The sequence below is a fragment of the Streptomyces sp. 3330 genome (assembly GCF_031456635.1).
Taxonomy (GTDB): domain Bacteria; phylum Actinomycetota; class Actinomycetes; order Streptomycetales; family Streptomycetaceae; genus Streptomyces.
The window spans coordinates 1-57,671 of record NZ_JAVDVA010000020.1 but is presented as its reverse complement, the minus strand read 5'-3'; the positions used below and the strand labels follow the sequence as shown (position 1 = coordinate 57,671).

The following is a 57,671-nucleotide window of genomic DNA, read 5'->3' as shown; positions in this document are numbered from 1 at the left end:
ACGACCGGCCATGCCACGCCCCGTGATCGCCGTCGTCTACGACTTCGGCTCCGTCGCCCCCGCGGACATCGTGGACCGTCTCGAACCCCTCGGTGACGTCGTCCTCGCCGTCTTCCGCTCGGCCCACACCGAGCAACTCTCGCCCCTGCTGTCGGACTTGGCCCCGCTCGTCGCCGTGGACGACGACAGCGCACCCGCCCTCGACGAAGCAGCCGCGCGGCTCGGGGCCCACCGCCCCGACGCCGTGCTCACCTTCAGCGAGCGCCGGCTCGCCACCACGGCGGAACTCGCCGCACGGCTCGGACTGCCGTACCACGACGCCGACACCGTACGGCTGCTGACGGACAAGTACGAGCAGCGGCGCAGGCTCCGCGAGCGGGGCGTGGACCCGGTGCGGACACGGCTGCTGCGCACCGCGCGGGACTGGGCGCCCGCGCTCGCCGCGGTGGGGCTGCCGGCCGTCCTCAAGCCGGTGCGCGGCGAGGGCAGCCGCAACACCCATCCGGTGCGGGACGCGCAAGCCGGGGCGGCGCTCGCCGCGGAGCTGCTGTCCGGCCCGGACGCGGAGGAGGCGCTCGTCCTGGAGGAGTACCTCGCGGGCGTCGACCGTGGCCCGTTCGGCGACCACGTCTCCGTGGAGAGCGCGGTGGTGGACGGCCGGGTCACGCACTGGGCGGTGACCGGGAAGTTCCCGCTGGCCCCGCCCTTCCGGGAGGTCGGCCACTTCTGGCCCGCGCCGCTCGCCGACACCGAGCGGGCCGCGGTGCTCGAGCTGGCCGGCCGTGCGGTCGAGGCGCTGGGACTGCGCACCGGCATCACCCACACCGAGGTCAAACTGACCGCTCACGGCCCCCGGCTGATCGAGGTCAACGGCAGGCTGGGCGGCTTCCAGAGCGGCCTCGGCCGGCTGGCGGGCGGACTGGACCCGGTGGCTCTGGCGGGACGCCTGGCGCTGGGCGGTCCGGCCCCCGGGGCCTGGGCGCCGCAGGAGCGGGTGGTGTACGCCCGGGCGGTGCCCGCCCCCGCCGAGGGCGGCCTGCTGACCGGCGTGCACGGGGTCGCGGACGCGCTCGCGGTCCCTGGCCTGCACGGCTACGAGACCCGGGTGCGGCCCGGCACCCGGCTCCCGCCCGGTGTCGGCACCGCCGAACTGGCCGTGCTGTGGGGCACGGCCGACGACCACACCGCCATGCTCGGCGCGCTGGACCGGGCCCTCGACGCCCTCACCTACACCTTCGCCGACGCCCCCGGCGCACCGGACGCGCGCACCGTGCGCGCCCGCGACCTGGCCGGACACGGCCCGCTCAGCTCCCTGCACCCATGAAAGGCCCCCGGATGACCACCGAGACCCCGACCCCCACCCCGGCCCCGCGCACGGCGGGCGCCGAGATCCGCACCGACATCCCCCGACTCCTGCCGGTGGCCGGCCACCACGCACCGGCGCCCTTCTACCTGACGGCCGACATGTTCGGCGGCGTCCCCGTCGAACTGGCCGGCGGCCCCATCGACCACCTGGTCGGCAAGCCGGTCGCCGATCCCCACCGGCACGAGGTCGACGAGATCTACTTCCTCGTCTCGCCCCACCCCGGCGCCGCCCGCATCGAGGTGCTCGTCGACGGCGAACGGCACGAGCTGACCTCGCCCGCGCTGCTGCGCGTCCCCGCCGGGGCCGAACACCGCTTCCTCACCCTGGAGGCGGAGCCCGGCAGCTACTGCTTCGGCCTGCTCCTCGGCGGTGGCCGATGACCGCCCCGGCCGCTCACGCCGCCCCGCGCATCCCGGCCCCGCCGTCCGCACCGGCCGACGCGCTCGTGCGCCTCCACCTCAGCGAGAGCCCGTACGGTCCGAGCCCGCACGCCCTGGCCGCCGCCCACCGGGCCGTCGACGACACCGGGACCTACCCCGACCCGGCCCGCACCGCGCCCGCACAGGCCGTCGCCGAGCTGCTGGGCGTGAGGCCCGACCAGGTGGCCGTCGCCAACGGCAGCGACGAACTGGTCCTGCTCACCGCGCTGTGCCTCGGCGACCGGCAGCGGCCGGGCGTCACCACCGCCGACACCTTCCCCGGCTACCGGATCTGTCTGGAGAACGTGGGGCGCGGCTGCCGTGAGGTCCCCGTGGACGGCATCGACGCGCTGGCCGACGCCTTCGACGACGCGGGCGTGGCGTACGTGTGCCATCCGCACAACCCGACCGGGGGAGTCCTCGACCGGGCCGCGTTCGACCTCCTCGTCGAGCGGGCGGCCGCCACCGGGACCCCGCTCGTGGTGGACGAGGCCTATCTGGACTTCGCCCCGCCCGGCACCCCCCAGGTGCCGGACTACCTGGGAACCGGCGCCCCCGTGCTGGGACTGCGCACCTTCTCCAAGGCGCACGGTCTGGCCGGGCTGCGCGTCGGCTACGCCGTGGGCCGCGCCGATCTCGTGGGCCGGCTGCGCGCGGTGCAGGGCAGCATGCCGTTCAGCGTCAACCGGGCCGCCCAGGCGGCCGCCGTGGCCGCGCTCGCCGACCGCGGCCATCTGGAGCGCGTACGGCGCGGCAACGCCGACGCCCGTGAGCGGTTCAGGGCCGATCTGGCCGCCCGCGGGCGCCGGGCTCTGCCGTCGGTCACCAACTTCCTCGCCGTACCGGTCCCCGACGCCGCGCGGGCCGAACGGCTGCTGGAACGCGACCACGGCATCCTCGTCCGCGACGCGGGCCGCTTCGGACTCCACGGCCACCTGCGCGTCTCGGTCGGCAAGGCCGCGGATCTCGCACGCCTCCTCGACGCCCTCGACATCGTCGCCCCCGTGACCGGCCCCGGACCCGGCCCGGCGCTCCCCACCGCAGCCACCGCACAGGAGCGCCCGTGACGCAGGCGATCGCCCTGCACACCGATCGCCTCCGGCTGCGCGAGGTGCTGCCGGGCGAGGCCCCGGAGATCCGGGCGGGCAGGCCGGCCGGACTGGACTGGCTGGGCGGAACCCCCGGGGAGGGCTCCCGGGAGGCGGCGGGGCTGCTCGCCGCCGCGCACGCGGCCGGAAGGCACCGGCCCGGCTGGGGCATGTACGTGCTCGTCCGCGTCGAGGACGGCCTGGTCGTCGGCGGCATGGGCTTCCAGGGCCCGCCCCGGGACGGCCTCGTCGAGATCGGCTTCGACCTGCACCCGGACGCCCGCGGCCGCGGCTACGCGACCGAGGCCCTGGCCGCGCTCGCCCGACGGGCCCTGGACGACACGCGCGTCGACACGGTCATCGCCACGACCACGCGCGCCAACACCGCCTCCCGACGCGTCATGGAACGGGCCGGCTTCGCCCGCAGACCCGACCGCGACGGACAACTCGTCTACGCCCTCACCGGCTGAACACACGGCGACCCGCACCGGATCCCGCGGCGCCGGTACCCGATCCGGCGCGGTCGGCACCCGGGCCAGCGGCTCCACGGGGCCATGACCGTGCGCCCTGCCGCCCCTCTCCGCCCCCACCCAGCCCAGCACCGCGGTCCAGCCGTGCCCCGCTCCGCCCGGCACCGTCCCAGGCCCGTCCCACTCAGCCCAGTCCCGACCCAGCCGCACCCCACACCGTCCCGACCCAGCCGCACCCCACACCGTCCCGACCCGCCCCGACCCGTACCGCTCCGAGACCCCACCCGCCGCCTGCGGCCGGGAGAAAACCGAGGCACCTCGTGAACACCGCATTCCTGCCGACCGCGCCGCCCACCCGGGAGGCGGCCGACCCCCCCGCCCAGCCGTACGGCTACCGACGCCACGAGGCGGTCGAGCCCGACTGGCGGCGCTTCCCGGCCTGGCGGGACGTCACCGCCGCCGAATGGCGCGACCCGCAGTGGCAGCGCGCCCACTGCGTCAAGGGAGTCCGGCAGCTGCGCGAGGTGGCCGGCACCGGGCTCGACGACGCGTTCTACGACGATCTCGACGCCGACCAGCGGCAGTTCGCGACCATGCCGATCCTGCTCACCCCGCAGGTCCTCAACACCATCGCGCCCGCTTCCGCCCCCGACACCACCGCCTGGTACGCCGACCCCGTGCGCCGCTACATGCTGCCCGTCGCCAGCGACCGGCACCCCAGGTGGCCCAGCCACCCGCTCGCCTCCCGCGACTCCCTGCACGAGGCCGAGATGTGGGTGGTCGAGGGACTCACCCACCGCTATCCGACCAAGGTGCTCGCCGAACTCGTCACCACCTGCCCGCAGTACTGCGGGCACTGCACCCGGATGGACCTGGTCGGCACCTCCACCCCGCAGATCGACAAGTACCGTTTCGTGCTGCGTCCGGCCGACCGCCTCGACCGGATGATCGCCTATCTGCGCGCCACCCCTACCGTCCGCGACGTCGTGGTCTCCGGGGGCGATGTCGCCAACGTGCCCTGGCCCCGCCTGCGTTCGTTCGTGGACCGGCTGCTCGACCTGGACAACATCCGCGACATCCGGCTCGCCAGCAAAGGGCTCGTCGGACTGCCCCAGCACTGGCTCGCCCCCGAGCTGCTCGACGGCATGGCGCAGCTCGCCGCCAAGGCGTCCGCGCGCGGCGTCGGCCTGGCGATGCACACCCACGTCAACAACGTCCAGCAGGTCACCCCGCTGGTGGCCGAGGCCTCCCGCGCCCTGCTGGCGGCCGGCCTGCGCGACATCCGCAATCAGGGGGTGCTGCTGCACGGCGTCAACCACACGCCCGAGGCCCTGCTCGACCTGTGCTTCGCGCTGCTCGACAGCGCGCAGATCATGCCCTACTACTTCTACCTCTGCGACCTCGTGCCCGGCGCCGAGCACTGGCGGCTGCCGCTGTCCGAGGCCCAGCGCCTGCAGCACGCGATCATGGGCTACCTCCCCGGCTTCGCCACTCCCCGCCTGGTGTGCGACGTGCCCTACGTCGGCAAGCGCTGGGTGCACCAGGCCGACGCCTACGACCGCGAACTGGGCGTCTCCGACTGGTCCAAGAACTACCTGACCTCCGTCGAGCACGACGACCCCGAGGCGTTGCGCCGCACCCACCACTACTACGACCCGCTGCACACCCTGCCCGACGCCGGTCAGGCGCACTGGGCGCAGTGGAAGCCGGAGGAGGACCGGTGAACGCCGTCACACGGACGCAGGGTTCGCCGCTCGGACTGCACCGGGTGCTCGCGCCTGCCGGGGTGCTGCCGCAGGCCGCCGACCGACTCGACCCCGATTCCCCGCTGCGCGAGGACGAACTGCGCATCGACGTGGAGTACCTCAACCTGGACGCCGCGTCCTACCGGCAGCTCCACGAGGAGCACGGCGGGGACGGGGACGCGATACGCGCGGCGGTGTGCCGGATCGTGCGCGAGCGCGGCAAGATGCACAACCCGGTCACCGGGTCCGGCGGCATGCTGATCGGCACCGTGGCCGAGGCCGGGCCGCGCACCCCGCTCGGACTCGTGCCCGGCGACCGGGTGGCCAGCCTGGTCTCCCTCACCCTGACCCCGCTGACGCTGACCGACGGGCTGCGGGACTGGGACGGGCTGGGGGAGCGGGTACCGGCCCGCGGGCACGCCGTCCTGTTCGGGCGGTCGGTCGCCGCGGCCCTGCCCGCCGACCTGCCCGACGAACTGTCCCTCGCGGTGCTCGACGTGTGCGGCGCGCCCGCGCTGACGGCCCGTACCGTCGCCGAGCACGCGGCCCGGTCCGGCGCCGCTCCCTCCGTGGCCGTCCTGGGCGCGGCCGGCAAGTCGGGCAGCCTGGCGCTGGCGGCGGCCCGCCGCGCGGGCGCCGGACGGCTCGTCGGCGTCGTGCCCGACGACGCGGAGGCCGCCGCGCTCGCCGCCTCCGGCCTGGCCGGCACGGTGCTGCGGGCCGACGCCCGCGACGCGGTCGGACTGAGCGAGCGGCTCGCCGGGTCCGGCGGCCCCGTCGACATCACCGTCGTCTGCACCGACGTGCCCGGCTGCGAGCACGCGGCGGTGCTGGCGACCCGCGACGGCGGCACCGTCGTCTTCTTCTCGATGGCCACCTCGTTCCCCACGGCCGCGCTCGGCGCCGAGGGACTGCGCGCCGACGTCACGATGCTGATCGGCAACGGCTATCAGCCCGGCCACGCGGAGCAGGCACTGGACCTGCTGCGCACCGAGCCGGGCGTACGGGCGCTGTTCGCCCACCGACTCACCCCGCCACGGACCGCCACCGCCTCGTCCGGGCCCGCGTCGGCCCCGGCCGGTGCCGCCGTGTCCCGGCCTACGGCTGTCCGGCCAGGAGGTGTCACCTCTCGGCCTTCCGCCCTGCTGAGCCGCACAGCCGGGTCCCGGCCTGCCGCCGCCCCGGTCGCCACCGTCCCCGCCGGCCCCTCGGCCGCCCCCGTCGGCAAGCTCGGTCTCGATCCCGATCTGGTGCGTCGCGCGCGGGAGTTGGCCGTGCGCGCCGGGCGTCCGGTGGTGGACATGGCGCGGTCGCACACGACGGTCGCCGTCGAGCGGGCCGCACTGCGGCTGGCCGGGCTGTCCGGCGCCGACGCCGAGGGCATCCCCTGGGTGAACCGGCTGGTGGACGCGGTGCGTGACCAGGTCGGTCTCGAACACGGGGTGGCACTGCCGGTCTGGCACGCGCTGCGCACCGGGACGAGCCGCGACCTCACCGAGCTGGCCGCCCGCGCCACCGCCCGCGACGTCTCCTTCCGGCTGCCCGAGGGCGCCGCCGCCCAGAGCGCCGTGCGCGACGCCCGCCGGGCGATGGCCGAGGGCTTGTCCGTCATCGACGGCCGCCGCCGTGAACGCGAGCGACTGATCCGCCGGTGGGGCGAGCCCCGCGGACCGCTCGTCTACCTGATCGTGGCCACCGGGGACATCCACGAGGACGTCCGGCAGGCCGTGGCGGCGGCCCGGGGCGGGGCCGACGTCATCGCGGTCATCCGCTCCACCGGCCAGTCGCTGCTCGACTACGTGCCCCACGGCGCCACCCGCGAGGGCTACGCCGGAACCTATGCCACCCAGGAGAACTTCCGCCTGATGCGCGCCGCCCTGGACGACGTCTCGGCGCAGCTGGGCCGCTACGTCCGGCTGACCAACTACGCGTCCGGACTGTGCATGCCGGAGATCGCCGTACTGGCGGGCCTGGAACGGCTCGACATGATGCTCAACGACTCGATGTACGGCATCCTGTTCCGCGACATCAACCCCGTCCGCACCTTCGTCGACCAGCGCTTCTCCCGGCAGCTGCACGCCCGCGCCGGAATCGTGATCAACACGGGCGAGGACAACTACCTCACCACCGCCGACGCGATGCAGGCGGCTCACACGGTGACCGCGAGCCAGCTGCTGAACGAGTACTTCGGCAAGGAGGCGGGACTGGCCGACGCCCAGCTCGGCCTGGGACACGCCTTCGAGATCGACCCGGACCTGCCCGACTCCTTCCGGATGGAACTGGCCCACGCCCTGCTGGCCCGCGAACTGTTCCCCGACGCCCCGCTCAAGTGGATGCCGCCGACCCGCCACATGACCGGCGACGTGTTCCGCGGCTATCTGCTCAACGGGTTCTTCAACCTGGCCGGGGCCCTGACCCGGCAGGACATCCTGCTGGTCGGCATGATGACCGAGGCCGTCGTCACGCCCTTCCTCTCCGACCGCGACCTGGCGCTGCAGAACGTCCGGTACGTGATGAACGCCGCCGGCGCCCTGGAGGAGGACTTCCGGCCCGCCCCCGGCGGTGTCGTCGCCCGGCGCGCGGACGCGGTGCTGGGCGAGGCCGTCGGCCTGCTGGAGCGGCTGTGCGACCGAGGCCTGCTGGACGCCATCGCCGAGGGCACCTTCGGCGGTATGCGCCGCCCCGTCGACGGCGGCCGAGGCCGGGACGGGGTGGCCGAGCGCGCTCCCGGATACCGCAACCCCGCCGTGGAACTGCTCGAGGCGCCCGCGGCCCCCGAGCCAGAAGGAGGAGACCGGCGATGAACACGCCCGCAGAACCGCCGCCCGCGGTCCGCCCCTACGGGGACACCAGCGACGACGGCATGGTGCAGCTGTCGTTCACCCTTCCCCTGCCGCACGGCCCCCTGGCCGAGGCCGCGGCCCTCCAACTGGCCCGCCGGATGGGCATCGAGAGACCGCTGCTGGTCCACGCCCGGCCGGTGGGCACCGAGTTCGGCTTCTTCGTCGTCTACGGCGCGGTCACGCACCGGGTGGAACTCGACTCGGTCGACGTCCTGGAGCGGGAGTACCCGCTGCTGTCGGCCCAGGAGGTCGACGAGACCCTGCACCACGGCCTCGGACGCGAGCTGGTCGTGGTCGGCGCGTGCATCGGGACGGACGCCCACACCGTCGGCATCGACGCCATCCTCAACATCAAGGGCTTCGCCGGGCAGAAGGGCCTCGAGTACTACCACTCGATGCGGGTCGTCAATCTCGGCGCCCAGGTCGCGGTGGCCGACCTGGTGCGCCGGGCGGTGAGCGAGCGCGCCGACGCGGTCCTCGTCTCGCAGGCCGTGACCCAGCGCGACGCGCACCTGACCAACGTGCGCGAACTCAGCGCGGAACTGGACGTGGCGTTCACCGGACGCCCGCGGCCCCTGCTCGTGGTGGGCGGGCCGCGCTTCGACCCCGGCATGGCCGCCGAACTCGGCGCCGACCGCGTCTTCGGCCGCGGCACCACCCCCGACGACGTGGCCAGCTACCTCGCCCACGCCCTGACCTGCGGGCGGGCCGCCGCGACGGACGACAGGAGTGCCGTATGAACCGCCCGTGGGAGAGCCCCCGGCCGCTCGGCGCGACGACGGCTGCGCAGGACCGGCTCGACGCCCGGTTCCGCGCGGTCGCCGCCCGCGAGCCCGACCGCACGGCCGTCACCGACGCCCGGGGTCCGGTCACCTACGGACGGCTCGCCGAGGACGCCGACGCCGTGACACGCGCCGTGCGCGGCCGGGTGTCCCCGGGTCAGCCCGTGGCGCTGCGGGCCGGGCGGTCGCGGCACGCGCTCGCCGGGCTCCTGGGCATCCTGGGCGCCGGAGCCTCCTATCTGCCGGTCGACCCGGGATATCCGCGGGAGCGGCAGCGCCATCTGCTCGACGACTCGGGCACCCGGCTGATCCTCACCGAGGGACCGCCGGCGCCCGGCGAGACGCCCCTCGCCGACCTGGGACAGCTCGTCCTCGTCTCCCGTCCGCCCGCCGCCGGCACCGCCGGGACCCCCGTCCTCCCGTCGGACACCGCCTACACCATCTACACCTCGGGCTCCACCGGCGTGCCGAAGGGCTGCGTCGTCGGGCACGCGCAGGTGCTGGCCCTGCTGGACGCCGCGGTACCGCTGTTCGACGTCTCGGAGGACGACGTGTGGACGCTGTTCCACTCGTGGAGCTTCGACTTCAGCGTGTGGGAGATCTGGGGCGCCCTGCTGTACGGCGGCCGGGCGGTGGTCGTCGACCGGGAGACCGCCGCCGACCCCGAGGCCTTCGCCCGGCTGCTGGCGGCCGAGCGGGTCACCGTGCTCAACCAGGTGCCCTCCGCGTTCGGCCACCTCGTCACCGAGGCGGCGGCCGGCGCGGTGCGGCTGCCGGACCTGCGCCATGTCGTGCTCGGCGGCGAGGCACTCGTGCCCGACGACGTACGCCGCTGGTGGGACGCGGGCACGGCGCCCGCCGCGACCGTCACCAACATGTACGGCATCACGGAGACCACCGTCCATGTCACCCACTGCCCCGTCACGGCGGACGTCCTGCGCGAGGCCGGTGGCGGACGCACCCCGATCGGGCGGCCGTTGGGACACCTGACCGTGGAACTACGGGACGAACACGGTGAGTCGGTGGCGCCGGGGCAGCCCGGCGAGCTGTGGGTGGGCGGGGCGGGCGTGAGCCACGGCTACCTCGGCCGGCCGGAACTCACCGCCGAGCGCTTCCCCGCGGCCCCGGACGGCACGGGCCGCCGCTACCGCAGCGGCGACTGGGCCGTCGCCGGCGCCGACGGCCTGCTGTACTACGCGGGCCGGATGGACGGCCAGGTCAAACTGCGTGGCTTCCGTATCGAACTGGGCGAGATCGAGGCGGAGTTGCGCGCCCTCGACGGTGTCGACGGCGCCGCCTGCCTCGTCGACGACAGCGGCCGTACGCCGGTGCTCGGCGCCTTCGTGGTCGCCGACCGTGACGCGCTTCCCCCGGAGCGGGTGCGTGCGCACCTGGCCGGGCGGCTGCCCGCGCACATGCTGCCGCAGCGGCTGCGCTATCTCGACCGACTGCCGCTCACCCCGCACGGCAAGCTGGACCGGACGGCCCTGGGGGCCGCGTCCGGCGCCGGCTCACGGCGGCGGGACCCCCTGGACACCGCGATGCGAGGCGTTGATCACCGTGCCGGTTGAATTCATCGGAATGATCGGGACCAAGGATTCCGGGGGCGGCCCCCACGGGCCGGCCGTCGACCCCGAGTTCACCCGGCGCTTCGCGCGGGTGCACGAGGAGGCCGGGTTCGACCGCGTCCTGATCGGCCACAGCTCCAGTTCGCCCGACGGCACCCAGGTCGCCGCCTACGTGGCCGCCCACACCGAGCGACTCGGGCTGCTGCTGGCCCACCGTCCGGGCATCCTCGCCCCCACCGCGGCCGCGCGGTCGTTCGCGACGCTCGACCACTTCAGCGCCGGCCGGCTCGCCGTCCACGTCATCTCCGGCGGCCACGACGCCGAACAGCGGCGCGACGGGGACTACCTCGACAAGGACGACCGCTACGCGCGCACCGACGAGTTCCTGGAGGTGATGGGACGGGCGTGGACCGAACCGGAGGGCTTCGACCACGCGGGGCGCTTCTACCGGTTCGAGGACTTCCGCTCCGAGGTTCGGCCGCTGCAACAGCCCCGGATTCCGCTGTACTTCGGAGGATCCTCGCCCGCCGCCCTCCGGGTGGGCGGCCGGCACGCGGACGTGTTCGCGCTGTGGGGCGAGCCGCTGGCCGGGACCGCCGAGCAGATCGCGGCCGTGCGGGCCGCGGCGCGCGCGGCGGGACGCACGGCTCCGCCCCGGATCAGCGTGTCGTTCCGGCCGGTGCTGGGCCGTACCGAGGACGAGGCCTGGGAGCGGGCGCACGGCGTCCTCGACGCCATCCGCCGACGCGGCACGGCGGGGTCCTTCTTCGACCGCGGCCGGCCGCCGCTGCCGCTCGGGCCGTCGGCGCGGCCCGAGAACGTCGGCTCCCGGCGGCTGCTGGCCGCCGCCGCGAAGGGCGAGCGCCACGACCGGGCGCTGTGGACCGCGCCCGCCGCGGCCACCGGAGCGGCGGGCAACTCGACCGCGCTGGTGGGGACCCCCGAGACGGTGGCCCGGGCGCTGCTGGACTACCTGGACATCGGCGTGACGACCTTCCTGCTGCGCGGGTACGAACCGCTGCGCGAAGCCGAGGAGTTCGGCCGGACGCTGCTGCCGTTGGTGCGCCAGGAGGCCGAGCGCCGCGAGCGGCCGACGGTGGTCACCGGCTGACCGGCGTCCCGCGTCGGGGCACACGGCACGACGGCGGAGGGCGCCGGTGGGGATCACCCACCGGCGCCCTCCGCCGTCGCGGGGGAGAGGCTCACGCCTGTGCCAGGCCGAGGTCGAGATGCCGGGAGACCTGCAGGGCCAGCACCATGAGATGCGCCCGGTTGCTGACCCCCGCCTTTCCCCGGATTCGGCGCAGGTAGGTGTCCACGGTGTGCGGACTCAGATTCATTCTGCGCGCGATGGAGGAATACGTGTGGCCCTCGGCGAGATAGCCGAGCACTTCGAGCTCACGGTCGCTGAGTTGATTCACTATTTCGACGGTGAACGGACTCACAGGTGTGCCTTTCTTGGTGAACACAAGGGCCTCACGGCCGGTCTTCGCCGGCCCGACGGACAGGACTGCCGGACACACCTCGCGCGCCGCCGAGCCGACTGCGGCTGACGCGGGTTAAGGTGCGCCCGTGATCGGGGGACGACACGGTGGGGGTGTGCAAACCTAGTGGTGACCGTCTGCCCGATCCGGGGGCGGCGTTCTGACCTGGGGCCATGTCCGGTCCCGGACGCGCCGTGCCCGCCATGGCCTCAACTGTCGTGCCGTTCCCCGGAATCGTCGAGCCGCGTGCGGACCGGTTCAGCTGCCCGAGCTGCCCCAGCCGCTGTCGCCGGAGACGGTGACGGCCGCCGCGTCGGCCTCCGGGTCGTTGATGACCCGACCGCCCCATCCGCTGTCCCCGTCCGTGCTCCCGCCGTCCGCGAGCGCGATATGCGTGCCCGTTCCGGGGGCCGGCGCCGACACGGTGTCGGTCGCTCCCATAAACGCGCCGAATGCGATGCACGCGACGGCGGAGGCTGCGGCGACGGCGCGGAAGGATTTCATGTGGGGCGCTCCTGGTTCTGATTCATCGGACGGAACCGGTAGTTCCGTGTATTCGTTCTCCGGTGCTTCAAGACTTCCGCGTCGGCGGTGGTCGTGGCCAGCTACCGAGGTGCTCACCAAGCTGCCCCGCAGCAAAACGAACAGGGAATGTAATGGTTATACCCGACCAGAATCGGGCAATCGACCCGCCCGCGAGGCCCACCGACAGTGAAGTCGCCCTGTACCGATGGGTGGCGGCCAACGAGCGCATGGACGCGGACCGGGCGGCCCTGGAACTCGGCCTCACCCGGGAGGAGGTGGAAGCCGCCGTCGTGTCCCTGAATCAACTCGGCCTGCTCAAACCCGATTTAGACGATCCCGCACGGCTGCGTCCGGTCGATCCCGACCTCGTGGCCGCCGTGGTGACCATCTCGATGGAGGCCGCGATCCGCACCCAGCAGGCAGAACTGCACCGGATCCGCGACCAGTTCGCCGATCTGCGCGGCCACTACCGGGACAGCCTCAGCCGGGAGTCCGTCGACCTCGAGGCGATCCCCGGCGTCGAGGAGGTGCGGGCCGCCCTCAACCGGGCCGCCGAGGAGTGCACCGAGGAGATGCTCACCAGCCAGCCCGGCGGGAACCGGGTCCCGGAAGTCCTCCAGGAGGCGCTGGCCCGCGACACCGCGATGCTGTCGCGCGGGGTGCGGATGCGCACGCTCTACCATCACACCGCACGCTTCAACGGACCCAGCCAGGCCTACGTCGCCACCGTGTCCGCGCTCGGCGCGGAGTACCGCACCGCGCACGAGCTGTTCGGCCGGCTGATCGTGTTCGACCGCAAGGTGGCCTTCATTCCCGAACGGGGCGGCACCTGGGGCGCGGTGGTGATCCGCGAACCCTCGGTCGTCCACTACCTGTGCGAGGTGTTCGAGCAGGCGTGGACGCAGGCCGCGCCGTTCTCCGACGCCGCCGCCGACGGACTGGAACTGGTCGCCAAGGACATCCACCGCACGATCGTGCGGCTGCTCGCGGCCGGCCTGAAGGACGAGAGCATCGCGCGCCGGATCGGCATGTCCCTGCGGACCGCCAGGAAGCACATCGCCGACATCATGGAGACGCTCGGAGCCGAGAGCCGTTTCCAGGCCGGGGTCCTCGCCGCGCAGCAGGGCCTCCTCGACGAAGTCCAGGAGGCCGGATCAGGCGACTGACCCGAGCGCACGCTCCCGACCGGCCGGAGGCCAGGGACCGCCGGGGTGGCGACGGGCCGCCACCGCTTCGGTACCGTGATCCCGGGACTGCCGCAACCCCCGTCGTGTGCAGCAGAGTTCCTGCAAACCGCGGGCTCGGGCCGACGCCACTGGCAGCGCTCGTCCCGGCGGTCATGTGGCGGAAGACAGGAGACCTGCCCTTCCCGGGATGTCCCGTGCACCACGGACGGGCCGTCCGCGCGTGGACCACGGCACGCGGGACGTTGCGGGTGCGATGCGGAGCGGAGCGGGTTGTGGATTACGTAGGCGACCGGGCGAGCGGCACGTCCGGGGTGGAGCTCTTCGTCAGGGATCTGGCCCTGTGTCTGTCGGTCCACCGGGACAGGGGCCCGGCCCTCGTGTGGCCGGACGGCGTCGACGCCGTGCTGGCGGGGGACGGCACCGTACGCGGACGCGCCGACCCGGACCCGGACCCGGAGCCGCACGGCGTGGCCCACGGGACGGCGGAACTGACCTCCGGCCTCGGCGCACTGCTGGGCTGCCGGGTCCAGAGCTCGTACCTCACCCTGCCCGCCGGTGCGCAGAGCACCGGCAACACCGCGGCGACCGACCTGGTCCTGCTCCCCGTGCGCGGAAGCTGCGCCGGCCGGGTGGAGCCCTCGCCGCCCGGACAGGCCCGCGCCGTGCTCGACCGCGCCCTGGCCCTTCGGCTGAGGGTGGGTGAGGCGCTCTACGTGCCGAGCGGTTTCGGCTACGCGCTCAACGGGGCGCATTCTCCGTGCACGCTGCTCGTCCTCGCGTTGCACCCCCCGGCCTGGTGAGCGGGCGCACCGGCGCCAGGAGCCGTTCGCGCAGGTCGGCGGTCAGCGTCCGCCGGGCCTCGCGCAGATAGAAGTGGCCGCCCGGGAAGGACCTCGCCTCGGCCGTCCCCCGGGTGTAGCGCCGCCACTCCCGCACGGCCGCCTCGGGGACGGCCGGATCCTCGCGTCCGTGGTAGGCGACGACCGGCGTGTCCAGCGGCTCGGCCCCGGCGTCGTGCCGGTAGGTCTCGATCAGCCGGTAGTCGGCCCGGACGGCGGGCATCACGAGGGCGCGCAGCTCGTCGTCGGCCAGCACCTCGGCGTCGGTGCCGCCCTGGGCGAGGAGTTCGGCCGCCAGCCCGGCGTCCGACAGCAGATGCCTGGAGCGTCTGCGGAGCCGGTGCGGCGGGACCATGGCGGACAGGAAGAGGTACGACAGCTCGATCCCGTGACGTGCCCGCAGCAGCCGTGCCGTCTCGTACCCGACGGCCGCGCCCATGCTGTGCCCGAACACGGCCAGCGGCCGGTCCGCGAGCGGGACGAGGGCGCGGGCGACCGCTTCGGCCATCTCCGCCATACCGGTGACGGGCGGCTCGTGGAAGCGGTCCTGGCGCCCCGGGTAGCACACGGCGAGCACGTCCACCTCGGGGGAGAGCAGCTCCGGCCAGTCGCGGAAGAACGTCGGCGCGCCGCCCGCGTGCGGCAGACAGACCAGGGTGGCCTCGGCCGCGGGCGCCGGGGCGCCGTAGCGCCGCAACCAGGCGTCCGGGCGCCCCGGCAGGGCCGTGGGGACGTCCATGTCATCCCTCCGGCCGGGTCTGCCGGCGGGCGAAGTGGATCAACGGCTCGGCGTCCTGGCCCGTCTCCGCGTGCACCACGTGACCGATGACCAGGGTGTGGTCGTCGACGGGCACGAACCGCGTCACGCGGCACACCGCACCGGCCACCGCTCCGCCGAGGAGGGGGACGCCGTGCCGGGAGGCGTGGTCGACTCCGTCGAAGCGCCGGGCCGCCGGCAGCTCGGCGAACCGCGCGGCCAGGGAGCGGTGCCGGTAGGGCAGCACGCTCACCCCGAACCGCCCTGCGGCCCGGATGCACCGGAGGGTTCCGCCGTCCGAGGCGAGCGAGGCGAGGAGGGTGGGCGGCCGGTCGGTCAGGGAGAGGACCGCGGTGGCGGTGCAGCCGATCGGATGCGTCCCGTCGTGGGCGGTGACCACCGTGACGCTGCGGGCGAAGCGGGTCATCACCTCGCGGAACGTCTCCGGCGGGACCGTGTCGGGGCCGCCCTCGGGACTGACGGCTTCCCAGGTGGTCGCTGTCATGGGTGCGGTTCTGCCTTTCGGGGCGTGGGGTCTGTTCGGCTCCCGGCGCGCGCCGCCGTCCCGGCCGGCCGGGGGGGAGCCGGGCGGGACGGCGGGCGGGGAGGGCGGCAGGAGGCGCCTCGAGTGGATCAGGCCGGCACGGGGGCGCGTGCCGCCGTGCCGAACTCGGCGGTGGTGGCGCCCGCCGTCTCACCGCCGTCGACGACCAGCTCCTGACCGGTCAGGAAGGCGGCCTCGGGCGAGGCCAGATAGTGGAAGGCCGCCGCGATCTCCTCGGGAGCGGCGTGCCGGCCGGCCGGGATCCGGGCGTCGACGTCGGCCAGCATGTCGTCGGTGTACTCGGCCAGTTGCATGGGGGTCAGGACGGCTCCGGGACTCACGCAGGCCACCCGGATGCGGGGGCTGAGTTCCAGGGCGAAGGTCTGGGTGAGGGAGATGATGCCGGCCTTGGTGGCGTTGTAGTCGGCGTAACGGGGGTAGCCGCGGCGGCCGTTGACGGACGCCGTCGCCAGCAGGACCCCGCCGTCGCTCTCGGCCATGAGGCGGGCGGCGCCGCGCCACAGGCCCAGGGTCCCGAGGAGATTGACGTCGATCACGCGCCGTGCGGCCTGCTCGGTGAGGTCGAGGACGCCGTGGCGGACGCTGATGCCGGCGTTGGCGATGACGACGTCCAGGGAGTGGTCCCGGTGCACCCGGGCCAGGGCGTCGTCGACGGCCTGCCAGTCGGCGACGTCGCAGCGGATCCACGAGACGGGACCGCGGGGCTCGTCCCGGGGTTCGGCGATGTCCAGGCTGACCACGCGGTCGCCCGCTCGCGCGAAACGCTCGACGGTGGCCCGGCCGATGCCGCTGGAGCCACCGGACACGACGATGGTGCGCATGTCTTGCCGTCCCTTTCGGTGAGGGGAACGAAGGAGGTGGTGAGGGGAGGGAGAGGGAAGGTGGGGAGGGAGAGGGCGGAGGGGGTGGAGAGGCCGGCGGGGAGAAGGGCGGACGCAGGGGCGCCGGGCGTGCTCAGAAGAGGACCCGCCGGTCGTCGGGCGAAGCGTGCGGGGTCGTCTTGCGCAGGTCGCGGCTGACGATCATGCGCTTGAGCCAGCGATCCGTCCCGTCGTGCGCGGCCCGGAACGGCCTGCGGCCGTGCACGGCGACGTAGTTGTCGACCACCACCAGGCTGCCCTGGTCCACGACCAGGTCGAGCTGGACCCGCTCCAGCTCCTCCATCAGCTCGTCCAGGGCCTGCTGGGCGGCCCCGTCCTGGCCGGCGCACGTCATGAACGGGTAGTCGATCCGCAGGTAGGGGCGCTCCCGGTCGCCCGACAGGACCGCCACCGGCTCGGGGTCGGACTGCATCCGCAGCATGCCGGCCAGCGCCGGGTGGCCGGGGTGGCGCTCCTGGAGCTGGCGTACGTGCTCGTCGTCGGGACGGATGAGGAAGCTCGGGGTGCGGAGCAGGTCGGCGGTCTCGTCGCTGATCTTGACGTCGCGCACGGACGCCACGATGGTCGGCACCCGCTCGTGGTTGCGCATCCCGAACAGGAGCAGGTAGTCGCAGCGGCCCGGGTGGAAGCCGTCCTCGGTGTGGAACTCCAGCAGGCACTCGCTGCCGTGGCCGCTCTGGCGCAGTTCGTCGCCGCGGATGGGCAGCAGGTTCTGCACGACCCGGCCGAGCTGGAGGGTGGAGAAGGTGAAGGGGTCGCCGAGCGCCGTGCCCACCATGGACAGGAACAGCTCCTGGTCGAGGGGCGGGCCGTCGGCCGGCACGTCCGCCCAGTGGGCCGGGGTGGGGCCGACCGCCGTGTCGTCGACCGGGAAGCCGTGGATCACGAGCGCCGCGGCCGGTTCGGTGCGGCGGAACTGCTCCAGGAAGGTGCGCAGTCCGGACGGGAGGAGGGCCGCCGCGTCCCAGTGACGGTCGTAGAAGGCGGGCTGCGCGGGGGCCGGGGAGGAGTCGCGGAGGCGGGGCAGCGCCTCCAGGATCTGATCCGTCTCAGCGGCGGACAGGACGTATTCGAGGGGAAGGCCGTGATACATGCGGGGACCTGCCGGTTTCTGACGAGGGGAACGACGGACGGGTGGTCGGCGCGCAGGACGCGGCCGGGGGAGGAGAGGTCGGGGCAGAAGAGGGCTGGGGCGGAGAGGGCGGGCGGGGTGAGCCGGCGGAGAGGGGGATCAGGGAGGCGGCGGCGCAGAGCAGGCACAGGACGCCGCTGAACCGGAAGGCCTCCGCAGCGCCCCCCTGGGCGAGCAGCGCGCCGCCGAGGGCCGTGCCCAGACCGCTGCCGAGGGCGTCCGCGGTGCCGAGCAGGCCGAAGGCCCTCGCCGTGCGGCCGGGACCGGCGTCGCGCGCCACCTGCGCCGAGATCAGCGGCAGGGCGACGGCCAGCAGGATCCCCTCGGCGAGCGACAGGGCGACCGCCGCGGCCACCGAGCCGACCAGCGGGTACAGACAGGCGCAGCAGCCGAGGAGCAGCGCCGCGCAGCGCAGGAGCGCGGGGCGGGACACCCGGGGCAGGACGGAGCCCGCCCGGGGGGAGAGGACGAGCGCGGGCAGTGCCAGACAGGCCGCCGACCAGGCGATGAGCGCGTTGCGGGCGCCCAGGTCGCGGAGGTACACGGCCCAGACCACGGAGTAGCCGCCGTACAGCGCGGTGATGCCGAACAGCAGGACCAGGGGCGTCCACAGCGTGGCCGGCAGCGAGAGCCGGGGTCCGGCCGCCGACGCGGGCGGTTCCGGCGCCGGGAGCTTCTCCGCCGCCGGTCGCGCGGCCCCGGGGCGGTTCGCCGCGGCGTGCCCGCGCCGGTCCGCCGTACCCGCCACCGCGGCCGCGCCGAGGGCGACGGCGGTGGCGGCCCACGCGGCCCACGCGGGGCCACCGTGCAGGAGCACGGCCCCCGCGCCGAGCGGGCCCACCAGGGCGCCGAGCATCTGCGCGGCCGTCAGCCGGCCGTAGGCGCGCTCCAGCCGGTCCGGACCCGGCGCCCGGCCGCCGGGAGCGTGCGCGGCCAGCGTGGCGCGCAGCCCGGTCGCGGTCAGCGCCGCCCCCGCCATGAGCAGGAAGTCGGCGGCGGCCAGGCTCCACCACGGGGTGAGCGTGGCGAACGCCAGACAGCCCACGCTCTGCACCCCCGTGCCCAGCAGGGTCAGCCGGGTGGTGCGGCAGCGGTGCCCCCAGCGGCCCGCGGCGAGTTGGGCCAGTGCCCCACCGGCCGCGGCCGCCGCCATCACCAGCCCGATCGCGTTCCTGGCGACCCCCCGGTCGAGGAGGATCAGTGTCTCCGCCGAGAACAGGCCGAGCTGGCTCGCCCGCGCGAGGAACGCGACGGCCGTGACCGGAAGGGGCGCGCTCACCGCGTCGGCGGGGCGTCGGCGTTCATCGCCCGGACCAGGCTCGCGGGACGGATGTCCGTCCAGTGCTCGCCGATGTGGTCCAGGCAGTCCTGGCGCGAGCCCTCCGGCCGGGCCACCGTCCAGCCGGCCGGCACCTCGGCGAACGCGGGCCACAGGGAGTGCTGGTTCTCGTCGTTGACGAGGACGAGGAAGGTGCCGTCCGGGTTGTCGAAGGGGCTGCTCATGATGGGTTCCTCCTGGTGTGCGGACACGGATGTGCCGACAGGTGTGGGACAGGGGTGCGGCAGGGACGCCGTGGAGAGGGATGTCGAGGGGCGGGCCGCCCTGCTGAGCCGGGGGCGGCTTCCCGGAGGGCCCGGTGCGACCGCGCGGTCAGCCGAGGCGCCGCGCGAGCGCCCGGGGGGTGGGCCGGTCGAAGACCGCGCGCACCGGGAGCCGCGGATCGAGGCCTCGGGCGCGGACGCGGCCCGCGAGCCGCAGCGCGCGGAGCGAGTCGCCGCCCAGGGCGAAGAAGTCGTCGTCGGGGCCGACGTGTTCGAGGCCGAGCACCTCCGCGAACAGGGCGCGTACGGCGTCCAGGGGGCCTTCGGCGGGAGCCGGACGTCCGGGGAGCCCGGTGAGCGCCCGGCGGAGCCCGGCCGCGACGCGCTCGGCGGTTTCCCGGTCGAAGAGGTCGGGCCGGTAGCGGAGTTGGAGGTGGAGCCGGTCGCCGGGCACGCCCATGACGGTCATCGGGTAGTGGTAGGCGTCCCGGCCCTCCAGACCGGACAGCCGCACGGCTCCGGCGCGCACCTCGTCCGCGTCGGCGGGGTAGTTCTCGAACACGGTCGAGGTGTCGAAGAGCGGGGCGCCGCCGGCCAGCGCGTGGATCCGGGACAGACCCAGGTGGTGATGGGGCGCGAGGGCGGACTGTTCCTCCTGGACGCGGGCGAGCAGGCGTTCCAGGGGCTCGCCCGGCACCGGACGCACCCGCACCGGAACGGTGTTGATGAACATCCCGACCCCGTGCTCCACGCCGGGGAGCTCCGGGGGCCGCAGGGACACGGTGGTCCCGAAGACGACGTCGCGCCGTCCCGTCGTCTCGGCCAGGACGAGGGCCCAGGCCGTCTGGAACAGGGTGTTGAGCGTGACCCGGTGGGTCCGGGCCAGCTCGGTCAGCGCGGCGGTCTCCGCCTCGGTCAGCTCCGTCACGACCCGCTCGGGCAGCAACGGCGTGCCGCCGCGCGCGGCGTGCGGCGCCAGCAGGGTAGGGCCGTCGAGACCGGCCAGCGCGTCCCGCCACGCCTTCTCCGCGGCGTCCCGGTCCTGCCCGGCCAGCCAGGCCAGATGGTCACGCACGGTGGCCCCGGGTACCGGCCTGGGCAGTCCCGCGCCGGTCTCCCGGGCCTCGTACAGGGCGACCAGGTCGCGCAGCACGACCGGCAGGGACCAGCCGTCGAGCAGGAGGTGATGCACGGTCAGGACCAGGGTGTGGCGCTCCGCCGTCTCCCGCAGGAGGGTGAAGCGCGCCAGCGACGGCCCGGTGAGCGGGAAGCGGGCGCCCCGGTCCGCGGCCAGCAGCTCCGCGCGCTCGGCCTCCGGCGCGCCGGGGAGGAGGTCGTGTTCGGCCCAGGCCGGTTCCACGTCCCGCAGCACCACCTGCACCGGGGTGCCGGAGCCGAGAGTGTCGAAGGCGGTGCGCAGCGGTGCGTGCCGGCGGACCAGGTCCCGGCAGGCGTCGCGCAGGGCGGCGCGGTCGAGCGGGCCGTCCAGGTCGAGCGCGAGCTGCACGGTGTAGACGTCCGCCGTGTCCTCGTCGTACAGCGCGTGGAACAGCAGCCCTTCCTGCAGGGGCGTGAGCGGCAGCACGTCGGTCACCGTGTGCCGGGCCCGGTGCGCCGCGAGCGCGTCGAGCTCGTCCTGGCCGATCCGCTCCCCGGCGACGGCCACCACCCCCAGGTCGGACGGGGTGAGACCGCCCGCGCCGGGGCCCGCTGCGTGCGCGACGAGTGCGCGCAGCGCCCGGAACCAGGTGTCGGCGAGTCCGCGCACGACTGCCTCGTCGAGCAGCTCGCCGGGCCAGGACCAGTGGGCGACCAGGCGTGGCCCGTCGGGGCGTTCCTCGGTGACGGCGTTCAGGTCCACGGCGTGCGGCAGCGGCATCCCGGGGTCGGCCGGGGGGACGACGGCGTCGGGCTCGTCGGCGGCCTCCCAGTCGGCGGCGCGGCCCGCGGCGAAGCGGCCCAGGTAGTTGAAGCCGATCTGCGGGGTGCGGCCGGAGGCGAGCAGGGGACCGGTGTCGCGGTTGACGTGGCGCAGCAGCCCGTAGCCGATGCCCCGGTCCGGCACCGCGCGCAGCTGCTCCTTCACGGTCTTGACGGCACGGCCGAGCGCGGCCCCGCCGGCCCATACGTCGTGCCAGTCCGTGGCCCCCGCGTCCAGGCGTACGGGATACAGGGCGGTGAACCATCCCACCGTGCGGGAGAGATCGAGTCCGGGGGCGATCTCCTCCTGGCGTCCGTGGCCCTCCAGGTCGACGAGGACGCCACCGGTCCGGTCAGGTCCGCGCCAGTGGGCCACGGCCAGGGCGAGCGCCGACAGCAGGATGTCGTCGATCCCGGCGTGGAACGCCTCGGGCACGGTCGTCAGCAGCGCGGCCGTCTCCTCGGCGGGCAGGGTCAGGGTGAGGTCCTCGCGGGTGGCGTAGACGTCGCGGGCCGGGTCGAGCGGGCGGGCGGTCAGCAGCGGGTCGTCGGCGGCCGACACCTCCTGCCACAGCGGGAGTTCCGCCGTGCGCTCCGGGGCGTGGGCGGCCTCGGTGAGACGCCGCGACCAGGTCCGCAGGGAGGTCGGTACCGCGTCCAGCGCGGCGAACGCGTCCTGTCCGGCCACCGCCGCCCGCCAGGCCGCCGCGAGGTCGGGCAGCAGGATCCGCCAGGACACGCCGTCCACGGCGAGGTGGTGCACCAGCAGCAGCAGGCGTCCCGGCTCCGTCTCGCCGCGGTCGAGCCACACCGCCCGCAGGACGCGGCCGCCGCGGGGGTCCAGCGCGCGCCGTGCCGCGAGGGCGAGTTCCACGAGGTTCTCGCCGGGGGCGCGGTGCCGGGTGAGGCAGTCGGCGGCCCGCACGGAACCCCGCGCGCCCACGTCCAGCGTCCACCCGGCGTCGCCGTCGCAGTCGTCTCCACCGGTGTTGTCGGCACCGCTGTCGTCGAGCCGCAGCCGCAGCGCGTCGTGCCGGTCGAGGACCGCCTGGAGAGCCGTCAGGAGGTCCCTCTCGCGCAGCCCGGCCGGGACGCGCACCAGCAGGGACTGATGGAACCCGGCCATCGGCCCGCCCTGCTCCCGCAGCCAGTGGGCGATGGGCGTGAGCGGCACGCGTCCGGTGCCGGCGTCGTCGGGCTCCGCGGCGGGCGCCGGGTCGGCGGCCCTGGCCACCGAGGCGAGCGCGGCCACCGTGCGGTGCCGGAACACGTCGCGCGGGGTGAGGACGAGTCCGGCGCGGCGGGCCCTGGCGACGAGCTGGATGGACAGGATGGAGTCCCCGCCGAGTTCGAAGAACCCGTCGTCCGGACCGACGCCCGGCACCCCGAGCACCTCGGCGAAGAGCGCGCACAGCGTCTCCTCCACCGGCCCTGCGGCGGCCCGTCCGCCCACGGCGGTGAAGGCGGGGGCGGGCAGCGCCTTGCGGTCGAGCTTGCCGCTGAGCGACAGGGGGAGCCGCTCCAGCGGTACGAACGCCTGCGGGACCATGTGCTCGGGCAGGCCGTCGGCGCAGTGGGCGCGCAGCGCCTCGGCGTCGAACGCCGGCGCCCCGGCCGGGTCCGCGGGGACGACGTAGGCGACCAGACGTCTGACGCCGGGCCGGTCCTCACGGACGACGACCGCGGGGGCGCCCACGGCCGGGTGACGGGCCAGGACGGACTCGATCTCGCCCAGCTCGATCCGGAAGCCGCGGATCTTCACCTGGTCGTCGGCCCGTCCCAGGTAGAGGAGTTCGCCGTCCTCGGTCCAGCGCACGATGTCGCCGGTGCGGTACATCCGCGAGCCCGGCGGGCCGAACGGATCGGCGACGAAGCGCTCGGCGGTCAGCGCCTGCCGCCCGTGGTACCCGTGGGCGAGCTGGACGCCCGCCAGGTACAGCTCGCCGGGAGCGCCCGGCAGGGCCGGTTGCAGCCCCGCGTCGAGCACGCGGACGCCGGTGTTGTCGACCGGGCGGCCGATGGGCACCGAGGCGGTGGACGTGCCGCGGCGGCTGCGCCGGTGGGTGACGTCGACGGAGGCCTCGGTGGGCCCGTACAGGTTGTGCAGTTCGGCGCCGGCGGCGTCGAAGAGGTCGTGGAAGCGGTCGGCCAGGGAGGCCGGGAGCGCCTCGCCGCTGCAGATGACCCGGCGCAGGCCCGTGCAGTCGGCGGCCTTCGGGCTCCGGAGGAAGGACTCCAGCATGGACGGCACGAAGTGCACCGTCGTCACGCCCTCGCGCCGGATCAGGTCCGCCAGGTACTCGGGGTCCTTGTGCCCCTCGGGCCGGGCAACGACCAGCGTGGCGCCGGTGATCAGCGGCCAGAAGAACTCCCACACCGACACGTCGAAGCTGGACGGCGTCTTCTGCAACACCCGATCCCCGGGAGCCAGTTCGTAGGCGGACTGCATCCACAGCAGCCGGTTGACGATGCCCTGGTGGGGGACGAGCACCCCCTTGGGACGGCCGGTCGAACCGGACGTGTAGATCATGTAGGCCGGCTCGCGCGGATCGGCGCGCGGCAGCACACCGCCGTCGGCCACGGCCTCCGCGGCCAGCCGGCCGTAGACCTCCGGGGTCACCACCAGGGCGGGGGAGGCGTCGTCGAGCATGTAGCGGACGCGGTCCGGCGGATAGTCCGGGTCCACCGGCAGATAGGCGGCGCCCGTCTTGTGCACGGCGTACAGCGTGACCAGCAGGTCGAGGGAGCGGGGCAGGGCGACGGCGACGATCCGGGACGGGCCCGCGCCCCGGGCCCGCAGAGCGTGCGCCAACCGCGTGGCGCGCCCGTCGAGTTCGGCGTACGACAGGGTCGCGCCCTCGAAGACGACGGCCGGCGCGGACGGCGTGCGCGCGGCCTGCGCGGCGAACAGTTCGGGCAGCGTGGTCGCCGGATGCGGGACGGCCGGTCCGGTCCCGGCGGCCGACAGCGCCGCGAGATCCTCCGTGTCGAGCGCGCCGACGCCGCCGCAGGGCAGCTCGGGTGTGGCGGCCAGGGCGCCCAGGATCCGCACCAGACGGCGGGCCAGCCGCCGCGCGGACGCCTCGTCCACGACATCGGCCCGATGACTGAGGTCGAGGCGCAGCCGCCGTCCGGGTACGGCCACCAGACTCAGGGGGTAGTGCATCGTGCCCGTGGTGGCCGTGTCCTCCAGGAGGGCGACGCGCACCCCGCCGAACGTCCGGTCCAGCGACTCCTCGTCGAAGGGGGCGTTCTCGAAGACGACCGCGGTGTCGAAGAGGTCGCCGAGGCCGGTGAGGCGCTGGATGTCGGCGAGCCCGAGATGGTGGTGCGGGAGCAGCGCGGACTGCTCGCGCTGGACGCGCTCCAGCAGCGCGCCGAGCGGTTCGGCGGGATCCAGCCGCACCCTGACCGGGACGGTGTTGATGAAGAGGCCCACCGTCTCCTCCACGTCCGGCAGTTCCGCCGGCCGGCCCGAGACGGTCGCCCCGAAGACCACGTCCTGGCGGCCGGTCGCCCGGGCCAGCGACAGCGCCCAGGCGGCCTGCACCAGGGTGTTGACCGTGAGGCCGCGCGTACGGGCGAAGCGGGTGAGGTCCGCCGTCAGCTGCTCCGGGAGACGGGTGACCACGCGCTGCGGGAACACGGACGGTCCGTCGGCCGCCCCGGCGGGCGCCAGGAGGGTCGGCTCGTCCAGGTCGCCGAGGGCCGCGCGCCACGCCTGCCCGGCGGCTTCCCGGTCCTGCCCGGCGAGCCAGCCGAGATGCCGGCGGAAGGACGGCGCGGGCGGCATCCCTTCGGCGCTGCCGCCCCGTTCGTACAGCTCGAACAGATCGCGCAGCACCAGCGGGAGCGACCAGCCGTCCAGCAGGATGTGGTGGTTGGTCAGGAGCAGGACGTGCCGGTCGGCGGCCAGGCACAGCAGCCGGAACCGTACGAGCGGAGGGGCGGAGAGGGTGAAGCGGCGCTCGCGGTCCTCGGCCGTGATCCGGTCGAGCGCGGCGGACCGCTCCGCCTCGGGCAGCGGGCTCAGATCGTCCTCCGCCCAGGGCGCCTCCACGGCGCGCGGCACGAGCTGGACGGCCCGTCCCGTCCCGCGCTGGAGGAAGCCCGCCCGCAGCGCGGGATGCCGCGTCAGCACGGCGTCGCAGGACCGTCGCAGGGCGGCCCGGTCGAGCGGCCCGGTCAGCTCCAGCGAGGCCTGGACGGTGTACACATCGCTGCCCTCGTCGTCGTACAGGGAGTGGAAGAGCATGCCCTCCTGGAGGGGTGTCAGCGGCAGGATGTCGAGGTCGGGGCGGTTGCCGGCGGTCGGCCGGGGCGCGGTGCTCGGCGTCGCGTTCACTGGGCGGACTCCCATACGGCCATCAGCTCGGCCAGTTCGTCGTCGGGCAGGGCGATCGGCGGCAGGTCCGCCTCCTCGGTCCGGTCGGGGGTCTCCGGGGCCAGGTCCTGGGCGACCTCGGCGAGCGCGGCGGCCGTCCGGTGGGTGAAGACGTCCCGGGCGGTGAGGACGAGTCCGGCGCGACGGGCCCGCGCGACCAGCCGGACCGAGAGGATGGAGTCGCCGCCGAGGGTGAAGAACCCGTCGTCGGGACCGACTCGGTCACGGCCGAGGACCTCGCCGAAGAGGGTGCACAGGAGTTCCTCCCGTGGGCCGGCCGGAGCGCGTCCCGCCGTGTCGGCTGTGTCGGCCGTGTCGGCGGGAGCCGGGAGGGCCCGGCGGTCGATCTTGCCGTTCCGGGTCAGCGGCAGCCCGGGCAGCGCCACGAACGCGGCGGGCACCTGGTAGTCGGCCAGCGACGGGGCCAGATGCGCCCGCAGTTCGGCGGCCGTCGGCACGCGGTCCCCCGGCGGCGGCACCACGTAGGCGGTCAGCCGCTTGACGCCGGGAGCGTCCTCGCGCGCCACCACACAGCACTGGGCCACCGCGGGGTGCCGGGCCAGCGCGGCCTCGATCTCACCGGGCTCGACGCGGAACCCGCGGATCTTGATCTGGTCGTCCGCGCGGCCGAGGAAGACGAGCTCGCCCCGGTCGTTCCAGCGGACCAGGTCACCGGTGCGGTACATGCGCCCGCCCGGCGCCCCGAACGGGTCGGCGACGAAGCGCTCGGCGGTCGCCTCGGGACGGTCCAGGTAGCCACGGGCCAACCCGGCGCCCGTCAGGTGCAGTTCACCGGCCACGCCGGGCGGTACGGGCCGCAGCGCGCTGTCCAGCACGTAGGCGCGCATGCCGTCCAGCGGCCGTCCGATGGGCACCGTCGCCGGCACGGCGTCCCCGGCGCGCATGCGGTGGCGCGCCGCGAACACGGTGGTCTCGGTGGGGCCGTAGCCGTCGACGACGACCAGGGCCGGGTTGACGCCCAGGACGGCGCGCACGGCCCGGCCGGGGACGACGTCGCCGCCCGCCCACACCTCGCGCAGCCCGGCGAAGCTGCCCGGCGACTCCTCGGCCAGCAACCGGAACAGGCCTGCCGTCAGCCACAGCGCGGTGACCCCGTGCCCGGCCACGAGCCGTTCCAGCAGCGGCCCGTCGAGCTGGCCGGGCGGCGCGAGGACGATCCTGCCGCCGCCGAGCAGCGGCACCCACATCTCGTAGGTCGCCGCGTCGAAGGCCTGGGTGGAGTGCTGGAGCACCGCCCGGTGCGCCTCGGCGGTGAACGCGCTGTCCCCGGCCAGGTCGAGGACGGCCCGGTGGGTCACCCCGACGCCCTTGGGCTCACCCGTCGAGCCCGACGTGAACAGGACGTAGGCGAGCTGGTCCGCGCGCACCTCCGGGAGCGGACCCACGGCGGCGGGGACGGCCGGGCCGGGTTCGTCCACGACGAGGAGCTGCCCGGCGGCGAGCTCGCGCGCCGCCTCGCGTGAGGCGAGGTCGGTCAGCAGGACGCGGGCCCGCGTGCGGCCGGTCATCGCACGCAGCCGGTCGGCGGGGGAGCGGGCGTCCAGCGGCAGGTACGCGCCGCCCGCCTTGAGCACGGCCAGCAGGGAGACGATCAGTTCGGGTGAGCGCTCCTGGAGAACGGCGACCCGCTCCTCGGGCCGCAGGCCGAGGGCGAGCAGCCGGTGGGCCAACGCGTCCGCACGGGAGTCGAGTTCGGCGTAGCTCAGACTGCCCGCGGCACCGGTGACCGCGACGGCGCCGGGCGTGCGGGCCGCCTGTTCGGCGAACCTCCGGTGGATCGAGGTGTCCGACGGGGGTGCGACCGACGCGTTCCCCTCGTGCAGGACGCGGGAGCGCTCCGCGGGGGACAGCAGGTCGACGGCGGCGAGCGGGGCGTGCGGCGCGGTGGTGAACGCCTCCAGGAAGCGGGCGGTGCGCGCGACGACGGCCCGGGCGGTGGCGCGGTCGACGAGATCGGGACGGTACGCGAGCCGGAGGGTCAGCCGTTCACCCGGTTCGGCGATGAGCGTCAGCGGATAGTGCGTCGCGCCGTAGCTGTCGGCGGCGCGCACGGTCAGCCCGTCCCGCTCCCGGACGGCCTCGGCGCCACCGGAGTGGTTCTCGAAGACCGTGGAGGTGTCGAAGAGCTGGTCGAGCCCGGTCTGCCGACGCAGGGCGGCGAGGCCCACATGGTGGTGGGGGGAGAGCGCGGCCTGCTCGTCCTGGAGCCGGCCGAGCAGCCGCTCCAGCGGCTCGGCCGCGTCGAGCCGCACCCGTACCGGCACGGTGTTGATCAGCAGTCCTGCCAGTCGGTCGACGCCGGGGAGTTCGGCCGGGCGCAGCGACACGGTGGTGCCGAAGACGACGTCGTCGCGGCCGGTCAGCTGCCCCAGAGTGACCGCCCACGCGGCCTGGACGACGGTGTGGGGCGTGAGGGAGCGGGCGCGGGCCGCGGCGGTCAGCGCCGCGGTGCGCACCGGGTCCAGGCTCACCCGGACGTGCTCGGCCAGGACGGGCGCCCGGCCCCGGTCCGCGTCGGGCACGGCGAGGGTCGGCTCCTCGACGCCGTCCAGCGCGGCGGCCCAGGCCTTCTCGGCCGTCTGCCCGTCCTGCACGGCGAGCCACTCGGCGTAGTCGCGCAGGGTGACGGGAGCCGGCGCCCCGGGCTCTTCGCCCGCGTACGCGTCGAGCAGGTCGTCCAGCACCAGACCGAGCGAGGCGCCGTCGAGCACGATGTGGTGGCCGGTGAGGACGAGCACGTGCCGCTCGGCCTCCAGACGCACGAGCAGGAAGCGCACGAGGGGCGCGGCCGCCATGTCGAACGGGCGCGCGCGGTCGGCGGCCAGCTCACGGGCGACGCGTTCCCGCTGCCCGTCGGCCGGCAGTCCGGTCAGGTCCAGTTCGGTCCACGGCACGCCGTGCGCCCCGGTGATCACCTGCACGGGCCGGCCGGACCCGGTGCGGCGGAAGGCGGCGCGCAGGCACTCGTGCCGGGCCGGCAGGGCGTCGCAGGCGTCGCGCAGCCGGTCCGGGCGCAGCGGGCCGGACAGTTCGTACGCCGTCTGCGCGATGTAGGGGTCGATACCGGCCGTCCCGCCGCCCGCGCCCTCGTACTGGGCGTGGAAGAGCATGCCCTCCTGGAGCGGGGTGAGCGGCAGGACGGCCCCGTGCCCGGGATGGGAGACGGCCAGGGCGGCCCGCTCGGCCGCGTCCAGGGCGATCAGCGGAAGGCGGGAGCGGCCGGGCGGCTCCGGGCTCGGGGCGGGCCCGCGCGCCACCTCGGCGAGCCCGGCGACGGTCTTGTGCCGGAACACGTCCTGGGGGGTGAGGACGACCGACGCCTCCCGGGCGCGCGCGGCCAGCCGTACGGCCAGCGGGGAGTCGCCGCCGAGTGCGAAGAAGCTGTCGTCGATGCCGACCCGGCGCACGTCGAGGAGTTCGGCGAAGAGGGCGCACAGCGTCTCTTCGACGGGGGTGCGGGGCGCGCGGCTGTCGGCCGCGGCGGTGATCTCCGGCGCGGGCAGGGCGGCGCGGTCGAGCTTTCCGTTGTGGGTCAGGGGCAGCGCGTCCAGGGCGACGAATCCGGCCGGGACCATGTACTCCGGCAGGGACGCGGCGAGGTGCTCCCGCAGCGCTCCGGCGTCCGGCATCCCTGCGCCGGGGGTGGGCACGACGTAGGCGACGAGCCTGCGGACCCCCGACGGGTCCTCGCGCACCACCACACCGCACTGCGCGACGGACGGGTGGCCGGCCAGGACGGACTCGATCTCCCCGGGCTCCACGCGGAACCCGCGCAGCTTCACCTGGGTGTCCGCCCGGCCCACGTAGGCCAGGAGCCCGTCCGGGCCGCGGCGGACGAGGTCGCCCGTGCGGTACATCCGCTCGCCGGGAGCGCCGAACGGGTCGGCGACGAACCGTTCCGCGGTGAGCGCGCCCCGTCCCAGATAGCCGCGGGCCAGTCCGGCGCCGGACAGGAAGAGTTCGCCCACGGCCCCGTCCGCCACCGGCCGCAGGGCGCTGTCGAGGACGCGGGCGTCCAGGTTGTCGACGGGCCGTCCGACGGTGGGGGCGGCCGCCGCGCGCAGGTCGCAGTACATCGAGTCGACGGTGCACTCGGTCGGCCCGTAGACGTTGCGGGCGGTCAGACCGGGGGTGGCGCGCAGTCGGGTCCAGAGGTCGTCCGGGACGGCCTCTCCGCCGAGCACGAGCACACGGGGGTGGTTCGTCCCCTCCAGCAGTCCGGCGTTCAGGAGCTGGCGGGCGTGGGTGGGCGTGGTGTCGAGCAGGTCGACGGCGTGCCGTTCGGCGTAGGCGGCGAGGGCACCGGCGTCCCGGCGGGTCGCGTCGTCGACGACGTGCAGCTCGTGCCCGGCGACGAGCCACAGCAGCGCCGTCCAGGAGGCGTCGAACACGAACGCGTTGGTCAGCGCCACCCGGAAGCGCTCGACCCCGGCCTCCGCCACGGCGGGCTCGATGAAGACGCGCCGGTGGTGCTCGTGGAGGTTGCTCAGGCTGCGGTGCTCGACGGCGACGCCCTTGGGCCGGCCGGTGGATCCGGAGGTGTGGATGACGTAGGCGAGGTTCCGGGGGAGCAGCGGCCGGGTGCGGTCACGGTCGGTGGGGTCGGTGTCCGGCAGTCCGGGCAGGCCCAGCCCGGCGTCCTCGAGGAGCAGCACCCGGGCGTCGTCGCCCCGGGGCAGGGCGTCGACCAGGCCGGAGCTGGTCAGGATCAGCGCCGGGTCGGCCTCGGCCAGGATCTGCCGGGTACGCTCGGCCGGGTGGTCCGGGTCCAACGGCACATAGGCGGCACCGGACTTGAGGACACCGAGCATGGCGACCACGGTGTCGGCGCCGCGCGGGAGAGCCAGCGCCACGCACTGCTCGGGTCCCACGCCGAGACCTGCCAGGAGATGGGCCAGCTGGTTGGCGGACGCGTTGAGCTCGCGGAAGGTGAGCGTGCGGCCCGGGGAGACCAGGGCGCGTGCGTCGGGGGTGCGGGCCGCCTGGGAGGCGAACAGGTCGGCGACGGTGGCGGGGGCGATCGGGCGGGGCGGCTGCCCGGACCCGGACAGCGCGGCCTCGGTCTCCGGGCCGGTGAGGGTGTCGAGACGGCCGAGGGGCAGGGCGGGGTCCGCCGTGGCCATGGCGGTGAGGAAGGCGAGGAAGCGCTCCTGGATCCGGGCCAGTTCGTCCGCCTCGTAGAGCGCGGGGTTGGCGTCGAAGGAGAACTGGAGCCCGTTGCCGTCGGAGCGTTCGTAGACGGAGACGGAGAGGTCCCCGACCGGCCCGTTGGACATGTTGTGAACGGTGAGGGGATGCCCGGCGAACGTGACGTCGAAATCGAAGGGCATAATGTTGATCATGGGGCCGAAAAGATGCCGTCCCTCGTCGAGCAGACGCAGATCACGGCGCAGATCCCCGTACGGATAGCGCTGATGGCGCAGCAGTTTCCTGAGTTCCGCGGAGACGGTGCGGAGCACGTCCCCGACCGTCATGTCCGGGGAAATGCCGACGCGCAGAGGGAGTTCGTTCGACACCATTCCCGGGACGTTCCGGGAGTCGGCTCCGTGGCGCGCGGAGACGGGAATTCCGAGGGTGATGTCACGTATTCCGGTGACGCGGTGGAGATGCGCGGCGACCGCCGCGACGACGACGGCCGACCAGGTGGTCCGGGCGGCGCGGGCGGTGGCGCGCAGCCTGTCCAGGACCTCGGGGGAGAGACGCGTGACCTGGCGCAGGAACGTGTCCGAGGGAGGTGCGGTGGCGCCCGAGCCGGCGTAGGTGGCGATCTCGTCGGGACGGGTGGCGAACCGCTCGGCCCAGTGCGCCCGGTCCTTGCCGTACTGCTCGGAGCGGCGGTAGGCGGCCTCAGCGTCCAGCAGCGCGGTGTAGGGAGCGAAGGGCCCCTCGTCGCCGGGCTGTTCGGACTCGCCGGCGGCCTGAGCGGCACGATCCGCGGCCCGACCGGTGGTCCGATCGGCGGCCAGCGCGGTGTAGACGCGGGCCACCCGGGCGGTGACGGCCGCGGCCCCGAACGCGTCGACGACGAGGTGGTGGTAGCGCTGGTGCCAGAAGTAGCGGTCGTCGGCCAGCCTGATCAGGGCGTACCCGAACAACTCCCCGTGGGTCAGGCCGACGGGGCGTGCCATGTCTGCGGCGATGTACGCGCGCGCCGCCGCCTCCGGGTCGTCCTCGCCGGACAGGTCGAGCCGGGTCAGCCGGGGTCCCGGCGGGTCGCCGAGCACCTGTCGCGGACCGTCGCGTTCCTCGGTCGGCCGGATGTGCAACGTACCGGCCTCGCGGACCACTTGCTCCAGAGCGGCCTCGAATATCGTGCCGTCGACCGGCCCGTGGATTTCCACGCATTCGCCGACGTTGTAGACGGGAGAATTCTGATTCAGCTGGTGCGCGAACCAGACCCCGCTCTGGGCTGCCGTCAACGGCAGCGAAGTGTGCTGGGCAGCAGACATGACTCCACCTCGGTCGGAGCTACGGCGGTCGGGAGCACCGCGGAATACCGTGAACGTGCCGCGTCGCGTGAGTCCTTGCGCAGGGGCGGACGCCTTGACGATGATTTCCCCGACGCGTTTTCCGCTCAAGTCACGGGATGGCGTTACAGGGGTGCGATCGGCAGCCCCTTTACGGTTGGCGCCCGCCCGCACGCGGCGGTGTCGCGCTTGTTCTCGGCGGCCGCGACGGCGAGGGTGACGGCGACCGCGTCAGTGGTGCGGCGGCCCGGTGGGGGCGGGGACGCGGGCGCGTGGTGCGGTCGTCCGAGGATGCCGACGCGACTGATTATGATCTTGGTCATGTCTGTGCAGAGCTTTGACAAGAACCTCTCCCGGAAGCAGAGACTTCAGGAGAAGCAGCGCCGCCAGCTGGCGGTGGTCGACACCGTGGACAAGGCCGAGGCCAAGGTCCGCAAGGCGGAGATCGAACTGGCCGTGGCGGTCACCGAGGCGGTGCAGGTGTTCGGCGACGAGCAGTCCGCGTCGGAGGGACTCGACATGCCGGTCGAGGCGCTGCGGCGCTTCCTCGGCATGGCCCAGGACGAAGCGTCGCGCGCCGGCAACGTGGCCGAGGCGGCCGACGCGTCCTGAACCCGGCGAACGGGGAGGGTCGTCGTGCGAGACCGGTGTCGACGGCCCTGATCCTCACGGTCGGCGCGCGACCCCGGAGCGATGGCCCGTCCGCCCGGACGGGCGCTGAGGGCGCCTGCCAGGCCGGCGTCCGTCGGTCGCGCAGCAACGAGAGGGCAACGTCGACGACCGCGACCGCGTCCCGGCAGGCGTGACGGCCGTGCCCGGTCGCCGGATGCCGTGGCGATGGGTGGCGAGGTCCGGTGCCGTGGCCGGCTCACACGCGCCGTCGGCGGCCCGGCGTCCGACGACGGGCGGCCGGTGGCAGGAAGTCCGATGCTTCCCCCGTCCCCTGGTTGCGCCGTGCCCCGGCGCGGGGCGGTCACTCGTTCTCGGTCATGGTCCGGTGCGCCTCGTGGCGGACGTCGGCGTTCCGGTGGCCCCGCAGCAGGCGCAGCAGCGACCGCCACGGGTCGGGCCAGCCCAGCGCGCCGCCCGTTCCCTTCACGATGCCGACCGCCAGCAGACCTGTCGCGGTGCCGCCGTCGCGGGCGAACCGGTCGGCCGCGGTCAGCAAAGCCTCGGCGCGCTCCGGCACGGCACGATACGCCGAGGACGTCCGCAGCCGGTCGGACGTGCGGACCGCCACGATCGCCCCGGCTCCGTCGAGGGCGTCCGCGAGGTCGCGCAGTCGTTCGAGCAGTGCGGTCGGCTCCACCGTGTGATCGACCAACTGGCCCAGCAGAGCGACGCGTTCCGCCACCAGCAGGGGTTCCGACGCCAGCTGCCCCGCGACCGCTTCGAGCAACTCGGGCCGCACACCGTCGACATGGCCGAACGACGTCAGGTTCCGGAGCCGCTGCAGGGCGGGCAGGTCCCGGCCCTCCCACGCCTCGCAGCCCCCCTCCGCCGTGTGCATCGCGGCCAGCAACGCGGCCAGCGCGCCGTGGAACACGCTGCCCGGCGCGGCGCCGCCCACGGGATGCGGTAGCGCGGACACGGCCAGGTCCCGCAGCACCCAGCCCGCGTACTGCCAGTGTGTACGCGCGCCGAGGTCGCAGACCGTACGCGAGATGCGGACGGCCAGTTCGGGTGCGCAGCGGCACCACACCCCCATGGCGTGCAGCAGGGCGTAGCCGCCCCCGAAACCCTCCGCGAGGGCCAGAGACGTGTCGTACGCCGAGACGACCACCGCGGCGTAGGCACGCCGGTGCGTCGCGGCCACCTCCCAGGGGGTGACGGCCAGGAGGGCTTCGTGTACGGGCCGGGTGTCGTCGCGCGCGACCTCGTCGAGCAGGCGCCAGGCCTCCGGCTCGCCGAGCAGCGGCGGCAATGCGCGGACGACGGCGGCCCGCACGTCCGGGTGGCGATCGGGTGCCCGGAAGGTGCTCGCCAGCAGGGAGACCGCCTGCCCGGGCGGCAGGAAGCGTGCGGCGAGCCGTACGGCCTCCTTGCGGGAGGTCACCTTCGCCGGCCGCTCACCGGTCAGCAACGCGCCCAGCGCGACGGCGAGTTCGGACGGTGCGGTGAAGCGGGCCGCGCGGGACGCCGCGTACACGGCGACCCGGGCCCGGTCGCCGCCCGCCTGTTCCAGCAGCGCCGACAGGACGGTGTGGGGCCGGTCGGTCCAGGGCAGGGCGCCGAGCGCGGCCTCGGCGACGACCACCTCCGCGTCGTCCTTGTGCGCCAGCGCCAGAGCCCGCCCGAACTCGGGTACCGGGGCCGCGGCACGGATCAGAGCGGCCCGGTCGTCCAGCGGGAGAGAGACGTCGGCGACCGCCTGTGCGGCCAGCCGGACCGCCGCCCGCTGCTGGCGGGGCAGCCAGCGGTCGCTGTCGCCGAGGTCCGGCAGCGGGCGCCGGGCTCCGTCCAACAGGAAGCGGCCGGAGGGCGGAGCCCCGTCGAGCAGGGCGTCCAGCAGGTCGGTGCGCCGCCGCGTCAGCACTCGCCGCACGGGCGGGAGGACGACCGCCGACGGTTCGAGTGCGACGATGCTCGCGACCCGTTCGTCCCGGGTAACCGGTGCGGCCAGCCACAGTGCGGCCGCCGCCCGGAACGTCTCGTCGTCGCCGCGTTCCAGGGCCGTGGCCAGCCGTTGCTGCAGCTCGGGCAGCCGTCGGGCACGCGGGCCCAGCGCGGCGGCCAGGCCCAGCAGCAGCCGGAAGTCGGCCCGCCCAGCCCCGGCGTCGAGCCAGGGACGCAGGACTTCGAGCACCTGGTGCTCCTGCCCCCGCCGAAGGACACGGTGCAGCGGACCGAGGTCGGGCACCCCGACGCGGCTCGTGATGCGCTCCAGGATGCGCAGCGCCCAGTTCCGCAGTTCCGGCGCCTCGTCCGTGGCGTGCTCGACGAGCAGCCGCACGGCGAGTGTGCGCAGCGCCGTCAGGGTGGCGGCCGAACTGTCCCGCGCCTCCAGCGCGCCCGCGGCGATCGCGTCCAGCAGCGGGACGTCCTCGGGGCCGAAGAGCCCGGGGCGGGTCTCGGCCAGCGCGCCGAGCGCCCCGGCACGCACCGGATCCCGCTCGTTGCGCAGCCGGCGGCCCGCCGTGGTCAGCAGTTCGGCGACCGCCTCCCGGCCGCCGTCCCGGGCGGCGCAGGCCACGAGCAGCGGCCAGGCGGCGGCCCGGTCGTCGGCGTCGGACCGGCCGATCGCGGCGAGCAGCGCCGGACGTGCCTCGTCGAGCGGGCCGTGGGCGAGGGTGTCCAGGTCGTCCCACCAGTAGCCGGTGCCGTCGAACTCGGCCGCCGCACGCCGGACTTCCGCCCACCGGCGCTCGCGCGGCAGCAGGTCGAGCACGCTCAGCGCCAGGTCCCGGTGAGCCCCCGTGTCGGCGACCGTGTCCACGAACGCGGAGCGTCGACCGGGCGCCAGGGCCTTCACCAGCGCGGTGAAGTGGCCGGAGCGGTTCAGCCAGTGACGGCCCAGCGCGGTCAGCGACGCGGCTTCGGCACGCACGAGCCGGCGCAGCACCCCGGACGGCGGGATCGGCTCGTGGCGCTGTACCTGGCGCTCGGGGGAGGTGATCCAGCGGATCACGCGGTCGGCGTCGGCCGTGACCAGCGGGCCGAGCGCGTTGGTGAGCGCGGACGGGAGGCTGCCGGGGCCGCGCCGCTCCAGCAGCGCCATCACCCGCTCGGGGCGCAGGGGCGCGAGAGCCGCGACCGTGGTGGCGTGCAGACGCCACCACTCGTCCCGCTGCAGGCCGCCCGCCCGGTCGGCCAGGGTCTGCTCGGCATGGTCCAGCACCGGGTCGGGATGCCGGCACGCGAGCCGCGTCCAGTTGTCGACGGCGTGTGCCAGCCCCGGCAACTCACGTGCCACGAAAGGGCGGGAGCAGGCCGGCAGCAGTCGCGCGGCCTCGGCGTCGCCCCACTCCGCGCGCAGTCGCCCCACCAGCCGCTCGGCCAGCGCGGTCCGGGCTCCCGCGGCGAGCAGCCGGGCCAGCCGCTGCCGCAGCACGGCCGGTGCGTCCTCGTACGCCGCCTCCACCGCCCGGTCCGGCACGGCCAGGTCACGCACCGCCCGCCGCGCGTACCCGGCGACCACCGGGTCCGGGTCGGCCAGCCGCGCCGCGAGGAATTCCGCGTCCCCTCCGACGTGGGCCGCCAACGCCGCGAGCCGCCGCTCGTACGGCCCGCGCACGTCCAGCTCGCGCAGGAGCGGGGCGAGCGTCCCGTCGTCGGCGAGCCTGCGCGCGGTCCGCGCCGTCAGCGTCAGGCGTGCGGGGAACGACAGCGGTTCGAGGGCGGAGAGCAGGTGCTCCGCGGTGGTCGGCATCCGCCGATTGTGCCCGCCGGGATTGGATCATGCGATCGAATAAGGCCGCGTCGGCCCTTGAGGGGGGCGCGGACCGCACGGCGCGAGCCCCCCGCCGCACTGCCGGACGGCACCCGGTGCGTCATTCCCGTTCTGGACCAGTACCGTTCGAAGACGGACGCTGGTGCTCCTGGTGCTCCTGGTGCTCCTGGTGCTCCTGGTGCTCCTGGTGCTTCTGGTGCGCTTGCGCCGAGCTTGGCCCGCAGCGCACGGCGAGGGCCGCGATGTCGTCGTCGAGCCTGCCGCCGCCGTAGCGCAGCAGGTCCCTGTGGAGCTGGGTCAGCAGCTCACGGGGCGCGGCCGCGCCGTGCAGGCGCATCCAGTCCGGCAGCGGGAAGAACCTGCCGCCGCGGTCCCGTGTCTCCGTCACGCCGTCGGTGTAGAGCAGCATCTGATCGCCGGGGACGAAGGCGACGCTGTCCACGAAATAGTGGTCTCCGAGGAGTGTCGCGAGGTTGAGGGGGGTGGAGGGACGGGTCGGCTCGAGAACGTGGATCTCGCCGCTGTGCACGAACACCGGCGGCGGATGACCGCAGTTGAGGACCTTGACATGCCCGCCGCCGTACGGGATCTCGGTGATCAGAGCCGTGGCGAAGTGCTCCTGCTGATCGTCTGCGGGGATCGCGGCGCTGTAGCGGGTCATGGTGATCTGCAGGCGTCGGATCAGCCCCCTGAGGTCGGGCTGGTCGTACGCGTTCTCCCTGAAGCAGTTGATCACTGCCGCGGCCGCCCCCACCGCCGACAGCCCCTTCCCGCGTACGTCGCCGATGAGCAGGCGGACTCCGTACGGCGTGTCGGCCACCTCGTAGAAGTCGCCACCGATCCGTGCCTGCTCCTGTGCGGCTCGGTACAGCGACTCGATCTCGATGCCCTGGATCCGGTGCGGCAGCGGGCGCAGCAGCACCTTCTGGGCCGCGTCGGCGACGAGTCGGACCTGGAAGAGCGTCTCCTCGCGCTGGAGTCGGAGATGGCTCGCGTACGCGGCGGCCAAGGTGACCGCCACGATCGCGGCAGAGGTGTACGGCGTTCCCAGATCGGAGTGGAAGAAGCTGACGCCGATCATGATCAGCAGGCAGAGCGCGCCCAGCAGGATCGTCGGGAGCACGGGCCACAGCGCGGCCGCGAGAGCGGGTGCCGCGGGCAGGAGGCGGCTGAAGGCGATCTCCCGCGGAGTGGCGAAGGCCAGGGCGGCGATGACCGCGGTGACGAGCACCGGCGAAATCAGTACGGCCCGACGCTGGCCGCCGTCGGGACGGTGGCGGCGTCGGAGCCGTGCTGACGTGGTCATAATTCGGATCCTATCGGGATGTAGCGGGCGTGGAACGGATCCGCCACTCTCCGATCACCCCGCGTTCGGCGGAGCCCGCGCAGGCCGGGAAGCCCGAGGAGGCCGTCAGCGTCGGTGACCGTGCGGGCGGCCCTGAGGCCTGCGCCTCCGGGGCCGCCCGCACGACGCGTGCTCAGCGCGCCGGGGCGGTCAGGGGGTCCCTCCCGTCATGCGGGACGGGTGCCGGTGACCGGCCGGCGCGCGGCACGGCAGTGCTCAGGGCTTGGCGGAGTACACGACACCGGCCAGGTTCTGGGCGGCGGCGCCCCACACCTGGTCGTACAGGGAGGAGTCGACGCCGAGCGTGCAGAGGAGCCACGCGGTCGTGACTCCGTAGGTCAGTTTGAGCTGCGCGGCCCGGGTGATGGTTCCGCTGTCGCAGCCGAAGCCGGAGCTGTCCTCGAATCCGCAGTGGAACCCGCCGGTGATCACGCGCAATTGGGTGGCGGCCGGTTTGGCGTCGTACATCTTCTGCTGGTTGTCGGCGACACCCGCGATGCTGTCGGCGCTGCCGCCGACGTACTGGACGGGGATGCTCAGCGCGCCGGAAGCGCTGACGGCCGACGGATTGGTCTCCGCGGCCGCGAGAGTGGAGACGGACCTGACGGCCGGGTTCCGGCTGGCGGCGACCAGTGCCGCGCCGCCGCCCATCGAGTGCCCCGAGACGGCGAGCCGGCCGGTGCTGACCGCGCCCGCGAACCGGGAGCCGGTGGTGCCGTTCTGGGTGGTGAGCCAGGTGAGTGCCGCGTTCAGGTCGTCGGCGAACGCCGAGTGGCTGGGGAACAGCCCGCCCTGGGACTTGGGCGCGACGGTGATGATTCCCCAGGAGGCGTAGTGCTTGAGCAGGCTCTCGTACTGGGTGATCGCCTGGAAGAAGCCGTGCCCGAAGGCGAGGCCGGGGTGGGCGCCGGACGCGACCGGCGCGTTCGCCCCGGCTGTCGTGCCGGGGTACCAGACGCGTGCGCTGTACGAGCGGCCCGACGCCGAGACCGTGAGATCGGTGTAGGCGACGGGGTACGACCCTGTGGTGGAGGGGTCCGCCGCGCGCACCGGGGTCGCCGGGTCCGACGCCTGGGCGGCCGGTGCGAGGGTGAAGGCGGCTGCCGCGGTCAGCAGCAGCGCGGTCATGGACCGCAGGAGTGTACGGAACACGAGATCACCTTTTCTGGGGGGAGGAAACAGTGATTTCCGGTGGTACGTCTCCGTGGTTCCGGGCGCCGGGGCTGAACCGAGGCGAGCAGAGGCCGACTGCCGAACCGGCTGCCGAACCGGTTGCTGGGCCGAACGGGAGGAGCTCAGCCGCCGAAGCGCAAGGTGAAGTCACGCAGCGTGAGGCTGATCAGGGGAGCGCGGCGGCCGAGCGCGCCGAGTCGGCTGTCGGCCGGCGCCGTCCACTCGGCACGCGCCAGGCGCAGGGCGGCGCGACCGCGGACCCGGCTGGTCTTGATCCGGCCGTTGAGCGTCTGCGCGAGTGTGAAGGCCAGCGGCCAGCGACCGGGCAGGGCGGCCCGCTCGGTGGACCGGCCGGTCGCGAGCGTCCCTCGGCCGGTCTTGGCGGCGCACGAGACGCCGTCCGCTCGATGGACCTCGAAGAGCGCCATCTCCTTGGGGATGCCCCAGAGCGCGCGGCCCCCGGCCAGGGAGATCTCGCTGTCGACCCAGATGTCGGTGATGCAGACACGGGCTCGCGCTCCGTCCCGCACCAGGACCGCCCGCAGCAGTTCGTCGTAGCGCAGGACGCTGTCGTTCTCGTAGACGACCCAGGCCGCGCCGACCAGGCCGCGGCCGGCGACGGTGAGGTGGCGGGTGCCGGGCGCGGCGGGGGGAAGCTCCGCGCGCGGCACCAGCCAGAGAGACAGATACATCTGTCCTGCCAGGTGCCATGGCGCATCCGGGTAGGGATTCATGCCGCGTCCGTTCCGTGGGGAGGATGGAGGCGCAGAGCGCCCGGGGCGGTGGCCGGAACGGCCGGCCTGCGCGGTGGGACGGGTGTGACACGACGGTACGGGAGGCCGGGGGCGGGGCGGGGGTCGGACTCTCCTTCGTTGGGCCACAGGGCGGTCGCCCGTTCGGCGAGGGCGGTGATGGTGAGCGACGGATTGACGCCGAGGTTGGCGGAGATCGTGGAGCCGTCGACCACGTGCAGTCCCGGGTAGCCGTGGAGACGGTGGTAGGGGTCGACGACGCCGGTGCGGGCGCTGTCCCCGACGGTGCAGCCGCCGATGAGGTGACCGGTGGTGGGGATGTCGAAGAGGTCTGCCCAGGTGCCGCAGGCCTCACCGCCGATCCGGTCGGCGGCCGCGCGGGCGGCGCGGTGTCCCGCGGGGATCCAGGTCGGGTTGGGGGCGCCCTCGCCGGGCCGGCTGCCGAGGCGGCGCCGTCCGGTGCGGGTGCGCCGCAGGTAGGTGGTCACCGAGTTGTCGACCGACTGCATGACCAGCAGCACCACGGTCTGCTGGGACCAGCGGCGAGGGTTGTGCAGGGCGGGAAGGCGGCGGGCGTTGCGTGCCATGACGCCGAGTCCCACGAGGAGGCGGGACCGTCCCGGCACCGGGTCGACGAGCATCGCGCCGAGCAGTCCGAGCAGGTTGCTGCCGCGGCCGTAGCGCACCGGCTCGACGTGGGTGGTGTCGTCCAGCCGGACGGACGAGGTGATGGCCACGCCCCGGGAGTGGTCCGCGTCGCGCGCTCGGGCGCGGACTCCGAGGATGGCCTCCGAGTTGGTCCGGGTCAGCCGTCCCAGCCGGGATGAGATGCCGGGGAGCGAGCCGTCGCCCTTGAGGGTGTGCAGCAGGCGCTGGGTGCCCAGCGCGCCGGCCGCGAAGATCACGTGGCGTGCCGTGAGCGTCCGTCGTCGTCTGCGCGGGACGGCGCCGGTGCGGACGGAGGTGACGGCCCAGCCGTCGCCGGCGCGGGTGACGCCCGTGACGGTGCGGCGCTCCATGACGCGCGCGCCGGCCCGTTCGGCCAGGCCGAGATAGTTCTTGGGCAGGGTGTTCTTCGCGTTGTGTCGGCAACCGGTCATGCAGGCGCCGCAGTGGAGGCAGGCGTTGCGTGCGGGCCCGGCGCCGCCGAAGTAGGGGTCGGGCACCTCTGCGCCGGGTGCGGCGCCGGCCGGGCCGAAGTGGACGCCGACCGGGGTGGGGCGAAAGGTGTCGTCGCGGCCCAGGTCTCGGGCGGTGTCCTTGAGCAGCTGGTCGGCTTCGGTGAACACCGGGTTGGGCGCGACGCCCAGCATGCGCCGGGCCTGCGCGAAGTAGGGGGCCAGCTCGCGACGCCAGTCGGTGAGGGAGGACCAGTGCGAGCCTTCGTAGAAGGCGGCCGGCGGCTCGTAGAGGGTGTTGGCATAGCCGAGGGAGCCGCCGCCGACACCGGCGCCGCTCAGCACGAGGATGTCGCCGAGCAGGGACGCTCGGAGGATGCCCGTGCAGCCGAGGCGGGGCGCGAAGAGGTAGTCCCGCAGGTGCCAGGACGTCCGCGGGAAGTCGGTGTCGGCGAAGCGCCGGCCGGCTTCCAGCACGCCGACCCGGTAGCCCTTCTCGGTGAGGCGCAGGGCGCTGACACTGCCGCCGAACCCCGATCCGACGACGAGGACGTCGTAGTCGAAGGCGTTCATGCGTCGTCGCTCGCTCCGAAGTCGGCCAGCAGCGGGGCGACGAGGCGTTCGAGGTTCTCGCGCCGCACCTGGGGGTGGACCGCGGTGAGCGGAAGGGGGCTGTCCGGTCCGGGCATGTGCGGGAGGAGCGCGAGGTGGGGCAGGAGGACGAGCAGGAGCGACAGCAGCGCGTCCAGGTCGGCGTCCTTGCGCAGGCGCCCGGCGGCGACGGCCCGCTCCAGGAGGGGACGGAGCCCGGCCAGGTAGATGGCGTTCACGGGTACCCGGACCGCGTCCCGTACGGCGGGGTTCATCTCCATGTTCGTGGCCGCGGTCACCCCGCGTTCGAGCGGCTGCCCGGCGAAGTAGTCGAGCCAGGCCTCCAACGCGTCGACGAGATGGGCGGTGAAGTCCGTGGTCCCGTCGTAGTCGTCGAGCCAGGGCCGCATGTGCGCGTAGATCCGGAGCGAGGTCTGTTCGGCGACGTAGGTGAAGAGATCGAGCTTGCCCGAGAAGTACTGGAAGAGCGAGCCCTTGGCGACTCCGGCCTCGCGGGCGATGACGTTCAGGCTGCCCGTCGAGTAGCCGTGGGTGCCGAACTCGTCCATCGCCGCGACCAGTACACGCTCGCGGCGGGCCGGCGACAGCCGGGTCCAGGTGGGCGTGGGCATGGGCACTCCTCCGCGTGACCGGGCGGTCATGTGACCGCCCGGTCATGGTGGAGGCCTTCCCCACGGGATGTCAACGACTCTGACAGTCAAGGCAGTTGAGGAAGTCGAGGGATTCGCGCACCCATTGACAGGAAGGGGCGAGCCGTCCAGCCTGTGGTCGGCCAGTGATATGACCGGCTGGTCACAAGGAGGTCGGCATGCAGAAGGTGTGTGTGATCGGGGCCGGTTCTTCCGGGATCGCCGCCTGTCAGGTTCTCGCCGAACGAGGCATCGCCTACGACTGTTTCGAGCTGGGATCCGAGGTCGGCGGCAACTGGCGCTACATGAACGACAACGGGCAGTCGTCCGCGTATCGCTCGCTCCACATCAACACGTCCCGCCAGATCATGGAGTACGCCAGTTTTCCCATGTCGGAGGCGTATCCGGTGTATCCGGGCCACGCCCACATAGCGCACTACTTCGACGCGTTCGTGGACCACTTCGGGCTGCGCCCGTCGATCAGGTTCCGCACCGAGGTGGTCGGGGTCGTCCCGGCCGGGGACAAGTGGGCGGTGACCTCACGCCCCCGCGTCACGGGTGGCACGGGTGACTCGGGTGTTAGGGCCGGCACGGGCGGCAGGCTGGACGGCGGCGACGGTGATGGCAGCGGCGACGGGGACGGCCGAGGCGACGGGGACGGCAGAGGCGACGGTGCAGGCCGAGGCTTCGGCGACGGGGGAGGCGACAACGATGGCGGAGACGTCGGCGACGGCGACGAGACCGGCGTCTACGACGCCGTCCTCGTCGCCAACGGCCACCACTGGAAGCCGCGTTGGCCGCGACCCGGCATCGCGGGAGTCTCGGCGTTCGAGGGCGTCCAGATCCACTCGCACGACTATCGCGTACCCGAGCCGTTCGCCGACCGGCGGGTCCTCGTGCTGGGCATCGGGAACTCGGCGTGCGACATCGCCGTGGAGACCTCACGCGTCTCCCGGCGGACGTTTCTCGCCATGCGCCGGGGTGCGCACATACTGCCCAAGCACCTGTTCGGCACGCCCACCGATCACCTGACCCACTCCTGGCTGGCCAAGGCGCCCCTCGCCGTGCAGGACCGCGGCCTGCAGCTCCTGTTGAGACTGAGCCGGGGCCGACTGGCGGACTACGGGCTGCCCACCCCCGCCCACCGCGTTCTGGCCGCCCACCCGACGATCTCCGACGACCTCTTGTCCCGGCTCAGTCACGGTGACATCACCGTGAAACCCGCGCCGCGGAAGGCCGACGCCGGCCATGTGCACTTCGACGACGGCAGTGTCGAGGAGATCGACACGATCATCTACTGCACGGGGTACGACATCGCGTTCCCCTTCCTCGATGACGGGCTGATCGACTTCAAGGACAACGATCCGGGGCTCTACCACCGGGTTGCCGCGCCTGATCGACCCGGGCTGTACTTCATCGGTCTGGTCCAGCCGCTCGGCGCCATCATGCCCTTGGCCGAGGCCCAGTCCCACTGGGTCGCCGACCTGCTGGAGGGCGGCTGCGCGCTGCCCGGACGGGAAGAGATGCTCGACGAGATCCGCGCGTACCGCGACCGAACGGCCCGGCGTTACGTCGCCTCCAGCCGCCACACCATCCAGGTGGACGCGCGGGCCTACCTGAGAGAACTGGCCAAGGAGCGCAAGCGAAGGGCTGTGCCGCGGTAGCGGCAGGCCATCGTTCTCCGCCGGTCGGGCGCCCTCGCCGATCCCGCCGACCGCCGATCCGGCGCCCTCGCCGATCCCGCCGACCGCCGATCCCGCGCCGGAACCACCGGAGATCTCGCGTGCGTTCGCCCCTCTGCGAGGCCGATCGGAGCGCCGGACACCGGACACCGGACATGGCTGTGGGCCCCGGGTGGTGTTCCCGGAGCCCACAGTCGGTTGGTCGGACGGGTTACCAGCGATACCAGCGACCCTTGCGGCCGCCGGTGCCCGCGCTGCGCATGACGAAGCCGAGCAGCCAGACGACCAGCACGATGACGGCGATCCACCACAGTGCCTTGAGCGCGAAGCCCGCGCCGAAGAGGATCAGGGCCAGCAGAAGAACGAGAAGCAGGGGAACCATAGTTATCAACCTCCATCGCTTCTGGTGCCCGGTGAATCCCAGAACACGCGGCCGATTCACCTGGTTTCTTGAAGGTTCTTGGGGGAAGCGGAACGTCCGGGACCGGCGCGACGCCCGACCGGGACACGATGGCGTCCCCGCTGTCCGCGCGACACCCTGACGAGCGTGATCATCAGGGTGAGTGAGGCGCGCGTACGTCCTGAACGGTTCGAGGCGTTCCACGACATGATCGTCGAGGCGGTGCGCGAGTTCCCCGGCCGCTGTCCGGGGCTGGTCGAACCACGAGGTGCTGTTCGCGCCGCCTGACGCGCTGCTGTACGTCAGTCGCCGGCGCAGCGAACAGGATCTGATCGGCTCCGCCGGCGAGCACGGGCGCGACCAGCCCGTGGTGCTGCCGGGTGAGGACGAGTACCTGCTCGCCCCACTGCGGGTACGGCACTTCACGCGCGCCTGTCCGGACTGACTGATCGGCGAGGGCGGCTCCGGCGAAAGAGGGAGCCGCCGCCGCACACCCGCCCACGAATTCTCCTCGGTGGAGCCCCGCCCTCGCCGCCCCTGTCAGCCTGCGACGTGGATTCCGGGGCGGCGGGCGGGGTCGGGCTGGTGCCGGCGGATGATCTCGCGGGTGACGGGGGCGGTGTCGCCGCGGCCGAGGAGGAAGTAGCGGAACATGTGGGTCAGGGGGCTGCCTTCGGCCCAGGCGAAGTAGCAGTGCGGCTGGACGCCCGTGGTGTCGTGCAGCGTGAGAAGGATCGCGGCGATGGCGTTCGGCGCGGCGGGCGCTTCGGCTCGCAGGACCCTGTGCCCATCGATCTCGACGCCGTGGACGGTGAGGGTTTCGCTGAAATCCGAGGGGTCGACGACGTCGATCTCCAGGAACAGGATGTCCGCGAGGCCGGGCACCGGGTTGATGGCACGCTGTTCGCGCTCTTTGTCGGCGTACTCGGCGCCGTCTCCGGCTTCGCGGCGGTTGGCGACGATGTTGATGGCGTTGTCGTGGGCGAGGGTGTCGGCGATGAACCGGCGGGCGGCCTCGTCGAACACGATCTTGTCCGCGCGCAGTTCGGTGGTGCGTGAGATGCGGGAGACCAGCGAGATGACGATGATGCCGACGATGAACATCGCGGAGATGGTGATGCCGTCCGGCTTGTCGATGATGTTGGCCACCAGCGCGTAGAGCAGCACCGCGGTGAGCGTCGCGAATCCCACGAACACAGCGCGTTGACGGCGGCGCAGAGCCGAGACGGTGACGGCGAAGGCGCCGGAGACCATCATGGCGAGGATGCCGGTGGCGTAGGCGCCGGCCTGGGCGTCGATGTCGGCGTCGAAGGCGATGGTGATGATGACGCACAGGGCTGTGTAGACCAGCACGACGGGGCGCACCGCGCGACCCCATTCGGGCGCCATGCCGTAAGCCGGAAGATAGCGCGGGACGATGTTGACCAGTCCGGCCATCGCGGAGGCGCCGGCGAACCACAGGATCAGGATGGTGCTGATGTCGTAGGCGGTGCCGAAGGCCTCCCCGACGTGCTCGTGGGCCAGCCAGGCCAGGGCCCGGCCGTTGGCGGCGCCGCCCGACTCGAACTCCTTGTGCGGGATGAGGACGGTGGTCACCAGGCTGGCGGCGATCAGGTAGACGCTCATCACGAGAGCGGCCGTCGTGAGCAGCCTGCGGGCGTTGCGGATGCGGGACTTCAGCCGCTGCTCGGCGGTCTCGCCCTTGGCGGAGATGAGCGGCATCATGCTCACGCCGGTCTCGAATCCGGACAGCCCGAGCACCAGCAGCGGGAAGGCCAGCAGCGCGGGTCCTGCCAGGTCACCGACTCCCCGGCCTTCGGTGAGCGCGCCGGTCCACGCGGAGAAGGCATCCGGGCTGGTGAACACGTCCACCAGCCCGACGCCGACGGTCACCGCGTTGAGCAAGAGGAAGACGGCGACGAGGGGGATGGCGACGCTCACGGCTTCGCTGAACCCGAGCAGGAACACCCCGCCGAGCAGCACCAGGAGCGCCACGGTGATGACGACCTCGTGTCCCTGCAGAGCGTGCGGGGCGTAGGAGCTCTCCACCAGGTGCACGGAGGCGTCGGCCGCCGACAGGGTGATGGTGATGATCCAGGAGGTCACCACGAAACCCAGCAGGACCAGGACGAACAGTTTGCCGCGCCAGAACGGCAGCAGGTCCTCCAGCATCGCCACCGAGCCGGCCCCGTGGGGACTCTCGCCCGCCACCCGCCGGTACATCGGCAGCATCCCCACGAGAGTCAGCGCCACGAGCAGAAGCGTGGCCAGCGGGGAGACGGCACCGGCCGCGAGGGCGGCGATCGCCGGCACGTAGGCCAGGCTGGAGAAGTAGTCGACACCGGTCAGGCACATCACCTTCCACCAGGCATGCGACTCACCGGCGCCCGTCTCCGCCGCCGGATTGACCGCCTGCACCCGGTGTCGCAGCAACCACTGCGCCAGAGCGCCGCCTTGGCGCTCCGGCACGGCCGGATCCTCCACCACGTCCACAGCGGCCAGATCGTTCACGTCGGTCATATCCCCCACACCCTTCGACCCGCTCGGCACAGGGCCCCACGGCTTTGCGACGATCACTGAGTATGCGGCCTTCCGGAGCCTTCGCCCCACCGGGACGACGACCTGGCGGAGAGCCCGCGTCCCCGCTCTTCTGCCCCGCTGCTCATCCGGTGTGCGTGCTGATCACGGGAGAAATGAGGCGCCGGGGCCGGCGACCCGACCACCCATGGCCGACTGGTCTGTTTGCAGCAACGGGAAGCGGCGCCGGCGCCCGAGGCCGGTGAGGCTTGACCTGCACCGCCGTCGCCCACCCTCAGGAGCCTCCATGCCTCTGCGCCCCGCTCGGCCTCCTCGTGCCGTCCTGCGGCCCCGTCTCGGACGCACGTTCGCCCTCGTAGCCGCTTCCTTGGCGGTACTGGTACCGGCCACCGCGACCACGGCCGCCGGGTCGACGGACGACGACCGCAGCCTGCAGCGTCAGATCGACCGGTTCGTGAGCGAGCCGGGCGGTCCGCCCGGACTCATCGCCGTGCTGCGCGACGAGCGACGGACCCGCGTGCTGCGGGCCGGCGTCGCGGATCTGGCAACGGGCCGCGCGCCGCGTGCGACGGACCACATGCGGATCGCGAGCACGGCCAAGGCCTTCAGCGGAGCGGTGGCCCTGTCCCTCGTCGACCGCGGCGCACTGAGCCTGGACGACACCCTGCGCAAGCGCCTTCCGCAGCTCCCGGCGGCCTGGGGCCGGGTGACGCTCGGCCAGCTGCTGCACCACACCAGCGGTCTGCCGGACTACTCGCAGGACCCCGGGTTCACCGCCGTGGTCGTGGCCGACCCGCGCCACCGCTTCGACTCCCGCCGCCTGCTCGACTACGTGGCCGACGAGCCCCTGAGGTTCAGGCCGGGCAGCCGGTACGAGTACTCCAACTCCGACAACATCGCCGTCGCCCTGATGGCGGAAGCGGTCACCGGTACCCCGTACGAGCAGCTCCTGCGCCGCCTGGTCTACCGGCCGCTGGAGCTCCGCCGCACCAGCCTCCCCCAGGGGTACCGCATGCCGGAGCCGTACCTGCACGGGTACGACGTGAGCGACCCGGCGTCTCCGCAGGACATCAGCGAGCTCATCAGCGCCTCCGGCGCGTGGGCGTCCGGGGGCATCGTCTCCACCCCGGCCGACATGACCCGCTTCATCCGCGGCTACGCCTCAGGCGCGCTCTACGGCAAGAAGGCCGTGAGGGAGCAGCGCCGGTGGATCGCGGGCGCCTCCCAGCCGGCCGGTCCGGGGCGCAACGCCGCCGGACTCGCCATCTTCCGCTACACGACACGCTGCGGCGTCGTGCTGGGCCACACGGGCAACTTCCCCGGCTACACGCAACTGGTGGCCGCCACACCGGACGGCCGGCGCTCCCTGACGTTCTCGATCACGAGCCAGATCAACGGGACCGACGATCCCGCTCGGCTCGCGCGGCTGCGCGCCCTCCAGGAGAACTTCGTCTGCGCGCTGCTGCGCGACGGGAAGTGAGCGGCCGCAGCAGCGCCGTCCTCGCGAGTGGACCAGGCGGACGTGGTCCGGAGTGCCCCGACGAGGGTGCCGGGGCGCCGCGAACCCGTCGGCGAACTGCGTCGCCGTGACGCTGTCGTGTCCGCCGCGGTCAGGGACGAGGCAGGACACGCGGCGCCCGGGAACCGGCCGGCGCGGGGGAACCGGCCGGTCCGGCGGGCGGCGGGGCCGACGGTCCGGCGTGCCCGGCCGTCGTGTCGTCGCCGCCCGCGCGGTTCAGGAGAGGGAGACGACCACGTTGAACCACGGAGTGCTGAACGAGTTGAGCGCGGAGTCCAGCTTCTGGAAGTCGAGGCGGTAGGCGCCCGCGGGCAGCACCCCGCCGCCGGGCAGCGGCCCCAGTGGCAGACAACGCCCGTTGACCACACCGCGGTTGTACGTCCACACGCCCGCCCAGGTGTGCAGGATCGTGTAAGGCCCCCGGCTCAGCGAGGGGTGGACCGGGGACCTCCGCGTCGAGTCCAGGGCGAAGGACGCGCCCGCGTACGAGTTCACGCGCGCGGGCCGGGTGAGCGTGAAGCTGAAGTACCGGCGGACGTTGCCGCGCGCGGACGTGAGGGGTGGGCAGTCGACCGCGACGACGGTCCGTCCGGTCACGTTCCCCAGGGCGACGGGGTTCGCGTAGGAGCCCGAGCCGACCAGCCGACGGCAGTCGTACTGGTACGTGGCCGCCGAGGCCGGCGGAGCGGCCACCAGCGCCGACGCGGCGGCCGTGACGACGGCGGCCGCGAGGACGCCCACCCGGCGTGACAACCGTCCGAGCGTCCTGTCGATGAATGTCATGAGCAGACTCCCCCTTCTGCGAGGCCCGGGGGTCCCGGACCACGGTGATCGCGGGCGCGCGACGGCGGTCCCGTTCGCCCGGCGCGGCCCCTGACGCCCCGCCGTGCCGCGCGGATCCGGCGCCGAATCTAGGTCCGCCGTCCGCCGTCCGCCGGGCGGTGACCGATGCACGGGCGGAAAAGATCACCGATGACGCCGGCTGGGAGGAACGGCGCACCGGGAGACGCGGGATGATCGCATGGGTGCCTCAGGGGTTCGGCACCGTCCCGCCCGGCCGCGAAGGGCCCGGCCTCGCCCGGCCCTTCGGTCCGTGCATACTCGGGCTCTGCGCACGCGCCGGCGTTCGCGGGAAGAGAAGAAGGAGGTGGGCGATGGTGTCGACACCGGGGGCCGAGCCCCGGAAGATCACGATCAACGACGTCGCCAGGTCCGCCGGGGTGTCCCGACAGACCGTGTCACGGGCGCTCAACGACAAGGGCGAGATCGACGGCGACACCAAGCAGCGCGTGCTCGACGCGGCGCGCGCGCTCGGCTACCGTCCGAGCCGCTTCGCCCGGGGGCTGGTCCGCCAGGACACCATGACCATCGGGCTCGTCATCCCCGACCTGCTCAACCCGTTCTTCACCGAGGTCGCCGCGGCCGCCCTCGAGGCGGCCAGAACCCGTGGCTGGCAGGTGGTCGTGTACGACACCGCGGACCGCGCGGAGGAGGAACGCGCCACACTCCAGGTGATCACCTCGCAGGTGGACGCGGTCATCGGCTACTTCGGCTGCTCCGAGAGCGAACTGGAGTCGTACACCCGGGGCATGCCCGTGGTGCTCATCGACCGGGACGGCCGCGGCACGCGGTTCAGCTCGATCCGGATCGACGGGGAGAAGGGCGTTCACGACGCGGTAGCGCATCTGGTCGCGAAGGGGCACACCCGCATCGGCATGCTGGACCACCACGCGCGGACCGAGCCGAGCATCCGGCACGACTGGTTCACGGCGGCGGCGAAGGCGCACGGGCTCGACGCCGGCCTGGTGAGCCGTGCCGACCAGACGGCCGACGGGGGAGGGGAGGCGCTCCGCACCCTGCTCGCCGCTCATCCCGACGTGACCGCGGTGTTCGCCTTCAACGACATCATCGCCGTCGGCGCCCTCCGGGAGGCGCGCAGGCTGGGCCGCGGCGTCCCGCGGGATCTGGCGGTGATCGGCTTCGACGGCCTCCAGCTCGGAGCGCTCGTCGAACCCCCGCTGTCCAGCGTCGCGCTCGACACGCGAGAGCTCGGGGCCCTCGCCATCGAGCAGGTGGCGCGGCTGCTGGCGGGGCTGGACCCGCTGGAGGCCGACGAACTGGTCGTCCACGCGGAGCTGCGCCTCAGCGGGTCGGCCTGACGTCCCGGACGGGCCCCCGCATCGCATGTCTTGACATGGCTCAGCGCCGGAGCGCAAAATTCCGACGATTCCGCCCCGCACGTCGAGATCCGTCCGCAGCAGTCCTGCAGGCCCTTCCGTGAGCGCTCCCGTGAACGTTCACGGGAGCGCTCACGGAAGACCCGAGAAGCCTCAGAAAGGGTCGTGCCCTCTTGCTCTCCGAGTTCTCCGCCCATGTTCCGGACCGCGCCCCCGGCCGTGGCGCGCTCCGCCCCGCGCGGTCGTGGCTGCACTCCGACGCGCCCACCCTCTCGCTGAACGGGACCTGGCGGTTCCGGCTGTCGCCCACGGCGTCCGTGGCGGAGGACTTCGCGGCCGAGGACCACGACGACCGGGGCTGGGACGACCTGACCGTCCCCTCCCACTGGGTGCTCGAGGGCGACGGGGCCCACGGCCGTCCGATCTACACGAACGTCCAGTTCCCGTTCCCCATCGACCCGCCGCACGTTCCGGACGAGAACCCCACCGGCGACCACCGCCGCCACTTCGAGATGCCCGCCGACTGGTCCGACGCCGAGCGCGTCCTGCTGCGGTTCGACGGTGTCGAGTCGCTCTTCCGGGTGTGGGTCAACGGCGTGGAGATCGGCAGCGCCGCCGGGAGCAGGCTCGCCCACGAGTTCGACGTGACGTCCGCGGTGCGCCCGGGCGACAACGTCGTCGCCGTACGGGTGCACCAGTGGTCGGCGGCCAGCTACCTCGAGGACCAGGACCAGTGGTGGCTGCCCGGCATATTCCGTGACGTCACCCTGATCGCCCGCCCGGCCGGCGGCATCGAGGACGTCTGGCTGCGGACCGGGTTCGCCGACGGGCACGGCCGGGTCGACATGGAGATCACCGCCGAGCCGACCGCCTACCCGGTCACCCTGCGCATCCCCGAACTCGGCGTCGAGCGCACCTGGTCCGCCCCGGCCGACGTGACCCCCTTCGGCATCGCCGACGTGGACCCCTGGTCGGCCGAACAGCCACGCCTGTACGACGTGACCGTGTCGACGGCCGCGGAGACCGTCACCCTGCGGGCGGGCTTCCGCACGGTCGAGATCCGCGGCGACCGGTTCCTCGTCAACGGCCGCCGCGTCGTGTTCCACGGCGTGAACCGCCACGAGACCCATCCGCTGCGCGGCCGCGTCTTCGACGAGGAGCACGCCCGCGAGGATCTGGCCCGCATGAAGCGGTTCAACGTCAACGCGATCCGCACCAGCCACTACCCGCCGCACCCGCGGCTGCTCGACCTCGCCGACGAACTCGGATTCTGGGTCGTCCTCGAATGCGACCTCGAGACGCACGGCTTCGAGAAACTGGACTGGGTCGGCAACCCCAGCGACGACCCGGCCTGGCGCGAGGCCTACCTCGACCGCATCGAGCGCACCGTCGAACGCGACAAGAACCACCCCGGCATCGTGATCTGGTCGCTCGGCAACGAGGCGGGCACCGGCTGCAACCTCGCCGCCATGTCGGCGTGGGTCCACGCCCGCGACCCCGAACGCCCCGTCCACTACGAGGGCGACTACACCGGCGAGTACACCGACGTCTACTCGCGCATGTACGCCTCGGTGCCCGAGACCGAGCAGATCGGCACCGACGGATCCCGCGCCCCCCTGCTGAACTGCACTCCCGCCCAGGGCGCCCGGCAGCGCACCAAGCCGTTCCTGCTGTGCGAGTACGCCCACGCGATGGGCAACGGACCGGGCGCGTTCGACCAGTACGAGGCGCTCGTCCACCGGTACCCGCGACTCCACGGCGGTTTCGTCTGGGAGTGGCGCGACCACGGCATCCTGACGACCACCGCGGACGGGACGCCCTACTACGCGTACGGCGGCGACTTCGGCGAGGTGGTGCACGACGGCAACTTCGTCATGGACGGCATGCTGTTGAGCGACGACGTCCCGACGCCGAGCCTGCACGAGTTCAAGGCCGTCGTCCAGCCGCTCCGCTTCACCTTCGACGGCGACGAGGTGAGGATCGCCAACCTGCGGCACACCGCCGACACGTCCGACCTGCGCTTCCGGTGGCGGGTCGAGCACGACGGCGCATCCGTCGACTCCGGGTGCCTGGACGTCCCGGCCGTCCTGGCGGGCGAGGTGGCGCGTGTCCCGCTGCCCGAGACCGTGGTGGCGCCGGACGCCGAGACCTGGCTGACCGTCGAGGCGGTGCTGTCGGCCGGGACCGCTTGGGCGGACGAAGGGCACGTGATCGCGGAAGCCCAGCTGGACCGCTCGGCCCACCGTCCCGTGCGGGCGGCGCGCGCCCGGGCCGGCTGGCGGCCCGGCGACGGGACGCTGACGCTCGGCCGCGCCGAGTTCGCCGGCGGCTCCCTCACGCGCTTCGGCGACCGCCCCGTGACGGGCCCGCGACTGGAACTGTTCCGGGCGCCGACCGACAACGACGAAGGCGCGTGGGGCGAGGTGGGGGAGAGCGACGCCAGTGTCGCCGGAGTCTCCCACGCCGAACTCTGGCGGCGCGACGGACTCGACCGGCTCACCACGCGCCGGGTGTCGGTGGAGCACGCCGACGGGGCCCTGCGCACGGTCGACAAGGTCTCGGCGGCGAACTCCGGATCGTGGGTGATGGCCGAGTCCACTTGGTCGCTGGAGGGCGGCGAGGTGGAACTGCGGGTCGAGACCGAGCCCTCGCGCGGGTGGCACACGGTGTGGCCGAGGATCGGTATCGCTTTCGACCTGCCCGACGGCGACGCTCCCGTCGACGGCGCCGACTGGTTCGGCCTCGGCCCGCACGAGTCCTACCCCGACAGCCTGCGGGCGGCACGTACGGGACGTTTCTCCGCCACGGTCGACGACCTGTCGGTCGACTACGCGCGTCCCCAGGAGACCGGACACCGCTCCGCACTGCGTCGGCTGACGCTGACCTGCGCCGACACCGCGGTGCTGCGCATCGAGGCGCTTCCCGACACGCGCGGTCGCCGCCCCGGCTTCACCCTCGGCCGGCACACGCCTCAGGAGATCGCCCGGGCGGGACATCCGTTCGAGCTGCCGAGTTCGACGACGACCCGTCTGATCGTCGACGCCGCCCAGCACGGGCTCGGCTCGCGCGCGTGCGGCCCGGACGTGTGGCCCGAGTTCGCCCTGCGCCCGGAATCCCGCACGATCAGGCTGCGCCTGACCTGATCCGCCGACGGTTCCGCGCCGCACGGAGGCCTCCGTGCGGCGCCGGTGGGCCTGGCGCCGACGGCCGGATCGGCGGAGCGGACGCCGTCGCGGCGTCCGATCCGTTCGAGCCGCCGGTCGTCGAGCTGCTCGCTCAGCCCCGCCTGCCGGGCTTGCGCTGGAGTGCACTCCAGGTCGTAGCGTCGCAGACACGGCACAGCGCGAGCCCTTGTCGCCCGCCCGCTCCACGGGATGCCGGGCACGGGAATCCGTCGCTAGATGGATGGAGGGCTTCGTGGTCCGAACGACGTACGAGCAGGCAGAGAAAGGCTGGGACACGGCATGCAGAAGCGCAGTCTGCGGGACCTCCAGGTATCGGCCATCGGCCTGGGATGCATGGGTATGTCCGCCTTCTATGGATCCGCCGACGAGGCGGAGGGGATCGCGACCATCCGGCACGCCCTCGACCTCGGGGTGAACTTCCTCGACACGGCCCAGATGTACGGGCCGCTCACCAACGAATCGCTCGTCGGCGAGGCGATCCGGGGGCGTCGCGACGAGTACGTGATCGCGACGAAGTTCAACTACCGGATGGACGACGCCGTACCGGGCGACATCAGCACGGTCGGCCCGCAGGACGGCTCGGCCGAGCACGTCCGCAGCTCGGTCCACGGCTCCCTGGAGCGGCTGGGGACCGACCACATCGACCTGTACTACCAGCACCGGGTCGACCCGAACGTACCCGTCGAGGAGACGGTCGGCGCACTGGGCGAGCTGGTCGCCGAGGGCAAGGTGCGGGGCATCGGCCTGAGCGAGGCGAGCGCGGAGACCATCCGGCGCGCGCACGCCGTGCACCCGATCACCGCGGTGCAGAGCGAGTACTCGCTGTGGTCACGGGACGTCGAGGACGAGGTCCTGCCCGCCTGCCGTGAGCTGGGCATCGGCTTCGTGCCGTACTCTCCGCTCGGCCGCGGCTTCCTCGCCGGCCGGTTCAGCTCGCCGGACGAGCTGGACGCGAACGACTGGCGCCGGGAGAACCCGCGCTTCCAGGACGCCAACCTGGCCGCGAACCTGAGGCTGGCGGCAAAGGTGAAGGAGATCGCCGCCGAGAAGGACGTGACCCCGGCCCAGTTGGCGATCGCCTGGGTGCTGGCCCAGGGCGACGACCTGGTGCCGATCCCGGGCACCAAGCGCCGCACCTACCTGGAACAGAACGCCGGCGCGGTGGACATCACGCTGACCGAGGACGATCTGGCCCGCATCGACGCGGAGCTGCCCGAGGCGGCCGGTGAACGGTACGACGAGGCGGGAATGCGCTCCGTCAACCGCTAGCGCCGACGCAGGCGTGCCCGCTCTCCGGAGCCCGGGGCCCGCGGTCCTACAGCTGGACGCTGGTGCCGGGCTCCAGGAAGTCGATCGGCCTGCCGGTCAGGCCGTTCTCGCCCAGCAGGTTCGCGGTGGACTGCCGGCCGAGCTCGCTGAGCATGAGCTCGTGGATCTGGAGGACGCGCTCGGGCTTGACGGCGCGGACATAGTCGGCGGCCTCACCGAGCTTGGTCCACGGCCCGCTGGTCGGCAGCAGGAGCGTGCGCACGGGGGCGTCGGGCGCGAAGTAGGCGTCGCCGGGGTGGTAGACGGTTCCGTCGTCGAGGAGGTAGCCGACGTTGTCGGGGCACGGGATGTCGGCGTGGATCGGCGCGTGGCGGTGGCCGTGGACCGTGGCGGTGATGGAGCCGACGTCGAAGGTGTCGCCCGCCGTGACGACGTGCACGCGGCCGTCGTGGCTGCCGAGGGCGGCGGCGACGGCGGCCGTCCCGTAGACCCGCAGCCGGGGCTGCGCTCCGAGCGCGGCGGCGACGAGCTTCTCGTCGAAGTGATCGAAGTGTTCATGGGTGATCAGCACGGCGTGCGCCTGGGAGACGGCCTCCGCCGCGTCCGGCGTGAGGGTGCCGGGGTCGATGACCAGGCGAGTCCCGTCCTTCTCGAGCGTGACGCAGGCGTGGGCATGCTTGGTGAGCTTCACGGGGGCCTTCCCGGTAGGAGCAACTATCTACAGCTAAACTGTACACCTAGGTTGTAGATTGAATCCGAGGAGAGGGGGGCAACCGGACGTGCCGTCGCGCGGGCGGTGGGGGGTGCGGGTGGATGGGGTACAGGCGGGCGCGCCGCCGTGCGGATGTGCGGGGATGCAGGCGTGCAGGCGTGTGGGTCGCAGAGCGGGCGGGGCGGGGTGGGCGGGCGGTGGGCGAGCACGTTCGGGAAACCATGCACCTAAGGTGTACAACCCGGTTGGTCAGCCTGAGTAGGGTGACGTCATGGACGACAAGCGGCTGGCCGAAGATCTTCGCCTGACCATCGGGCAGCTCGTGCGGGCCGTGCGCACCGCCGACACGATGCCGCCCGGCGAGGCCGCCGTCCTGGGCTACCTGGATCGCGGCGGCCCCATGACCACGGCCGACGTCGCTCAACAGCGGGGAGTCAGCCACCAGTCGGCGGCCAAAGCGGTCAAGGAACTCCTCGGCCAGGGCCTGGTGCACGCGGAGCCGCATCCCAGCGACGGCCGCAAGCTCCTGCTCCGCCTCACGCCCGCGGGCAGCGAGCGTCTCGCGGAGGAGCGCCGACGCCGAGCGGACTGGCTCGGCACCGCCATCGACGACGTCCTCGACTCCGGCGAGCGGGAGACGCTGGCCGCGGCCCTGCCCCTGCTGTCACGCCTGACCACCCGCTTGAAAGCCAAGTGAGGTCGGTCCGGGCCGGGATGCGCTGTTCCCGGCCCACGCCTACGACGGGCACCTGGGCAGTACGACGCTCAACTGGTTGAGGCTGTCGGGGTCGACGCGGATCCCGGGGAGCCACAGATGTCGCCCGTTGCGGGTGACCTGGATCCAGATGCTGGTGTGCTTCTTCTTCTCGTCGGTGACGGTGACGCCGTCGGCGATCCTGCACCGGGCCTGGAGCAGGTCGTGGTGCCAGACGCGGTCCGCCGCGTTGGCCGTCACGTAGGGGCGGTAGGGGTCGTAGGCGAGGGACAGCGCGCACTGGTGCGTGCGGGGCTTCTGGCAGTCCTCCTGAGCGTTGTGGACGAGCACCCCGGCGCTGCCGTAACCGGTTGTGGTGCCCTGCGGCCCGGCGGCGGCAGCGTGGGCGGGCGGCGTCGCGGGGGAGTGCCGCACGTCGAGCAGCGTCAGGAGAAGACCGGCCGCGAGACCGATGGCGGCGCCTGCCGCGGCCAGGGCCCAGCGGCCGGAGAGGTGGGTGCGCAGCCGATGGCGCCAGGTGGGGGCGGGGGGCGGTGACGTACCGGGGGTGTCGTCGACGGCGGGTTCGTCGGCGGAGTCGGTACGGCCGGCCGCTTCCCAGAGGGCCCGGTACTCGCCGGGGTCGGCTCCCATCGACCGGCACAGGTCCCGCACGACCGGCCAAGGGGGCACGCTCTGCCCCCGGAAGTAGCGGGAGAGGGACGAGTCGCTGATGCGTACCTGGGTCTCCAGGGCGCGAAGCGTGTGACCAGAGCGTTGTTGCAGGCCCCGCAGCGCCTCGCCCAGTCTCCGTGCTGCCGCGACCTGCTCCGGTGGTCGGCCGGTCATCGAAAAGGGTCTCCCTGGCAGGGGTGCCGCACGTGTGTCCCGCTGGCTGCTTCATGTCCCGGGACGGACACGTCCCAGCAGGTCAGGAGTGTATTTGTCCCGACATTGGTGAAGCAAGCGGGATCTGGTTGTGAAGGGCCGTCCACCTGCGCAAACTCTGCATACCGGCAGCGCAGATCACCCCCGAGGGTGAGCGTGCCGGGGCCATGGCCGTGTCGGCGCCCGCCGCACGAGCCGACTGCGAACCCCCTCCGAAAGGACCTTCACCATGCGTGTACGCACCGTGCTTTCCGCTCTCGCCGTCCTCGCCGTGACCGGGCTCGGCCTGAGCGCGACGACGCCCGCCGTCGCCGTGTCCGCCGAAGCGCCCCGGCACGTGAGCGCCGTTCAGGCGGCCGACGGCCTCGACGTCCACCGCGGCAAGTACGTCACCCTGGGCGGCTGCCAGACGGCCGGACAGCAGGGCATCGAGCGCGGGCACTGGGACCGCTACCAGTGCGCTCAGGGATCCTTCTTCCTCTGGAACCTGTGGACCAACCGCTGACCGGCTAGGTGTATTGACCCGCAGGGTTGTTGACGCGGGTGATGGGGGGCTGGCCTGCGAGTGCGGTGTGGCTGCGGTGGTGGTTGTAGGTGTGGAGG

General features: G+C 73.6%; 43 protein-coding genes. 21 read left to right on the top strand and 22 right to left on the bottom strand.

Annotated features, from left to right (window positions below):
• Window positions 1-10: 10 nt before the first annotated feature.
• The 9 genes from J2X68_RS28990 to J2X68_RS28950 all read left to right on the top strand — a co-directional run bounded on the left by J2X68_RS28990 (window position 11) and on the right by J2X68_RS28950 (window position 11,392).
• Complete coding sequence (locus J2X68_RS28990; RefSeq protein ID WP_310435544.1) at window positions 11-1,324, top strand: ATP-grasp domain-containing protein; 1,314 nt, start codon at window positions 11-13, stop codon at window positions 1,322-1,324.
• A gap of 11 nt (window positions 1,325-1,335) precedes the next feature.
• Window positions 1,336-1,746, top strand: coding sequence for a cupin domain-containing protein (locus tag J2X68_RS28985; RefSeq protein ID WP_310435543.1), 411 nt, complete (start codon window positions 1,336-1,338; stop codon window positions 1,744-1,746).
• Window positions 1,743-2,852, top strand: a complete 1,110-nt coding sequence (locus J2X68_RS28980; protein ID WP_310435542.1) for a histidinol-phosphate transaminase — start codon at window positions 1,743-1,745, stop codon at window positions 2,850-2,852. The genes J2X68_RS28985 and J2X68_RS28980 overlap by 4 nt, the downstream gene beginning before the upstream one ends.
• Entirely contained in the window at window positions 2,849-3,343 is a 495-nt protein-coding gene (locus J2X68_RS28975; RefSeq protein ID WP_310435541.1) for a GNAT family N-acetyltransferase, read from the top strand. Before J2X68_RS28980 ends, J2X68_RS28975 begins: the two co-directional genes overlap by 4 nt.
• 320 nt (window positions 3,344-3,663) lie before the next feature.
• Window positions 3,664-5,067 carry a lysine 2,3-aminomutase gene (locus J2X68_RS28970; protein WP_310435540.1) on the top strand — a complete coding sequence of 468 codons (1,404 nt, stop codon included), beginning with the start codon at window positions 3,664-3,666 and terminating at the stop codon, window positions 5,065-5,067.
• Window positions 5,064-7,892 (top strand): lysine 5,6-aminomutase subunit alpha TIM-barrel domain-containing protein, encoded by a 2,829-nt coding sequence (locus J2X68_RS28965; RefSeq protein ID WP_310435539.1) that lies wholly within the window; start codon window positions 5,064-5,066, stop codon window positions 7,890-7,892. The genes J2X68_RS28970 and J2X68_RS28965 overlap by 4 nt, the downstream gene beginning before the upstream one ends.
• Window positions 7,889-8,671 carry an OAM dimerization domain-containing protein gene (locus tag J2X68_RS28960; protein WP_310435538.1) on the top strand — a complete coding sequence of 261 codons (783 nt, stop codon included), beginning with the start codon at window positions 7,889-7,891 and terminating at the stop codon, window positions 8,669-8,671. The genes J2X68_RS28965 and J2X68_RS28960 overlap by 4 nt, the downstream gene beginning before the upstream one ends.
• Window positions 8,668-10,284 (top strand): amino acid adenylation domain-containing protein, encoded by a 1,617-nt coding sequence (locus J2X68_RS28955; protein ID WP_310435537.1) that lies wholly within the window; start codon window positions 8,668-8,670, stop codon window positions 10,282-10,284. Before J2X68_RS28960 ends, J2X68_RS28955 begins: the two co-directional genes overlap by 4 nt.
• A complete protein-coding gene (locus J2X68_RS28950; RefSeq protein ID WP_399041082.1) occupies window positions 10,274-11,392 on the top strand; it encodes an LLM class flavin-dependent oxidoreductase in 1,119 nt (372 codons plus the stop codon). Before J2X68_RS28955 ends, J2X68_RS28950 begins: the two co-directional genes overlap by 11 nt.
• Window positions 11,393-11,483: 91 nt before the next feature.
• On the opposite strand, the gene J2X68_RS28945 is transcribed toward J2X68_RS28950, so the two are convergent.
• Window positions 11,484-11,702, bottom strand: coding sequence for a helix-turn-helix transcriptional regulator (locus J2X68_RS28945; RefSeq protein ID WP_310435535.1), 219 nt, complete (start codon window positions 11,700-11,702; stop codon window positions 11,484-11,486).
• A gap of 321 nt (window positions 11,703-12,023) precedes the next feature.
• Window positions 12,024-12,269 (bottom strand): hypothetical protein, encoded by a 246-nt coding sequence (locus J2X68_RS28940; RefSeq protein WP_310435534.1) that lies wholly within the window; start codon window positions 12,267-12,269, stop codon window positions 12,024-12,026.
• A gap of 152 nt (window positions 12,270-12,421) precedes the next feature.
• Between J2X68_RS28940 and J2X68_RS28935 the strand changes: the two genes are divergently transcribed.
• Complete coding sequence (locus J2X68_RS28935; protein WP_310435533.1) at window positions 12,422-13,456, top strand: helix-turn-helix transcriptional regulator; 1,035 nt, start codon at window positions 12,422-12,424, stop codon at window positions 13,454-13,456.
• A 293-nt stretch (window positions 13,457-13,749) separates the two neighbouring features.
• Complete coding sequence (locus J2X68_RS28930) at window positions 13,750-14,277, top strand: hypothetical protein (protein WP_310435532.1); 528 nt, start codon at window positions 13,750-13,752, stop codon at window positions 14,275-14,277.
• Here J2X68_RS28930 and J2X68_RS28925 read toward each other — a convergent pair.
• From J2X68_RS28925 to J2X68_RS28885, 9 genes are all read right to left on the bottom strand, one after another.
• Window positions 14,216-15,055: an alpha/beta fold hydrolase gene (locus J2X68_RS28925; RefSeq protein ID WP_310435531.1), complete on the bottom strand. Its 840-nt coding sequence runs from the start codon at window positions 15,053-15,055 to the stop codon at window positions 14,216-14,218. The genes J2X68_RS28930 and J2X68_RS28925 overlap by 62 nt on opposite strands.
• A gap of 1 nt (window position 15,056) precedes the next feature.
• A complete protein-coding gene (locus J2X68_RS28920; protein ID WP_310435530.1) occupies window positions 15,057-15,578 on the bottom strand; it encodes a flavin reductase family protein in 522 nt (173 codons plus the stop codon).
• Between the two features lie 128 nt (window positions 15,579-15,706).
• Window positions 15,707-16,459, bottom strand: coding sequence for an SDR family oxidoreductase (locus J2X68_RS28915; RefSeq protein WP_310435529.1), 753 nt, complete (start codon window positions 16,457-16,459; stop codon window positions 15,707-15,709).
• A gap of 133 nt (window positions 16,460-16,592) precedes the next feature.
• Window positions 16,593-17,612 (bottom strand): guanitoxin biosynthesis L-enduracididine beta-hydroxylase GntD, encoded by a 1,020-nt coding sequence (gene gntD / locus J2X68_RS28910; protein ID WP_310435528.1) that lies wholly within the window; start codon window positions 17,610-17,612, stop codon window positions 16,593-16,595.
• Window positions 17,569-18,930 (bottom strand): MFS transporter, encoded by a 1,362-nt coding sequence (locus J2X68_RS28905; protein WP_310435527.1) that lies wholly within the window; start codon window positions 18,928-18,930, stop codon window positions 17,569-17,571. Before J2X68_RS28905 ends, gntD begins: the two co-directional genes overlap by 44 nt.
• Window positions 18,927-19,154 (bottom strand): MbtH family protein, encoded by a 228-nt coding sequence (locus J2X68_RS28900; protein WP_310435526.1) that lies wholly within the window; start codon window positions 19,152-19,154, stop codon window positions 18,927-18,929. Before J2X68_RS28900 ends, J2X68_RS28905 begins: the two co-directional genes overlap by 4 nt.
• Before the next feature lie 148 nt (window positions 19,155-19,302).
• Window positions 19,303-25,458, bottom strand: coding sequence for a non-ribosomal peptide synthetase (locus J2X68_RS28895; protein WP_310435525.1), 6,156 nt, complete (start codon window positions 25,456-25,458; stop codon window positions 19,303-19,305).
• Entirely contained in the window at window positions 25,455-31,967 is a 6,513-nt protein-coding gene (locus J2X68_RS28890; protein WP_310435524.1) for a non-ribosomal peptide synthetase, read from the bottom strand. Before J2X68_RS28890 ends, J2X68_RS28895 begins: the two co-directional genes overlap by 4 nt.
• Window positions 31,968-32,110: 143 nt before the next feature.
• On the bottom strand, window positions 32,111-32,308 hold the full coding sequence (locus J2X68_RS28885) for a hypothetical protein (RefSeq protein ID WP_310435523.1): 198 nt from the start codon (window positions 32,306-32,308) through the stop codon (window positions 32,111-32,113).
• Between J2X68_RS28885 and J2X68_RS28880 the strand changes: the two genes are divergently transcribed.
• A complete protein-coding gene (locus J2X68_RS28880) occupies window positions 32,307-32,597 on the top strand; it encodes a hypothetical protein (protein WP_310435522.1) in 291 nt (96 codons plus the stop codon). The genes J2X68_RS28885 and J2X68_RS28880 overlap by 2 nt on opposite strands.
• 361 nt (window positions 32,598-32,958) lie before the next feature.
• Here the strand turns inward: J2X68_RS28880 and J2X68_RS28875 are convergent, their stop codons facing one another.
• The 6 genes from J2X68_RS28875 to J2X68_RS28850 all read right to left on the bottom strand — a co-directional run bounded on the left by J2X68_RS28875 (window position 32,959) and on the right by J2X68_RS28850 (window position 41,986).
• Window positions 32,959-36,354: a hypothetical protein gene (locus J2X68_RS28875; RefSeq protein WP_310435521.1), complete on the bottom strand. Its 3,396-nt coding sequence runs from the start codon at window positions 36,352-36,354 to the stop codon at window positions 32,959-32,961.
• A 121-nt stretch (window positions 36,355-36,475) separates the two neighbouring features.
• Window positions 36,476-37,681, bottom strand: coding sequence for a PP2C family protein-serine/threonine phosphatase (locus J2X68_RS28870; RefSeq protein ID WP_310435520.1), 1,206 nt, complete (start codon window positions 37,679-37,681; stop codon window positions 36,476-36,478).
• Window positions 37,682-37,936: 255 nt separating this feature from the next.
• Window positions 37,937-38,872, bottom strand: a complete 936-nt coding sequence (locus tag J2X68_RS28865; protein ID WP_310435519.1) for a chlorophyllase/cutinase-like alpha/beta fold protein — start codon at window positions 38,870-38,872, stop codon at window positions 37,937-37,939.
• A gap of 143 nt (window positions 38,873-39,015) precedes the next feature.
• Window positions 39,016-39,585 (bottom strand): acetoacetate decarboxylase family protein, encoded by a 570-nt coding sequence (locus tag J2X68_RS28860; protein WP_310435518.1) that lies wholly within the window; start codon window positions 39,583-39,585, stop codon window positions 39,016-39,018.
• Between the two features lie 38 nt (window positions 39,586-39,623).
• Window positions 39,624-41,336 (bottom strand): GMC family oxidoreductase, encoded by a 1,713-nt coding sequence (locus tag J2X68_RS28855; protein WP_310435517.1) that lies wholly within the window; start codon window positions 41,334-41,336, stop codon window positions 39,624-39,626.
• Entirely contained in the window at window positions 41,333-41,986 is a 654-nt protein-coding gene (locus J2X68_RS28850) for a TetR/AcrR family transcriptional regulator (RefSeq protein WP_310435516.1), read from the bottom strand. Before J2X68_RS28850 ends, J2X68_RS28855 begins: the two co-directional genes overlap by 4 nt.
• Before the next feature lie 197 nt (window positions 41,987-42,183).
• Here J2X68_RS28850 and J2X68_RS28845 point away from each other — a divergent pair, with 197 nt between their 5' ends.
• Window positions 42,184-43,668, top strand: a complete 1,485-nt coding sequence (locus J2X68_RS28845; RefSeq protein ID WP_310435515.1) for an NAD(P)-binding protein — start codon at window positions 42,184-42,186, stop codon at window positions 43,666-43,668.
• Between the two features lie 229 nt (window positions 43,669-43,897).
• Here J2X68_RS28845 and J2X68_RS28840 read toward each other — a convergent pair whose 3' ends face one another.
• Entirely contained in the window at window positions 43,898-44,068 is a 171-nt protein-coding gene (locus tag J2X68_RS28840; protein WP_020131495.1) for a hypothetical protein, read from the bottom strand.
• Between the two features lie 165 nt (window positions 44,069-44,233).
• On the opposite strand from J2X68_RS28840, the gene J2X68_RS28835 reads away from it, so the two are divergent.
• Together J2X68_RS28835 and J2X68_RS28830 are read left to right on the top strand one after the other, a co-directional pair.
• Window positions 44,234-44,374, top strand: a complete 141-nt coding sequence (locus J2X68_RS28835) for a hypothetical protein (RefSeq protein WP_310435514.1) — start codon at window positions 44,234-44,236, stop codon at window positions 44,372-44,374.
• A complete protein-coding gene (locus J2X68_RS28830; protein WP_310435513.1) occupies window positions 44,355-44,531 on the top strand; it encodes a hypothetical protein in 177 nt (58 codons plus the stop codon). Before J2X68_RS28835 ends, J2X68_RS28830 begins: the two co-directional genes overlap by 20 nt.
• Window positions 44,532-44,626: 95 nt before the next feature.
• On the opposite strand, the gene J2X68_RS28825 is transcribed toward J2X68_RS28830, so the two are convergent.
• The gene (locus J2X68_RS28825; RefSeq protein ID WP_310435512.1) at window positions 44,627-46,606 is read right to left on the bottom strand and encodes an amino acid transporter; all 1,980 of its coding nucleotides are present in this window, start codon (window positions 46,604-46,606) and stop codon (window positions 44,627-44,629) included.
• Between the two features lie 304 nt (window positions 46,607-46,910).
• On the opposite strand from J2X68_RS28825, the gene J2X68_RS28820 reads away from it, so the two are divergent.
• A complete protein-coding gene (locus tag J2X68_RS28820) occupies window positions 46,911-48,104 on the top strand; it encodes a serine hydrolase domain-containing protein (protein WP_310435511.1) in 1,194 nt (397 codons plus the stop codon).
• Window positions 48,105-48,359: 255 nt separating this feature from the next.
• On the opposite strand, the gene J2X68_RS28815 is transcribed toward J2X68_RS28820, so the two are convergent.
• Complete coding sequence (locus J2X68_RS28815; protein ID WP_310435510.1) at window positions 48,360-48,926, bottom strand: hypothetical protein; 567 nt, start codon at window positions 48,924-48,926, stop codon at window positions 48,360-48,362.
• A 371-nt stretch (window positions 48,927-49,297) separates the two neighbouring features.
• Here J2X68_RS28815 and J2X68_RS28810 point away from each other — a divergent pair, with 371 nt between their 5' ends.
• The 3 genes from J2X68_RS28810 to J2X68_RS28800 all read left to right on the top strand — a co-directional run bounded on the left by J2X68_RS28810 (window position 49,298) and on the right by J2X68_RS28800 (window position 54,774).
• Window positions 49,298-50,302: a LacI family DNA-binding transcriptional regulator gene (locus J2X68_RS28810; protein ID WP_310435509.1), complete on the top strand. Its 1,005-nt coding sequence runs from the start codon at window positions 49,298-49,300 to the stop codon at window positions 50,300-50,302.
• A 191-nt stretch (window positions 50,303-50,493) separates the two neighbouring features.
• Window positions 50,494-53,463, top strand: coding sequence for a glycoside hydrolase family 2 TIM barrel-domain containing protein (locus J2X68_RS28805; RefSeq protein ID WP_310435508.1), 2,970 nt, complete (start codon window positions 50,494-50,496; stop codon window positions 53,461-53,463).
• A 321-nt stretch (window positions 53,464-53,784) separates the two neighbouring features.
• Window positions 53,785-54,774, top strand: coding sequence for an aldo/keto reductase (locus J2X68_RS28800; RefSeq protein ID WP_310435507.1), 990 nt, complete (start codon window positions 53,785-53,787; stop codon window positions 54,772-54,774).
• A 46-nt stretch (window positions 54,775-54,820) separates the two neighbouring features.
• Here J2X68_RS28800 and J2X68_RS28795 read toward each other — a convergent pair whose 3' ends face one another.
• Window positions 54,821-55,465: an MBL fold metallo-hydrolase gene (locus J2X68_RS28795; RefSeq protein WP_310435506.1), complete on the bottom strand. Its 645-nt coding sequence runs from the start codon at window positions 55,463-55,465 to the stop codon at window positions 54,821-54,823.
• A 292-nt stretch (window positions 55,466-55,757) separates the two neighbouring features.
• Between J2X68_RS28795 and J2X68_RS28790 the strand changes: the two genes are divergently transcribed.
• Window positions 55,758-56,183, top strand: a complete 426-nt coding sequence (locus tag J2X68_RS28790; protein ID WP_310435505.1) for a helix-turn-helix domain-containing protein — start codon at window positions 55,758-55,760, stop codon at window positions 56,181-56,183.
• Window positions 56,184-56,222: 39 nt separating this feature from the next.
• Here J2X68_RS28790 and J2X68_RS28785 read toward each other — a convergent pair whose 3' ends face one another.
• Entirely contained in the window at window positions 56,223-57,029 is an 807-nt protein-coding gene (locus tag J2X68_RS28785) for a helix-turn-helix transcriptional regulator (RefSeq protein ID WP_310435504.1), read from the bottom strand.
• 268 nt (window positions 57,030-57,297) lie between these two features.
• On the opposite strand from J2X68_RS28785, the gene J2X68_RS28780 reads away from it, so the two are divergent.
• A complete protein-coding gene (locus J2X68_RS28780) occupies window positions 57,298-57,573 on the top strand; it encodes a hypothetical protein (protein ID WP_310435503.1) in 276 nt (91 codons plus the stop codon).
• Window positions 57,574-57,671 lie beyond the last annotated feature (98 nt).

Coding starts and splice junctions, on each gene's coding strand:
- J2X68_RS28985 (WP_310435543.1), top strand. CDS start 1,336: ATGACCACCGAGACCCCGACCCCCACCCCGGCCCCGCGCACGGCGGGC.
- J2X68_RS28980 (WP_310435542.1), top strand. CDS start 1,743: ATGACCGCCCCGGCCGCTCACGCCGCCCCGCGCATCCCGGCCCCGCCG.
- J2X68_RS28990 (WP_310435544.1), top strand. CDS start 11: ATGCCACGCCCCGTGATCGCCGTCGTCTACGACTTCGGCTCCGTCGCC.
- J2X68_RS28955 (WP_310435537.1), top strand. CDS start 8,668: ATGAACCGCCCGTGGGAGAGCCCCCGGCCGCTCGGCGCGACGACGGCT.
- J2X68_RS28875 (WP_310435521.1), bottom strand. CDS start 36,354: ATGCCGACCACCGCGGAGCACCTGCTCTCCGCCCTCGAACCGCTGTCG.
- J2X68_RS28915 (WP_310435529.1), bottom strand. CDS start 16,459: ATGCGCACCATCGTCGTGTCCGGTGGCTCCAGCGGCATCGGCCGGGCC.
- J2X68_RS28880 (WP_310435522.1), top strand. CDS start 32,307: ATGTCTGTGCAGAGCTTTGACAAGAACCTCTCCCGGAAGCAGAGACTT.
- J2X68_RS28785 (WP_310435504.1), bottom strand. CDS start 57,029: ATGACCGGCCGACCACCGGAGCAGGTCGCGGCAGCACGGAGACTGGGC.
- J2X68_RS28840 (WP_020131495.1), bottom strand. CDS start 44,068: ATGGTTCCCCTGCTTCTCGTTCTTCTGCTGGCCCTGATCCTCTTCGGC.
- J2X68_RS28960 (WP_310435538.1), top strand. CDS start 7,889: ATGAACACGCCCGCAGAACCGCCGCCCGCGGTCCGCCCCTACGGGGAC.
- J2X68_RS28810 (WP_310435509.1), top strand. CDS start 49,298: ATGGTGTCGACACCGGGGGCCGAGCCCCGGAAGATCACGATCAACGAC.
- J2X68_RS28920 (WP_310435530.1), bottom strand. CDS start 15,578: ATGACAGCGACCACCTGGGAAGCCGTCAGTCCCGAGGGCGGCCCCGAC.
- J2X68_RS28925 (WP_310435531.1), bottom strand. CDS start 15,055: ATGGACGTCCCCACGGCCCTGCCGGGGCGCCCGGACGCCTGGTTGCGG.
- J2X68_RS28845 (WP_310435515.1), top strand. CDS start 42,184: ATGCAGAAGGTGTGTGTGATCGGGGCCGGTTCTTCCGGGATCGCCGCC.
- J2X68_RS28850 (WP_310435516.1), bottom strand. CDS start 41,986: ATGCCCACGCCCACCTGGACCCGGCTGTCGCCGGCCCGCCGCGAGCGT.
- J2X68_RS28855 (WP_310435517.1), bottom strand. CDS start 41,336: ATGAACGCCTTCGACTACGACGTCCTCGTCGTCGGATCGGGGTTCGGC.
- J2X68_RS28940 (WP_310435534.1), bottom strand. CDS start 12,269: ATGAAATCCTTCCGCGCCGTCGCCGCAGCCTCCGCCGTCGCGTGCATC.
- J2X68_RS28890 (WP_310435524.1), bottom strand. CDS start 31,967: ATGTCTGCTGCCCAGCACACTTCGCTGCCGTTGACGGCAGCCCAGAGC.
- J2X68_RS28820 (WP_310435511.1), top strand. CDS start 46,911: ATGCCTCTGCGCCCCGCTCGGCCTCCTCGTGCCGTCCTGCGGCCCCGT.
- J2X68_RS28790 (WP_310435505.1), top strand. CDS start 55,758: ATGGACGACAAGCGGCTGGCCGAAGATCTTCGCCTGACCATCGGGCAG.
- J2X68_RS28825 (WP_310435512.1), bottom strand. CDS start 46,606: ATGACCGACGTGAACGATCTGGCCGCTGTGGACGTGGTGGAGGATCCG.
- J2X68_RS28885 (WP_310435523.1), bottom strand. CDS start 32,308: ATGACCAAGATCATAATCAGTCGCGTCGGCATCCTCGGACGACCGCAC.
- J2X68_RS28935 (WP_310435533.1), top strand. CDS start 12,422: ATGGTTATACCCGACCAGAATCGGGCAATCGACCCGCCCGCGAGGCCC.
- J2X68_RS28780 (WP_310435503.1), top strand. CDS start 57,298: ATGCGTGTACGCACCGTGCTTTCCGCTCTCGCCGTCCTCGCCGTGACC.
- J2X68_RS28860 (WP_310435518.1), bottom strand. CDS start 39,585: ATGTATCTGTCTCTCTGGCTGGTGCCGCGCGCGGAGCTTCCCCCCGCC.
- J2X68_RS28815 (WP_310435510.1), bottom strand. CDS start 48,926: ATGACATTCATCGACAGGACGCTCGGACGGTTGTCACGCCGGGTGGGC.
- J2X68_RS28800 (WP_310435507.1), top strand. CDS start 53,785: ATGCAGAAGCGCAGTCTGCGGGACCTCCAGGTATCGGCCATCGGCCTG.
- J2X68_RS28870 (WP_310435520.1), bottom strand. CDS start 37,681: ATGACCACGTCAGCACGGCTCCGACGCCGCCACCGTCCCGACGGCGGC.
- gntD (WP_310435528.1), bottom strand. CDS start 17,612: ATGTATCACGGCCTTCCCCTCGAATACGTCCTGTCCGCCGCTGAGACG.
- J2X68_RS28900 (WP_310435526.1), bottom strand. CDS start 19,154: ATGAGCAGCCCCTTCGACAACCCGGACGGCACCTTCCTCGTCCTCGTC.